This window comes from Streptomyces sp. H27-H1 (genome assembly GCF_026627445.1).
Lineage (GTDB): Bacteria > Actinomycetota > Actinomycetes > Streptomycetales > Streptomycetaceae > Streptomyces.
Map to the genome: position 1 here is coordinate 1 of NZ_JAPNLJ010000041.1, position 53,825 is coordinate 53,825.

The window sequence follows — 53,825 nt, forward strand, 5'->3', positions numbered from 1 at the left end:
TCGCCGGTGGTTGCCGATGTGCTGGGGCCGTTTGTGGCTCCGGTTGCCTCCACGCCGCGGCCGTCGGTGTTGGGGGATCCCGATCCCCTTCGGGCCGGTTCTTCTCCGGCCGCTTCCGCGGTGCCCGCCCCGGTGGTCGCCGACTCGCTCCGGCCACCTTCGGGTTCGGCTGCCTCGACCCCGCCGCCGCTGGTGCCCGGTGATCCACTGCCGCCGCCGGCTTCTCCGCCTGCCGCCGCCCTGGCGCTGTCGGTGTCTCCTGATCGGCTCCGGTCCCCGCTTCCTCCGGCCGCCTCCGGGCCGTCCCCGTCGGTGCCCGCTGATGCACTCCGGTCCCCGCTTCCTCCGGCCGCCTCCGGGCCGTCCCCGTCGGTGCCCGCTGATGCACCCCGGTCCCCGCTTCCCCCGGCCGCCTCCGCGCAGCCGGATCCGATGCCCGCCACTGCCCCGGCGATGCAGCCACCGGAGCTGGGCGTGCCAACCGGCGCGGGGTCCGGTCCGGTCCCGCATCCCGACGCCCTGCGCTCTCCGTCCGTCCTTGGGCACAGAGACGGGCTCAGGTTTCCCGTGCCTCCCTCCGTCGGCGCTTCCCGGCCGGCTGCTGCCGAGGAGGCCGGGCTCCGCTCAGCGGAGTCTGTCCCTCCTCCCGGCGTCTCGCCCACCCCCCGGACCGCCCCGGGTCCGGCTGCCGGAGCCGGTTACGGGCTCTCGGTACCTCCGACCGGCTCTGCAGGACTCCAGCAGCCGTCGCCGGCACCCGGCCTCGGGGCCCTGCCCGTTGCCGAGAGCGTGCCAGCGTCAGCTCCCGTCAGCCCGGCCGGGCCGACGGCGCTGGCGGCCCCCACTCCCGGAGGCGCGCCGATGCCGCCTCCGGACGGCTGTCCTTCACCGTCCCTGGTGGCCTCCGCCGGACCCCTGGCGACCCGGCTCGGGAGCCCTTCCGGCACCGCGTTCGAGCCCACGGCTCCCGGTCGGAGCCCGGCCCCGCCCGTCCCAGGGGGCCCGCACGGGCCGTCTCCGGTCAGCGGTGCCTCGACCGTGATGGCTGCGCCGTTGCAGCCCACCCCCTCCCTCTCCCCGGTCGGCGGGCCGACGCCGTCGCCTTCCGGCGGCGCGGCCCAACCTCCGCCGCCCGCTTCTCCTGCGGCCCCAGGCAGCGGGTCCGCTCCCGCTCCCACCGCGTGGCAGCCGCCGCTCGCCACGGAGGGCCGCTCCCCCGGGCCCGCCGTCGATCCGGTCGTCCTCGACGGTGCCTCGACGACCCCCGCTGCATGGCCGTCGTCGCCTGTGGCGGAGGGTCGTTCCCTCCTGCCCGGTGTCGATCCGGCCGTACCCGCCGGGCCCCTGCCCGCTCCGACCGCGTGGCCGCCGCCTGAGGCGGCGGGTCGATTCCCCCGGTCCGCCGGCGATCCGGTCGTACCTGCAGGGTCCTTGCCTGCTCCGACTGAGTGGCAGCCGTCGCCTGTGGCGGAGGATCGTTCCCCCCGGTCCGCCGGCGATCCGTCGGTACCTGCCGGGTCCTTGCCTGCTCCGACTGCGTGGCAGCCGTCGCCCGCGGGGGAGGGTCGTTCCCTCCTGCCTGGTGTCGAGCCGGCCGTACCCGCTGGGTCCCTGCCCGCTCCGACCGCGTGGCAGCCGTCGCCTGTGGCGGAGAGTCGTTCCCCCCGGTCCGTCGGCGATCCGGCCGGGCCCGCCGGGTCCCTTCCCACTCCCACCGTGGGGCAGCCATTGCCCGCTTCTCAGGGGTGTTCCCTCCCGCCCGTCTTCGATTCCACCGTGCCTGGCGGGTCGTCACCGACTCCCACTGCGGGGCCGCCGCTGCCCGTTCTGGAGGACCGTTCCCTTCGGCCCGCCGTCGATTCGGCTGTGTCTGCCGGGTCCTTGCCTGCTCCCACCGGGTGGCCACCGCCGGCCGGCGCGGTGGTACGCCCCGTGACACCGGCCCCCAGCGAGGGGTCGGGCCGTGCGTCTTCGACCGCGCCCGCAGCTCCGCAGTCGGCTCCCACTGCCGCGGTCGACGCTGGTCCGGCAAGCCCGGCGGGGGGCCTGCCAGCCGGGGGCTCCCCGGACGATCTCGCCGGCCGGCCTGCGACGGAGGTCAGGGGAGCGTCGCCCAGCCCCGGCCCGTCGGCCGAGCCGGAACCGCCCGCCGCGGGGCGTTCGGGCGAGCTGCCCTCAACGGGCCAGGGCTGGGCCGCGCGGGCGTGGCCCGCGCCCGGTGCCCCTTCCGCGGCGCTCACTGCGGCCTCCGGTGCCACCGGCGCGCCCATCGAGGCGGAGGCGGCGTTCCCACGCCGCGGCGAAGCCGAACCGGCGGAGCGGGCCCCCGCGCCTCCGGCGCCGTCCCAGGGCCGGGCCGCACCGCCGGAGAACGGTTTCACCGGTCCCGCCGGTGCGTTCCCCGGCATGCCGACCGCAGGCATGCCCTGGACAGGGGCCGAGCCGCGGCCGTCCGCCTCGGTGCCACGGCAGAAGGACGGCACCGTCCGACCCCGCGCGGGCGCGGCCGACCCGTTGGACCATCCCGACCCGAGGGTCGCCGCCGAGGCCGCCTCGGTGGAGAACCTGCTGCGCTGCTGGGTCCGCGAGACCGGACTCGGACAGCCCGCCGGTCCCGTCCTGCGTATCCCCCTCCCCGCATCGGGTACCGCCCTTCTCGTCGCCGTCCGCTACTGGTCCGCCGCCGGCTGGCACCGCTTCGGCCCGGCCCGAATCGAAGGCGTACCCGCCGCCGCCCCTGCCGTGGACGCCGTCACCCTCGCGGCACTGATGTCCCGGGAAGCCACCGGCTCCCCTAGCGCCGGCGCCTCCGCAGACGCCGCCCACGGAGACGGCTCCGACAACGCCGGCGCCCACACGGACCACGCCCACACGGACCACGCCCACACAGACCACGCACACACGGGCCGCGCCCCCAGCGGCGGCGCCCACGCCGATGCCCTCCATGGAGGCGCCGACCTGGTCGGCCGGGTCGCCGATTCGGTGCGCCGGACCGCCGAGTTCATCACCGATCGCCGCCAGCGCCCGGCCCCACCGGCCCGCGTCGCCGCGGACCGGTTCCTCACCGCCGAACAGTCCCTCCTCCTCGGCCACCCCTTGCACCCGACACCGAAGAGCCGTGAAGGGCTCTCCGAAGCCGAAGTGCGCAGCTTTTCACCCGAACTCCACGGCTCCTTCCCCCTGCACTGGGTGGCGGTCGCACCCACCGCCCTCGCCGCCGATTCCGCCTGGACCGAACGCGGCCGCCCGGTCTCCGCCGCCCGGCTGCTGGGCCGCCTCGCCCCCGGGCTCCCGATGCCCGACGACGCCACCCCCCTACCCCTTCACCCCTGGCAGGCCCGTGACCTGCTCCAGCGCCCCGAGGTCGCCGCCCTCCGCGACGCGGGACTCCTGCACGACCTGGGCCCGTACGGCGCCCCCTGGTATCCGACCTCCTCCATCCGCACCGTCCACCAGCCCGGCGCCCCCGCGATGCTCAAGCTCTCCCTGGGCCTGCACATCACCAACTCCCGCCGCGAGAACCTCCGCAAGGAACTCCACCGCGGCGTCGAGGTGCACCGGCTGCTCCGCACCGGACTCGCCGAGCGCTGGCAGGCCGCCCACCCCGGCTTCGACATCGTCCGCGATCCCGCCTGGGTCGCCGTCGACGCCCCGGACGGTGCCCCCGTTCCCGGACTTGACGTCCTGCTCCGTCACAACCCCTTCCGATCGGGCGACGACGCCCTCTGTATCGCCGCACTCACCGCACCCCGGCCGTGGCCCGGGCGTACCACGATGACCTCCCGGCTCGCCGAGACCGTCTCGCGCCTCGCTGCCACCACCGGGCGGACGACCTCCGCCGTCGCCGCCGAGTGGTTCCTGCGCTACCTCGAACACGTGGTCCTACCGGTCCTCGCCTTCGATGCGCTCGCCGGCATCGCTCTCGAAGCGCACCAGCAGAACACGCTGGTCCTCCTCGACCCGGCCGGCTGGCCGGTCGGCGGCCGCTACCGCGACAACCAGGGCTACTACTTCCGCGCCTCCCGCCGCGAGGAACTGGAGCGCCGCCTCCCCGGTATCGGCGCCACGAGCGACACCTTCGTCTCCGACGCCGTCACCGACGAACGCTTCGCCTACTACCTCGGCATCAACAACGTGCTCGGCCTCATCGGGGCCTTCGGATCCCAGAGGCTCGCAGACGAACGCGTCCTGCTGGCCGCCTTCCGACGCTTCCTCGGCAAGGCCAGGGGCCTCGGCCCGCTCCCCGAGCGACTGCTCGACTCGCCCACCCTGCGGTGCAAGGCGAATCTGCTCACCCGCCTAGGGGGTCTGGACGAGCTCGTCGGCCCCGTAGACACCCAGTCCGTCTACGTCACCATCGCCAACCCCCTGCACGATTGACGCGTCAGCGCGGAAACGGAGACGAGCCCCGATGGCCTCCACCGACTTCCACACCGGTGTGCTCCGCACCGTCGCGCCGCGTCTCAGCGCCGAGTCGCTGCCCCAGCTCGCCGAAGCCGATCTGCTCGACTCCCCGGCGGCCTGGGGCGGCGTCACGACGCGGTCCGGGGTCTTCCACCTCGAACCCGTACGGCTCGACCGCGACCTGGAGCTGCTCACCGGCTGGATGAACGACCCACAGGTGGATGCCTATTGGGAACTGGCCGGCCCCGCTGCCGTCACCGCCGCCCACGTGCGGACACAGCTGGACGGGGGCGACCGCAGCATCCCGTGCCTCGGCCTCCTCGACGGCACCCCGATGAGTTACTGGGAGATCTACCGGGCCGACCTCGACCCGCTCTCCGCGCACTACCCGGCGCGCCCCCACGACACGGGTATCCACCTGCTCATCGGAGACGGCACGAACCGCGGCCGAGGTCTGGGAACCGCGCTCCTGCGCGCCGTCGCCGACCTGGTGCTCGACAACCGCCCCCGCTGCATGCGGGTCATCGCCGAACCGGACATCCGCAACACCCCCTCCGTCTCAGCCTTCCTGAACTCCGGCTTCCGCTGCCCCACCCACATCGAACTGCCCGGCAAGCGAGCCGCCCTGATGATCCGCGAGCGCGTGCTGCGCAATCTCCTCTGAGTACCGCCCCCGCACGCCGCGCATGCCCCGCACATCCCGCACATCCCGCACCTCTCAATTCGAAAACTCTGCGTCACGCAGCAAAGTTCCCGATCCCCCGAGGAGTCGCGTGCGCCTCCGGGCCGCCGACCGCTTTCGGGAACCCGTACGCCTTCCTCATCCGCGCGCGTGCCCCCCTCGGTCTCGACGACGGGACCCTCGGCCACCTGGCCCGCGAGCTCAGCGCCACCTTCGCCCCCGGCGAGCGGGCCCGCACCCTCGCCTCGCTCCTGCACACCGATCCCCGCGGCCGCTCCTTCACCGCCGAGCTCGTCGCCCGCTTCGGCCTGGCCCCCGCCGTCTGGCTCCAGCACCTCTTTTCCGCCCTGCTGCCCCCGTTGCCCCGCTTCCTCTACCGGTACGGCACCGTCTTCTCCCCGCACGGCGAGAACGCCATCGTGATCTTCGACGAGCACGACGTCCCGGTCCGGCTCGCGGTCAAGGACTTCGTGGACGACGTCAACATCAGCGCCGAGCCGCTGCCGGAGCTGGCCGCCGTGCCGGACGAGGTTCGTGCGGTACTGCTCGCCGAGCCCGCGGACCACCTGCCCCAGTTCATCCACTCCGGGCTCTTCGTCGGCGTCCTCCGCTACCTCTCCGCCCTCTGCGAGGACCGGCTCGGGGTTCCGGAGGACACCTTCTGGTCCCTCGTACGGGCGGAAATCCTGCGCCACCAGGCCCGCTTCCCGGAGCTCAATGAGCGCTGCGCGCTCTTCGACCTCCTCGGCGAACGCATCGTGAGGCTCTGCCTCAACAGGAACCGTCTCTACGAGAACGGCTACCGCGACCGGCCCGAGCGCCCGCACGCCGTGCGGTACGGCACCGCGGCGAACCCCCTGTACCGGTTATGAGCGCTCGCCGGTGCGGTCACTGTCGGTGGAGCCCCGTAGGCTTGGCAGCGCTATGACGAAGCCCTCTCTCCCCGACCTGCTGCACGCCGCCGTCTCCGCCGTCGGCGGCACGGAGCGCCCCGGCCAGGTGGCCATGGCCGAAGCCGTCGCCGAAGCGATCGACGACAACTCCCACCGCCTCATCCAGGCCGGTACCGGTACTGGCAAGTCCCTGGGCTACCTGGTGCCGGCGCTCGCGCACGGCGAGCGCGTGGTCGTGGCCACGGCGACGCTGGCCCTCCAGCGCCAGCTCGTGGAGCGCGACCTCCCCCGGACGGTGGAGGCGCTGCATCCGCAGCTCCGCCGCCGCCCGCAGTTCGCCATGCTCAAGGGCCGCTCCAACTACCTGTGTCTGCACCGTCTGCACGAGGGCGCCCCGCAGGACGAGGAGGAAGGCCTCTTCGATCAGTTCGAAGCGGCCACCCCGACCAGCAAGCTGGGGCAGGACCTGCTGCGGTTGCGCGACTGGGCGGACGAGACTGAGACGGGCGACCGCGACGACCTCACCCCGGGAGTCTCCGACAAGGCCTGGTCGCAGATCTCCGTCTCCTCCCGCGAATGCCTGGGCGCGACGAAGTGCGCGTACGGCGCCGAGTGTTTCGCGGAGGCCGCCCGCGAGCGGGCCAAGCTCGCGGACGTGGTCGTCACCAACCACGCGCTGCTCGCCATCGACGCCATCGAGGGCGCCCCGGTACTCCCGTCGCACGAGGTGCTGATCGTCGACGAGGCCCACGAGCTGGTCTCCCGGGTGACGGGGGTGGCCACGGGAGAGCTCACCCCGGGCCAGGTGAACCGTGCCGTGAAGCGTGCGGCGAAGCTGGTCGACGAGAAGACCGCCGACTCCCTGCAGACCGCGTCCGAGACCTTCGAGCGGGTCATGGAGCTGGCCCTCCCCGGCCGGCTGGAGGAGATCCCCGAGGACCTCGGCTACGCGCTGATGGCTCTGCGGGACTCCGCGCGCAATGTGATCTCGGCCATCGGCAGCACGCGTGACAAGTCCGTCCACGACGAGGACGCCGTCCGCAAGCAGGCGCTCGCCGCGGTGGAGAGTGTGCACGGGGTGGCGGAGCGGATCACGGCCGGCTCCGAGTACGACGTCGTCTGGTACGAACGCCACGACCGCTTCGGTGCCACCCTCCGGGTGGCACCGCTGTCGGTGTCCGGTCTGCTGCGCGACAAGCTGTTCTCGGACCGCTCGGTGGTTCTGACCTCAGCGACCCTCAAGCTGGGCGGCGACTTCAACGGTGTCGCGGCGTCCGTGGGCCTGTCCCCGGAAGGCGTCGAGGGCGAGGACGTGCCGCAGTGGAAGGGCCTCGATGTCGGCTCGCCGTTCGACTATCCCAAGCAGGGCATCCTCTACGTCGCCAAGCACCTGGCGACCCCCGGCCGCGAGGGCACCCGCGGCGACATGATGGACGAGCTCGCCGAGCTGATCGAGTCGGCCGGCGGCCGCACGCTCGGACTGTTCTCCTCCATGCGCGGTGCGAAGGCCGCTGCCGAGGAGCTGCGCGGCCGGATCGAGAACCCGATCCTGCTGCAGGGCGAGGAGACGCTCGGCGAGCTGATCAAGAACTTCGCCGCCGATCCGAAGACCTGCCTGTTCGGCACGCTGTCGCTGTGGCAGGGCGTGGACGTGCCGGGGGCCAGCTGTCAGCTGGTGGTCATGGACAGGATTCCGTTCCCGCGTCCCGACGACCCGCTGATGAGCGCCCGGCAGAAGTCGGTCGAGGAGCGCGGCGGCAACGGCTTCATGGCCGTCGCGGCCACGCACGCGGCGCTGCTCATGGCCCAGGGCGCGGGCCGGCTGGTGCGGGCCACCGGTGACAAGGGCGTTGTCGCGGTCCTGGACCCCCGGCTGGCCACGGCCCGGTACGGGAGCTTCCTGCGGGCCACGCTGCCGGACTTCTGGTACACCACGGACCGCAATCAGGTCCGCCGCTCGCTCGCCGCGATCGACGCCGCCGCCCAGGCGGAAGGCCTGTAGGCCGAAGCCCTGGGGCGCAGGAGACACAAAGCAGCTCCGGGACCGGCGCAGTAGGTCCCGGAGCTGGATGAGGGCGCGGGGGGTCAGACCCGGCGCAGTACCGCCACGACCTTGCCGAGGATGGTGGCCTCGTCGCCGGGGATCGGCTGGTAGGCGGCGTTGTGCGGGAGCAGCCAGACGTGGCCGTCCTCGCGCTTGAAACGCTTGACCGTGGCTTCGCCGTCGAGCATGGCGGCGACGATGTCCCCGTTCTCGGCGACCGGCTGGCGCCGGACGGTGACCCAGTCGCCGTCGCAGATCGCGGCCTCGATCATCGAGTCGCCGACGACCTTGAGGCAGAACAGCTCTCCGTCACCGACGAGCTGTCGGGGGAGGGGGAACACGTCCTCCACCGACTCCTCGGCGAGGATCGGGCCACCGGCCGCGATCCGGCCGACCAGGGGTACGTACGAGGCCGCGGGCTTGCCCGTGGTGTCCGTGGGCTGCGAGCTGGGCTGGTCGGAGCCGCGCACCTCGTACGCCCGGGGGCGATGGGGGTCACGGCGCAGGAATCCCTTGCGCTCCAGGGCCATCAGCTGGTGTGCGACCGAAGACGTGCTGGACAGGCCGACCGCCTGGCCGATCTCCCGCATCGACGGCGGGTAACCGCGCCGCTGCACCGAGTCGCGAATGACCTCGATGACCCTCCGCTGCCGGTCCGTGAGCCCGGAGCTGTCGGCGCGGATGCCTGGAGGTCGCCCTGGCAGCGAGCGTGCGGGGCGTACGGGCTCCGCCTCCGGGTTCGGGCTTGCGTCATTCATGGCATGCACCGGCTCAAGTCGGCTCTGGGAGCGGTTCTGGGCAGTGATGGTGGCACTGTCTGCGGTGGTGGTCACGTCGGCCCCTCTCGAAATGTTCTCCCTAGCTGGACAACGGTAGTTGCTTTCGAAAGGTTGCGCCAAACACACGTTCGAGTGAAAAATCAGAAATGACTCACCGTGGTCACTTCGCGAGGTGTATAGACGACCGGCGGGCCCTCTGGGCCGAACGCGGGTTCGGCTCCGGAGCCATTGCTTACGGTACCCTTCCGGGTCGGGTCGCCACCGTCCGGGTCCGCGCCCAGTGTGGCATCGCGAGGCCTGTTATCCGGCCATCGGACGCCGCGACACGCGGAGCGGTGTAAATCCACCACAACCCAAGATCTAGTGGTTGGATGAGCGCTGCCACCCAGAAGTTGTGGTCCTCGGTCTGCCGAGGCCCCCGGCATCGCATATGCTTGTGGCTGCTTCAAGAGCCCCCGGTAGAGCCTCGAACTCTTCCGTTCAGGGGTCTCGCGGGGTGATTCAGTCGCGCCAAGAGGAGGGTGAGGGAACCATGCACTGCCCCTTCTGCAGGCACCCCGACAGCCGTGTCGTCGACAGTCGGACCACCGACGACGGCACGTCGATCCGCAGGCGCCGCCAGTGCCCCGACTGCTCCCGTCGCTTCACGACGGTGGAGACGGCCTCGCTGATGGTGATCAAGCGCAGCGGGGTGACCGAACCCTTCAGCCGTACCAAGGTCATCTCCGGCGTGCGCGAGGCGTGCCAGGGGCGGCCGGTCACCGAGGACGCCCTCGCCAAGCTCGGCCAGCGGGTCGAGGAGGCGTTGCGCGCCACCGGGAGTGCCGAGCTCACCACCCACGACGTGGGTCTGGCCATACTCGGCCCGTTGCAGGACCTCGACCTGGTCGCGTATCTCCGGTTCGCGTCCGTTTACAAGGCGTTCGACACACTCGAAGACTTCGAGACCGCCATCGCGGAACTCCGCGTGCCGCGGCCTCACCCCCAAGAGTGCGAGCCCGGTCGGACCGCTCCGGTCCCCGTGCCCGCCTCCGCCGCCGACTGACCGGACGGCCCGTTCCGCGCCGCACGAGCGCCGTGGAACGGCCGGTGGGTCTGGCGAAGAAGACGTAGATACAAGACACACAGCACCGTGCCGCGGAATAGCGATGGCACTTTAGGGCGTTTTGCCCGCATTGGGAGGAGCGGCATGACAGAGACGGCGAGCAGCTCGGCACGAGGTTCCCGCTCCAAGGGAATCAAGACTGCCAAGAGCGGCCTGCGTATCGAGCGCATCCACACCACCCCCGGCGTGCACCCGTACGACGAGGTGACCTGGGCGCGCCGCGACGTCGTCATGACCAACTGGCGCGACGGCTCGGTGAACTTCGAGCAGCGTGGCGTCGAGTTCCCCGACTTCTGGTCGGTGAACGCGGTCAACATCGTGACCAGCAAGTATTTCCGGGGCGCGGTCGGCACCCCGCAGCGCGAGACCGGTCTGAAGCAGCTCATCGACCGGATCGTGAAGACCTACACGAAGGCCGGCGAGGACTTCGACTACTTCACGTCGCCCGCCGACGCGGAGATCTTCGAGCACGAGCTGACCTACGCGCTCCTGCACCAGATCTTCAGCTTCAACTCGCCGGTGTGGTTCAACGTCGGCACGCCCCAGCCGCAGCAGGTCTCCGCCTGCTTCATCCTGGCCGTCGACGACTCCATGGAGTCGATCCTCGACTGGTACAAGGAAGAGGGCATGATCTTCAAGGGCGGCTCCGGCGCCGGCCTGAACCTCTCCCGCATCCGCTCCTCCAAGGAGCTCCTCTCCTCCGGCGGCAACGCCTCCGGCCCGGTCTCCTTCATGCGTGGCGCCGACGCGTCCGCCGGAACGATCAAGTCGGGTGGCGCCACCCGCCGCGCGGCCAAGATGGTCGTCCTGGACGTGGACCACCCGGACGTCGAGGACTTCATCGCGACCAAGGTGAAGGAAGAGGAGAAGATCCGCGCCCTGCGCGACGCGGGCTTCGACATGGACCTGGGCGGCGACGACATCACGTCCGTCCAGTACCAGAACGCCAACAACTCCATCCGCGTGAACGACGAGTTCATGACGGCGGTCGAGAACGGCACCGACTTCGGCCTGCGGGCCCGTATGACCGGCGAGGTCATCGAGACGGTCGACGCCAAGGCGCTCTTCCGCAAGCTCGCCGAGGCCGCGTGGGCCTGCGCCGACCCGGGCATCCAGTACGACGGTGTGATCAACAACTGGCACACCTGCCCCGAGTCCGGCCGCATCACCGCGTCCAACCCGTGCAGCGAGTACATGCACCTGGACAACACGTCCTGCAACCTCGCTTCGCTGAACCTGATGAAGTTCCTCAACGACGACGGCAAGGGCAACCAGTCCTTCGACTCCGAGCGCTTCTCCAAGGTCGTCGAGCTGGTCATCACCGCGATGGACATCTCGATCTGCTTCGCGGACTTCCCGACGCAGAAGATCGGCGACAACACCCGCGCCTTCCGTCAGCTGGGCATCGGCTACGCCAACCTCGGCGCCTTGCTGATGGCGACCGGCCACGCGTACGACTCGGACGGCGGCCGTACCCTCGCCGCCTCCATCACCTCGCTGATGACCGGCACCGCGTACAAGCGCTCCGCCGAGCTGGCCGCGATCGTCGGCCCGTACGACGGCTACGCCCGCAACGCCGAGTCGCACAAGCGCGTCATGAAGCAGCACGCCGACGCCAACGCCGTCGCGCCGCGCACCGAGGACCTGGACAACATCATCTGGGCCGCGGCCACCGAGGCCTGGCAGGACGTGATCCGCCTCGGCGAGAGGAACGGCTTCCGCAACTCGCAGGCCTCCGTCCTCGCGCCGACCGGCACCATCGGTCTCGCGATGTCGTGTGACACCACGGGCGTCGAGCCGGACCTGGCCCTGGTCAAGTTCAAGAAGCTCGTCGGCGGCGGCTCGATGCAGATCGTCAACGGCACCGTTCCGCAGGCCCTGCGCCGCATGGGCTACCAGGAAGAGCAGATCGAGGCGATCGTCGCCCACATCGCCGAGCACGGCGTGGTCGTCGACGCCCCGGGCCTGAAGCAGGAGCACTACTCGGTCTTCGACTGCGCGATGGGTGAGCGTTCCATCTCCGCGATGGGCCACGTCCGCATGATGGCCGCGATCCAGCCCTGGATCTCCGGCGCGATCTCCAAGACGGTCAACATGCCGGAGACGGCGACCGTCGAAGAGATCGAGGAGATCTACTTCGAGGCGTGGAAGCTGGGCGTCAAGGCGCTCGCGATCTACCGCGACAACTGCAAGGTCGGCCAGCCCCTCTCCGCGAAGAAGAAGGAAGAGGAGAAGGTGGAGGTCACCGCCAAGGCGGAGGACACCATCCGGACGGCCGTCGAGAAGGTCATCGAGTACCGCCCCGTCCGCAAGCGCCTCCCGAAGGGCCGCCCGGGGATCACCACCTCCTTCACGGTCGGTGGCGCCGAGGGCTACATGACCGCGAACTCCTACCCGGACGACGGTCTCGGCGAGGTCTTCCTGAAGATGTCCAAGCAGGGTTCGACCCTCGCGGGCATGATGGACGCCTTCTCGATCGCCGTCTCGGTCGGTCTGCAGTACGGCGTCCCGCTGGAGACGTACGTCGCGAAGTTCACGAACATGCGCTTCGAGCCGGCCGGCATGACGGACGACCCGGACGTGCGGATGGCGCAGTCGATCGTCGACTACATCTTCCGTCGCGTGGCGCTCGACTTCCTGCCCTTCGAGACCCGCTCGGCCCTCGGCATCCACTCCGCCGAGGAGCGTCAGCGCCACCTGGACACCGGTTCCTACGAGCCCCTCGACGAGGAGCTCGACACGGAGTCCCTGACCCCGGCGGCCCCGCTCGCCGCGGTCCAGACCGTCCCGGCCCTCAAGCCGGTCGCGGTCGCCCCGGTCCCGGCCCCCAAGACGGCGCACTCGAGCGCCGAACTGGTCGAGATGCAGCTCGGCGTCTCCGCCGACGCCCCGCTGTGCTTCTCCTGCGGTACGAAGATGCAGCGCGCCGGCTCCTGCTACATCTGCGAGGGCTGCGGCTCCACCAGCGGCTGCAGCTGACGAGCCCGAAGGCTACTGCTGAGTAGCTGAGTAGCTGAGGAAGCGGGGACCGGCCCAGTGCCGGTCCCCGCTTTCGCGTGCGCCCTCAGTGGGGGAAGGACCGGGCCGGGCGGGTGATCACTTCATCGCGGAAGACCGCGATCGCGGAGCTGACCTGGCGCATGAGGTGGGTGTTCTCGATCCGGTCCAGGTAGAGGCAGCGGGCGGCCAGGCCGGTCAGGTCGAAGGCGAAGCACAGGGACATCAGCGGGTTCACGAAGAGCTCGCCGCCCTGGGTGCGGCTGGTGAACCGCACGTCGCCGAAGGAGCCGCGGACGGCCGCCGCGACCGAGCCGTTCACGATGCTCGGGCGGTCCGGCGTGTGGTCCTGGGCATGGGCCACGGCGTCCAGGTACAGGGCGCCCTCCCGCGTGGCGCGGGGTATCGAGAACGCCCCGAGGTACGCCCCGTCCCGCTCCAGCGCCGCGATGTTCTCGAGTACCAGCGCGTGGCTCACCCCGTGGTACGCGTCCACGCCGAAGCCGACCGAGACGACGAGCCGTTCGGGTACGTCGTCCAGCGCGGCCAGCGCCGCCACGCTGGTCAGGTCCTCCTCCGGGGTGCCGAGCCCGGCTTCGTCCCCCCGCATCAGGATGTCCGTGCCGCCGTCGACCAGGACCACCGCGTCGATGCGGTGCAGGTCGATCAACGCCCGGTAGGCGGCGCGCAGCGGCTGCACCCCGACCTGGGGGAACGCGTACACCGTGGCCGGATAGCCGTGCAGCTTCAGCCACTGGGCCAGCGTCCGCTCCGGGAAGTACGCCTGGTGCGGCGCGGAGTGCGGGGTGACGGCGGCGAGGTCCGGGGCCACCCAGTCCTCGATCGGGAGCCCGGCGAGCGCGCTGAACGAGAGGTTCGCCAGGTGGACCTCCTTGCCCTGGTGCATGAGGGACAGGGCGATGGGGAGGCCGGAGTAGATGTCGAAGCCGCCTCCCGCGCCTGCGACGAGGATCCGCTCGGCCGAGGCCAGGCGGGCGAAGAGCGGGTTGGTGTGCAGGGCGGTCATGCTGATCATTGTGCGGGGCCGGTCCGTCGGTGCCCCGGGATATTCGCGGCGCGGAGAGTTGGGGGAGTCATGTGGAGCGGTGACGGGCTGGACCTGGACGCCTATCTGGACAGGATCGGCTGGGAGGGCGGGGAACTCCGGGCGGATCTTCGGACGTTGAAGTCGGTACACCGGGCCCACACCGGTGCGATCGCCTTCGAGAGCCTGGACGTGCTGTTCGGCCGCACCGTCGGGCTGGACGTCAAGACGGTCGAGGACAAGCTCGTGCGCGAGAGCCGGGGCGGCTACTGCTACGAGCAGAACACCCTGCTGGCAGCCGCCCTGGAGCGGATCGGCTTCGAGGTCTCCGGACGCGGCGCCCGCAACCGCACCCGGGGGGACGCCCTGCTCGCGGTGACGCACGCCGTCCTCGTCGTCACCGTCGAGGGGGAACCGTGGCTCTGCGACGCCGGGTTCGGCTGGCAGGGACCGCGCGAGCCCGTGCCGCTGGCGCGCCCCGGCGTCGAAGTGCGGCAGGGGGAATGGGTGTTCCGCGTCCAGGAGGAAGCGGACGGGGTCCTCGTGCTGTGCGCCTCGCGCGAGGGCGCCTGGCGGGACCTCTACGCCTTCTCCCCCCAGCCCTACCACCCCGTCGACTACGAGGTGCTGAACCACTACAGCTCCTCCCACCGCAGCTCCGCCTTCGTCGGGCGGGTCATCGTCCAGTACCCGGGCGACTCAGGCCGGCTGGCCCTCGTGGGGCGGCAGCTGTCGCGGCTGAGCCCCGACGGGCGGGTCGAGCGGCGGGAGGTGCCGGAGGAGGAGCTGCTCGCCCTGCTCGCACGGGAGTTCGGGCTTCGACTGTCCGATCGGGACGCGGCCGAACTCCTTCGGATGTACCGCGCCGAGGACTGACCCGGGCCTCGCCGGGACCGTACGATGGCGCAGTGCTGGTCAAGTGGATTCGCTGCACGGTGACGGACCGACGCGGGTTCGAGCGCGGGCAGCGCAAATGGGCGGGGCTGCCCGGCGAACCGGGATTCCGGGGGCAGGGCGGCGGCTGGAGCCGGGGCCGGCAGGGGGTGGCGCACGTCTTCACCTTCTGGGAGAGCCGTTCTTTCTACGACTCCTTCATGGCCCGCTCGTACGACCGGCTGGCCGCTGCGCAGAACGGCACCTACATCGACGCGCGGGCCACGCTCTTCGACCACCGCTTCGACGTGAAGACCGGTTTCGAACCCCGCTTCACCGACGCCGACGTCGTCCGGGTCGCCCACACCCGGGTGCGGGAGGGCCGGGTCGACCACTTCGCCCTCATGCAGGAGAAGGTCTGGAACCCGGCCATGGCGGGCTCGCCCGGCATGATCCGGGGGCTGTTCGGCGAGGCTCCCGGCCGGGAGTTCCTGGTGCTGTCGATGTGGCACGCGGCGGCCGAGCACGGCAAGTACCGGCAGGAGCGCGTCGAACGGCTCTCGCTGCGCGCCCAGATCCAGGCCGACGTGGAGGCCCTCACCGGGGACGTCGTCGACCTCGAACCGTCCTGGACGGTGTGACGGCGGGAGCCGCGCCGCCCCGGACGACGGACCTTCGGACGAACTGCCTGCGGAGCTGACCGCGGAGCTGACCGTACGGCTGCCGCCGGGACCGACCGGCGAGCCCGGTCGATGTGCCCGGCGGTGGCCGAATAGGGTCATGGGATGGTCAGACCACGGCGCATCGTCCTTGTCCGGCACGGGGAATCGGAGGGCAATGCCGACGACACGGTGTACGAGCGTGAGCCCGACCACGCCCTTCGGCTGACCCACAGCGGGCGGGAGCAGGCCGAGGAGGCCGGCGTGCGCCTGCGCGAGCTCTTCGGGGACGAGCACGTCAGCGCGTACGTCTCCCCGTACCGCCGGACCCTGCAGACCTTCCGGGAGCTGCGCCTGGACCCGACGCGCGTGCGGATGCGCGAGGAGCCGAGGCTGCGCGAGCAGGACTGGGGGAACTGGCAGGAGCGGGACGAGGTGCGGCTGCAGAAGGCGTACCGGGACGCCTACGGGCACTTCTTCTACCGCTTCGCGCAGGGGGAGTCGGGCGCGGACGTGTACGACCGCGTCGGGGCCTTCCTGGAGAGCCTCTACCGCAGCTTCGAGGCCCCGGACCATCCGGAGAACGTGCTGCTCGTGACGCACGGGCTGACGATGAGGCTGTTCTGCATGCGCTGGTTCCACTGGTCCGTGGCCGAGTTCGAGGCCCTCTCCAATCCGGGCAACGGCGAGTACAGGGTGCTCCTGCTGGGTTCCGACGGCCGGTACCGGATGGACCGCCCGTTTGAGCGGTGGACCACACCCGAACCCTACGACCTGGACGGCTAGAGTGACGCGCGATGACCGCTGACTTCTCTCCCGAAGGGCGCTACGCACGCGCCATGGCCAGCCTCCGCGGGCTGGCCCTGGGCGACGCACTGGGTTCCCAGTACTTCGTCCCCGTGAACTACCCGCTGCTCAAGCGGCGTGAGCTGCCCGCCGGCAGTGATCCCTGGCAGTGGACCGACGACACCGAGATGGCCTGCTCGGTGGTGGCCGTACTCGCCGGGCACGGCCGGGTGGACCAGGACGCGCTGGCCGCCTCCTTCGCCCGCCACCACGACTTCGACCGCGGTTACGGGCCCGCCGTGAACCGGATGCTGCGCCTGATCCGCGAGGGCGCGGACTGGCGCACGCTCGCCGCGGAACTGTTCAACGGACAGGGCTCCTGGGGCAACGGCGCTGCCATGCGGGTCGCCCCGCTGGGTGCCTGGTACGCCGACGACCCGGAGCAGGCCACCCACCAGGCGGAGATCTCCGCCTACACCACCCACCAGCACCGCGAAGCGGTGTGCGGCGCGATGGCCGTGGCCGCCGCGGCCGCGCTGGCGGCCGATCCTGCAGGGCCGCCGAAGGCGGCCGACCTGCTGGACGGCGTGATCGCGCTGGTACCGCGCAGCGCGGTGGGCGCCGGGGTGCGGCGGGCGCGCGACATGCTCGACTACGGCGACGCGACCACCGTCGCCGCCGTACTGGGCTGCGGGCGACGCACCAGCGCGCACGACACCGTGCCGTTCGCCCTGTGGTCGGCGGCGCGCGGCCTGGACGACTACGAGCGGGCCTTCTGGACCACCGCCCAGGTGGGCGGGGACGTGGACACCACCTGCGCGATCGTCGGCGGAGTGCTGGGGGCGCGCGGGGACGCGGTACTGCCGGCGGCTTGGCTGGCCCGGACCGAGGCGCTGCCCGCCTGGCTGCCGGAGGCGACGGGGTAGTAGCGGCGGTCCGCGCCGGTTCGTACCCCTCCGTTTGTCACGGTCCTGCCACAGGGCTCTTTTGAGCCTGTTCAAAACCTCACGTGACCGGCCTACCCTGTCGGCTTCGCCACCCCTCCACATGATGGCCGGGGCCGGCCGACAGGGGAGGGGAACCCGATGTCAGCAGGGAACGCCAGTACCGAGAGCACCAGTACCGCGAACACCAGTACCGAGAGCACCAGTACCGCGAACACCGGAGCCGGCACGGGGGCCGCTCCGCCCACGCCACCCGCGCCGCCCGGCTGGGATCCCAGAGCCTGGCAGGCCCATCAGCTCCGCAAGCAGCGCACCGCCTCCGGCGCCTGGTCGATGGCCCCCCTCGCCTGGGCCGAGGCCGCGCGGCCCGCCGCCGTCGGACCGGTACCCACCGCCGTGCTGGGCGCCGTACTCGCCTCCGGCATCGCCGTCTCCCTGCTCCTCGGCGAGGGGCTGGGCCCGGGTCTGCTCCTCGCGGTACTGCCGGCTCTCGCCGCGGCGTACGTGGCCGCCCGCGCGGCCGGACGCACACTGCGCCCGTGGACCGCGCTGTGGGCGCTCGGCTGTCTCGCCCTGCTCGCCGTGCCCGCCCTGCGCGACTCCGCCTGGCCGTCCGTACTGGCCCTGCTCGGCGCCCTCCTGACGGGAGCGCTTGCCCTGCACGGCAGCCGCAGCTGGCCCGGCATCCTGCTCGGCCCGGTCGGCCTCCTCGACTCCGCCGTCCTCGGGGTGCGCTGGGTGTGGAGCGGCCTGCGCTCGCGCGGCGAGGGGAGCCGGGGCCGCTGGCTTCCGGTGGCGAAGGCCGTCCTGGTGGCAGTGGTGCTGCTGGCACTCTTCGGCACGCTGTTCGCCTCCGCCGACGCCGCCTTCGCGGACCTGCTGGGCGAACTGACCCCGGATCTCGGGGGATTCGACGGCCCGGTCCGCGTCCTGCTCTTCCCCCTCGGCGTCCTCATCGCGATCGCGGTCGCCCGCGCCGCCGCCGCGCCCTCCCGCTGGGACCGCATCCGGGTGCGTCCGGGGAAGGCGCGTTCCCGGGTGGAGTGGGCCCTTCCGCTCATCGTGCTGAATCTGCTCTTCGCCGGATTCAACGCCGTCCAGCTCACCGTCCTGTTCGGCGGCTATCGCAAGGTCCTGGACGCCACGGGCCTCAGCTACTCCGAGTACGCCCGCCAGGGCTTCTGGCAGCTGCTCTGGGCCACCCTGCTCACCCTCGCCGTCATCGCGCTGGCCCTGCGCTGGGCCCCGCGCGAGGGAGCCGGCGACCGGCGGCTGGTGCGCGTCGTGCTCGGCACCCTCTGCGCACTGACCCTGATCGTCGTCGCCTCCGCGCTCCGGCGCATGGACCTGTACGTGGACGCGTACGGGCTGACCAGGCTGCGCCTGTCGGTCGCGGGCATGGAGCTGTGGCTCGGGCTGGTGATCGTCCTGATCATGGCGGGCGGGCTGTTCGGCGCGCGCCGGCTGCCGCGCGCGGTCGTGGGGAGCGCCGTGGCCGCCGTACTGGCCTTCGGCCTGTTGTCCCCGGACGGGATGATCGCGGAAGGCAACGTCACGCGGTACGAGCGGGACGCCAAGATCGACCTGGCCTACTTCCAGTCCCTGTCGGCCGATGCGGTGCCCGGCCTGGACCGGCTGCCCGAGCCCCAGCGCTCCTGCGCCCTGCGCGGGATCGGTGACGATCTGGCGAAGGCGGGCAGGAGCCCCTGGTACGCCATGAGCCTGGGGGAGCGCCGGGCCCGGAAGATCCTGGCGGAGCGTCCGGCCAAGGCCTCGCGCGAGGAGTGCGCGCGCCTGGGGACCTTCGGGACCCGGAAGGAGTACTAGCCGATCCGTGGAGCCCCTACGAGGGGGCATGCGGCCGGGGGCCGGGCAGGTGCCGAGCGGAGGGGCTTCACGAGTGCGATCAGGTCGGTGCGGAGCGGTTCCGCCGGCTGCTCCGGGCGGACGGTGCGAAGCGGCGTAGGACTGATCGGCGAGCTGCTGTGCCCGGAGTCCACTGGGCGGACGTCCGGTTGGGCGTCAGCGGGTCCCCTGCCTGCGGCGCCCCGTCCCGGCGGTGACAGGGCGCCGCACGATGCTGTGCGGGAGCGAACGGGCGGCCATGGGAATCGCCGAAATGGCGGATGGGGTGACGGTGCCGCTGCCCAGGGTGTGAGACGGACCGGAGCGGGCGGGGCGGAGCGGGCGGGGCGGCGCGGACTCCCTGGAGAGGGGGCGGGGTGTGCACGCGGCTCGGGGCGGCGTAACCTTGCTGGCGCCATGCCGTACGAAGCACCCACTCACACCGTCGAACGCTCCCTCCGAGCGACCACCGGCGCCAAGGTCATCGCCGGGGTCGACGAAGTCGGACGAGGGGCCTGGGCCGGTCCCGTCACCGTATGCGCGGCGATCACCGGTCTGCGCCGGCCGCCCGCGGGACTCACCGACTCCAAACTGCTCACCCCCAAGCGCCGCGACGCGCTCATCGGCGTCCTCGAGGACTGGGTCACGGCCTACGCCCTGGGCCACTCCTCCCCTGAGGAGATCGACGAGCTCGGGATGACCGCCGCCCTGCGCCTCGCCGCCGTGCGCGCCCTGGAGGCGCTGCCCGTGCGACCCGACGCGGTGATACTCGACGGCAAGCACGACTACCTCGGTGCGCCCTGGCAGGTCCGGACGGTGATCAAGGGCGACCAGTCCTGCGTCGCCGTCGCCGCCGCCTCGGTGATCGCCAAGGTCCGGCGCGACCGGATGATGGCCGAAATCGGTGAACAGGGCGGCGGAATCGAGGATTTCGCTTTCTCCGCCAATGCCGGTTACCCCTCGCCCGTGCACCGGTCCGCGCTGGAGGAGCAGGGTCCGACCGAGTACCACCGGCTCTCCTGGTCCTACCTCGACGCGCTGCCCCGCTGGAGCCACCTCAAGAAGGTGCGCCGCAGCGAGGAATCGCTGGAGCTGGAAAACGGAGGCCAACTCGGCTTCGATTTTTGATCGCACGCACGTGCCATCGACCGGTACGTTTCGTACCGGTGTCTGATAAATATCAACTCATGCCTCTCAACCCCGCCCCCGAGGAGTCTCAGATTCACGAGAGTGCCCAGGGTCCCCGCGTCACGCCGGCCGCGAGCCGCACCGCGCAGACCCCCCGCCCCGTACCCGGTCCGCGTCCCGCCCCCGTGCCCCGGCCCGCACCGCCCGCGCAGCGGGTGCCGAAGGCCACCCCCGGACCCGTTCCCACCGCCGCCACGACCCCCTCGGTCTCGGCATCGGTCCCGCAGGTCCAGCTGATCCCGGCATCCGCCGAGGGTGCGCTGGACGCGGCCGAAGAAGCTGTGGACCTGCTGCTCGACACCGGGCGCGCGCCCGGCGACATCCTGGTGCTCACCACCGGCGACCCGCACCCGTGGGCCGCGCACGAGCTGTCCTTCGGCGAGGCCGCGTACTGGGCCCTGCACGACGCCGGGGACGACGTCTTCTACGCGGACGCCGCGCAGGTGCAGCGTGCCGCCGGTCGTCCCGTCGTGGTCCTCGCCGCCAACGGCGGACCGGTCGACGCGACTGCCGCAACGCTGCCGGTCGCCCTCGCGCGAGCCGGTGCGCTCCTCATCGTGTGCGGCGAGGAGCAGCAGATCAACTCCGTGCTGGGAGCGGGCGTCTGACGCCCCGTACCCCCGCACGGTCGAGGGGCGGGGCGGGCTGACACAGCCGGCCCTGCCGAAGTCCGAGGCCTGAACAGCCGTACGCCCACGCCCGGGTGTACGGCCGTCGGGTTTTCCGGGTACGCGGCCGTCCGGCGTTTTCGGGCGTCCAGGGCTTTCGGGCGTCCGGTGGTGCGGCCCTCCCGGGTGCGTGGCCGTCCGGCGCGCGCGTTTGGTGTGACGGGCTCAGCGCGCGGCAGTACGGCGCAAGGCCTCCGCGGAACCGCCGCCGGTGCGCAGGGCGAGCGGGGAGAACTCGGACGCCGTGTCACCGAGGCGCCCGGGCCGGGAGTCCGAACTGGGGCTCCGGCCGCCGCGGCCTTCGCCCAGCACCTGCCAGCCGCCCCGGGTCAGCGTGATGTACGCGCCGCAGCGCAGCCCGTGCAGGGTGCAGGCGTCCCGCAGTCCCCACATCCAGGCCCCGTCCTCCTCGGTCCAGCGTTCGTCGCCGTCGCGGCAGTACAACAGCACCGCCGTCCGTACCGGGGTCCGCCGCCGCAGGTCGTGCGGGATGACCCGGCGCAGCCGGGAGAGCAGGGCGTTGCGGTACTCCCAGCCGTCTGCGGCGGTGGCGCGCTGCACGAAGGAGGCGCTGGCCACGAGCCGTTCCTCGGGCCCGAGGACGGCGATCACCGCCGTGGACGGGGCGGGGCTGTGGCGTGAGTGCAGTCCGCTGACGACCTCGCGCGGATTGCGCAGCAGGGGAACGCCCGACGCCGTCCACTCGGAGGGTTCCAGCAGTCTGCCGTGCCGGCTGGCGCCGCCGGTGGCCGTTGTCAGAGACGTGGTCGAGGGCGGGGAGAATCCGAAGGTCACGGTCCTCCCTTCGGGTACGCGCCCGCGAACGGGCACAGCTGGAGTGCGGGCGCGCCGCGGCGCGGCCCAGGAGAGTGCCGTCGAGCCGAGCGGGAGCAACGCAATTCTCGCGTGGCCCGTGAGCATGCGGCAACGAGCAATTGGAGCCGCCGACCGGAATTCGCCGGTATGCCGTTCATATCCCTGCCCCGCCACGCCGAAGATGACGCATTCGGCTAAGGCTGGAGCGCCAGTACCAGGGGAAACACCTCCTTGGCTCCTGCTCGTCGCAGCAGACGCGCGGAGACCGCGAGGGTCCAGCCGGTCTCCGCGCGGTCGTCGACGAGGAGGACGGGTCCCGCCGCTTCCCGCAGCGTCGCGGAGAGCTCCGGCGGAACGACCAGTGCCTGGTGCAGGCCGCGCACCCGCTGGGCGCTGTTCGAGGAGGGCAGGCCGAACTCCGGTGCCTGATCGGTGTAGGCCAGCGTTCCGAGCAGGGGCATCCGCCCGACCTCCGCGATCCGCGCGGCCAGCGAACCGACCAGCTGCGGGCGGCCGCGCGAGGGCAGAGCGACCACGCCCACCGGCCGTGCGGGCGCGCCCGGGGCTCCGGAGGCCCAGCCGCCCGGGCCGCGCGCCCAGTCGGCCAGCACCGCCACCACCGCCTGCGCGACATCGTCCGGAATCGGCTGGTCGGGGGCTTGCGGTGCGAGCATCGGGCGCAGCCGGTTGCCCCAGCCGATGTCGGAGAGCCGGCCCAGCGCGCGGCCCGTCGAGGCCTGCTCGCCCGCGGGGATCCGGCCCTTGAGAGGCACCCCGACCGCCGCGAGACCCGTCGGCCACATCTTGCGGGGCTCCAGCTCCACCCCCGGCCGGCCCAGCTCCCCACGGGCGGTGTCCAGCGCGGTCGAGGAGACCTCCGCAGTGAACCGGGCCCCGGCGCAGTTGTCGCAGCGGCCGCAGGGCACGGCCTCCTCGTCGTCCAGCTGGCGGCGCAGGAACTCCATGCGGCAGCCGGTCCCGGCCGCGTAGTCCCGCATGGCCTGCTGTTCGGCGGCCCGCTGCCGGGCCACCCAGGCGTAGCGCTCGGCGTCGTACACCCACGGCTCGCCGGTGGACGTCCAGCCGCCCTTGACCCGGTGCACGGCGCCGTCGACGTCGAGGACCTTGAGCATGGTCTCCAGCCTGGTGCGGCGCAGATCGACCAGCGGCTCCAGCGCGGGCAGGGAGAGCGGCCGGCCGGCCTCGGCCAGGACGTCCAGGGTGCGGCGTACCTGCTGCTCCGGCGGGAAGGCGACGGATGCGAAGTACTGCCAGATGGCCTCGTCCTCACGCCCCGGCAGCAGCAGGACCTCGGCGTGCTCCACCCCGCGCCCGGCGCGGCCGACCTGCTGGTAGTAGGCGATGGGGGAGGAGGGTGAGCCTAGGTGTACGACGAAACCGAGGTCGGGCTTGTCGAAGCCCATGCCCAGGGCCGAGGTGGCCACCAGCGCCTTGACCCGGTTGGCCTGGAGGTCGTTCTCGGCCTGCTCGCGGTCGGCGTTCTCCGTCTTGCCGGTGTACGAGGAGACCGTGTGCCCGCGATGGCGCAGGTACGCGGTGACCTCCTCGGCGGCCGCCACGGTCAGGGTGTAGATGATCCCGGAACCGGGCAGCGTGCTGAGATTGTCGGCGAGCCAGGCCAGCCGGTGGGCGGCGTCGGGCAGTGTCAGCACGGCGAGACTCAGGCTCTCGCGGTCCAGGGGGCCACGCAGGACGAGGGCGTCCGTACCGGCCCCGGTGCCCAGCTGCTCGGCCACGTCGGCGGTCACGCGGGCATTGGCCGTCGCTGTCGTGGCGAGCACCGGGACGCCGGGCGGGAGGTCGGCCAGCATCGTGCGCAGACGGCGGTAGTCAGGGCGGAAATCGTGCCCCCAGTCCGAGATGCAGTGCGCCTCGTCCACCACGAGGAGCCCGGTCGCGGCGGAGAGCTTGGGCAGCACCTGGTCGCGGAAATCGGGATTGTTGAGCCGCTCCGGGCTCACGAGTAGCACGTCGATCTCGCCCGCCGCGATCTCCGCCTGGATCGACTCCCACTCCTCGGGATTGGCCGAATTGATGGTGCGGGCCTTGATCCCGGCCCGTGCGGCGGCCTCGACCTGGTTGCGCATGAGCGCGAGGAGCGGCGAAACGATCACGGTGGGACCGGCGCCGCTCGCGCGCAGCAGCGAGGTCGCGACGAAGTACACGGCGGACTTGCCCCAGCCCGTGCGCTGCACCACCAGGGCCCGCCGCTTGTCGGCGACCAGGGCCTCGATCGCTCGCCACTGGTCCTCGCGCAGCCGTGCGGTGCCCGTGGCGTCGCCCACGAGACGGGCTAGTACGGAGTCGGCCGAGGACCTCAGGTCTGCGTTCATGCCCCCATGCAACCCGATGGCTCCGACATCACGCGAATGCCGCTCTGGGACCTGTGGACGCCGAAGGGAAAATTTGTTCGTGATTCGGGCCGCTTCGGGAGTTATCCACAGGGGTTTCCGAATGCGGTCGGACACGGGACCTTCGGGACATGACGAACAGCCACGAAGCACGCACCCCGTCCGACCCGTCGTCCACCGGTCCGGCCGGAGGCGTCGACGCATCCCGGATCACCCTGCGCAGCCCGGCCGAACTGGCCGACGCGCTGCCCTACATGCTCGGCTTCCACCCGACCGACTCCCTCGTCATGGTCGCCGTCCACGGGGAGGCCGGCCGCTTCGGCGGCCGGCTCCGGGTGGGCATCCCCGCTTCCCCCGAGGAATGGGAGGACACCGTCCGGCAGGCCGCCGACTGTCTGATCCGTGGCAGTGTGCGGCGCGGAGCCAAGCCCGACGGCGTCATCGCCTTCCTCTGCCAGGACCCGCACCGCGGCGACAGCGCGCAGCGGGTGATGACCAAACTGCGCCCGCTCGCCCAGCGGATCCGGCTGGCCTGCGGGGCACTGGACGTCCCCGTGCTGGAGGCCCTGTGCCTCTCCGCCGGGCGTTACTGGTCCTACTGCTGCCCGGACGAGCGCTGCTGCCCCGCCGAAGGCAGCGCGCTGGTCGCGCCGGGCACCTCGGTCATGGCCGCCGCGGCCACTTTCGCCGGCCTCCAGGTGCGGGGCTCCCTCCGGGAGATCGAGCACAGGCTGACACCGCTGCGAGGGAAGGTGGCCGATGAGATGGAGGGCGCCCTGGACCGGGCTGCCGTCGCGCTTGTGCCGAAGATCCTCGACGGGGCCACCCGGGAGGAGGTGGGGGCAGAGACCGTCCTGCTCGCCCGCGCGCTCATTCAGCGCATGACCCTCGCCCCGCCGGCGGAAGGCGGCCCCGGAGCCGACGCCTGGGACGACGCACTGCTCGGCCACGACGAGGCCGCCTCGTTGATCCTCGGGCTCCAGGACCGCGAGATCCGCGATATCGCCGCCGAGTGGATGGAGGGAGAGGAGGCGGCTCCCGCCCTGCGGCTGTGGCGGGCCCTGTCCCGGCGCTGCGTCGGGGCCTACGGGGAGCACGCGGCGGCTCCGCTCACCCTGGCGGGCTGGGTCTCGTGGTCCACCGGAGACGAGCCGACGGCCAGGATCGCCCTGGGGATGGCGCTGCGGGCGGACGACGGGTACCGCTTCGCGCAGCTGCTGCACCACGCCTGCAACGAGGGGATCGACCCGGAGGGCCTGCGCGAGTGCCTGCGGGAGGAGGCGCGGCGCCGCGAGCCGCGCCGGGGACGCCTGCCCGGGGCACCCCGGAGGGCGGGCGCAGTCACCAGGCCGCCCGGCGGACCGGGCAGGACCAGTAGCCGCCGCGAGTCCGGCAGCACCGCGGGGAGCGAGCAGTGAAGCGCCCGGGGGGCCGGGGCAGGGACGGCGGCCGGGCCTGGGTGAGGGACAGCGGCCGGCCCCGGGGCAGGGACGCAGACGCCGGCGCGGGCCGGGGCCGGGGTGGGTCCTGCGGGTCCGTGCTCCGAGTGTGGCTGCGGGCCGGGGCGCGAGCGGTCCTGTGGCGGCGGCCCCCACGAAGGCCGATGCTCCGCCGGGCGCAGGCCCCGCCGGGGCCCGTGACCCCGGCCGGGGCGGGGGCGTTGCGCTGTGGGGTGGTGGGGACCCGGCCGCGCCGCCGCCCAGCCGATCCACCCGGAGCGCAGACAAGGCGACCCATGTCCCACCCCGTACCCCCCGCCCGCGTAGCTCCTTCCCGCAGACCCGACCTGCCGCCCGTGCACGGTGCCGTCATCTGCGTCGCCGCGCCCTGCCTGGTCATCTCGCCCGAGCACGGCCAGCTCACGGGGCGGGGGGCCGACGGGATCTACCGCGCCGGGCGCCGACTGCTGTCCCGCTGCGTGCTGCGCGTCGGCGGCCGGGACCCGGTCGCGGTCCAGGGCCGCAGTCTCGGGGCCGACCAGGCATCCTTCACCGCGACGGTACGGACCGGAGCAGAGCCCGGGCCCGATCCCGACGTCGGAGTCGAACGGGTCCGGCACGCCGACGGCACCGAGCGGATCACCCTGCGCAGCTTCACCGGCCGGACCCTGCGGATCCCCGTGGAGATCTCCCTCGGCACCGACCTTGCGGAGTTGGCCGAGGTGGCCGCCGGCCGGGCCGGTCCGGAACTGCCCGCCGCGGTGCACGCCGCCGGACTGCGCTGGACCAGCGGAGAGGCCCAGGCCGTCACCGCCGCCGAGCCGCCTCCGGACGACGCGCTGGCCTCGGCCGGGCTGCTGCGCTGGGAGCTCGAACTGCGCCCCGGCGAGTCCCGCACCATCGAGCTGCGGACCACCAGGGACCGCGGGGCCCGGGCCCCGGCCGGGCAGGTGGCCAATCCGCTGTCCGACGACGCCCGCGCGGAGGGAGACGACCCGAGGGCGGAGGCCTGGCTGCGCACGAGCGTGCAGGACCTGGGAGCGCTGCTGCTCAGGGACCCGAAGGAACCGGCCGACAGCTACGCCGCGGCCGGAGTGCCGTGGCGGCTGGGGCTGGCCCCGGCGGAATCCCTGTGGGCCGCCCGCATGGCGCTGCCACTGGGCACCGGACTGGCCGCCGCGACCCTGCGCGTCCTGGCCCGGACCCAGACCGGCGGGCGGGGCGGGGACGCGGGGAAGATCCCGGGGCCCTTGCGCGGGGCCGGGCCGCAACTGCCCCCCGGGTGCACCGGGACCGAGGCGACGCTCGCCTTCCCCGCGGTACTCGCCGAAGCCCGGCGCTGGGGGATGCCCGAGGCGGAGCTGGCCCAGCTGCTCCCCACCGCCGAGCGGTGCCTGGAGTGGATCCGGGGCGCCTTCGGGGAGGACGGCTTCCTGGCCGACCCCGATCCGGGACCGCGGCGCTGTGAAACCCAGGCCCACGCCCATCGCGCCGCGCTGCTCGGGGCCGACCTGCTCGCCGGGTGCGGGCGTCCCGGAGCCGAGGAGTGGCGGGACCGGGCGGCCGAGCTGCGGCAGCGGTTCGCAGCCCGGTTCTGGGTCGACGGGCCGGACGGCGGCCGGCCCGCGGCGGCCCTGCATCCCGATGGACGGCCGCTGCCCCGGATGACGGGGGCCGCCGCCCACTTGCTGGACACCGGGTTGCTCGGAGGCGGCCGGCTCGCGCCCGGGCTGCTCGACCGGGTCCGTACCGAACAGCTGGCCCGGCTGCTGGGTGCCCCCGCCATGGACTCCGGGTGGGGGCTGCGGAGCATGGCGGCGCGGGAGCCGGGGCACAACCCGTTCGGGTACCGCTCGGGCGCGGTGCGGCCGTACGAGAGTGCGGTCGCCGTGGCCGGCCTGGCCCAGGCGGGCTTCGAGAAGGAGGCCACCGGGCTGCTCAGGGGCCTGCTGGACGCGGCGGAGGCCTTCGGGTACCGCCTCCCGGAGATGTACGCGGCCGAGCAGCGCACCGCGGGCAGCGCTCCGCTTCCGCATCCGGCGGCCTGCCGCCCGGCGGCGGTCGCGGCGGCCGCGGGGATCCACGTACTGGCCGCCCTGGCCGGGATCCGGCCGGACGCCGCCGCGGGAACGGTCGCCCTCGTACCGCTCGCCGGCGCCCCCCTCGGCGAGCTCCGCCTCTCGGGGTTGCGCGTTTCGGGGGCACCCTTCGCCGTCCGCGTCAGCCGGCTCGGCCTGGGCATGGTGGAGGAGGCCGCCGATGCGCTGCAACTGGGCGGGTAGGCGGCACCCCGCCGATCGGCCCGGATCGGGCCACGGCGTCCGGTTCCGTGGTCGGAAGATCTCCAAAGCTCTGTTTATCGTCAGGCAGACGACTATGATCGCGGCATGTCGCCCTACGACCCGTCGGCCTTCCCGCCCTTCGCCGTCACCGTCGACCTGGTCGTGCTCACCGTGCGGCGCCATGCGCTCTGCGCGCTGGTCATCCGACGGGGTGAGCAGCCGTTCCAGGGAAGCTGGGCGCTGCCCGGCGGCTTCGTGCGCGGGGACGAGGACCTGTCGGCGGCCGCGGCCCGCGAGCTGTCCGAGGAGACCGGTCTCAGCGCCCACGACCCGGACGCTCCTGAGGTGGGCAACGGCGCGCATCTCGAACAGCTGGCGACCTACGGTGATCCGAAGCGGGACCCGCGCATGCGCGTGGTCAGCGTGGCGCATCTGGTGCTGGCTCCGGATCTGCCCGCGCCCCGGGCCGGCGGCGATGCCAACAGTGCGCGCTGGGCCCCCGTCGACGAGCTCCTGTCCGTGGACGGCCAGACGGGCGCCGGACTCGCCTTCGACCACGAGCGGATCCTCGCCGACGGGGTCGAGCGGGCCCGCTCGAAGATCGAGTACTCCTCGCTGGCCACCGCCTTCTGCCCGCCCGAGTTCACCGTCGGCGAGCTCCGCCGGGTCTACGAGGCGGTCTGGGGAGTCGCCCTCGACCCCCGTAACTTCCACCGCAAGGTCACCGGCACCCCCGGGTTTCTGGTGCCGGTCGGGGGGACGACGACACGTCAGGGCGGCCGTCCCGCCCAGCTGTTCCGGGCCGGCGGGGCAACCCTGCTCAACCCGCCGATGCTCCGCCCGGAAGTCTGACGCCCCGGGGCCGACACGGGAGCGGTTCACCACGAGGTGTGCCGCAAATCGGACATATCGAGTTATCTTCTTAGCGGTACTCGCTCTGCCGCAGAGCGGTCTCACCCCCCGCGAGAGAAGCGATGCTCCAGGCCATCGGACTCACCAGCGCCCCCCGTCGAAACCTTTCGCCCCTCGTGGACGACCTCACCTTCGAGGCCCGCCCCGGGAGCGTGACCGCCCTGCTCGGCGAGCCCGAATCGGGCAAGACCACCGCACTGCGACTCATGCTCGAGCTCGAACCGGGCCGCGGGGTCACCTATTTCCGCGGGCGCCCCCTGCACCGGATCCCGTACCCGGGCCGCGAGGTCGGCGTGCTCCTCGGCGACCTCCCCGGCAACCCGTCGCGCACGGTGCGCAGCCAGCTGCGGATGCTCTGTGCCGCCGCCGGTGTGCCGGCCGCACGGGCCGACGCCATGCTGGAGGTCGTCGGCGTCGCGGGGCTGCGCGACGAGCGGCTCGGGTCGCTCTCGCTCGGCATGGAGCGCAGGGTCGCGCTGGCTGCCGCACTGCTCGCCGACCCCTGCACGCTCCTCCTGGACGAGCCCACCGCCGGGCTCTCGCCCCGCGAGCGGAGCTGGCTGCACGGGCTGCTGCGCGGCCATGCCTCCCTGGGCGGCGCCGTGCTCTTCACCACCGATGACGCGAAGGAGGCCGCCCGCAGCGCGGACCGGGTCGTGAGCATCGAGGCGGGCCGGCTCGTCGCCGACCAGGCGGCCGCCGAGTTCGCCCGGACCCGGTTGCGGCCGCGGGTCGCCGTGCGCACCCCGCACGCCGCCCGGCTGGCCGACGTACTGGGCCGCGAGGCGCGGGCGGCCCAGCGCACGCTGGAGATCGTGGAGGAGAGCGGCAGTCGGCTCTCCGTCTACGGAAGCAACTGCGCCGAGGTCGGCGAGGCGGCCTTCCGGCACGGCGTGCTCGTCCACCAACTCGCCGACGAGACCGGCGACGCGGGAGCGCCGCCATCACTGCCGCGCGACCGTGCCGGATCCGTGGCCCGGGCCGCCGCCGACGGGAAGCGGTCCGTTCCCGGAGCCCGAGCGGCGGACCCGTCCCGCACCGCCCGCTCGGGGCGGCCGCCCTCGTCCGTGCGCCGCCTCGGCGGCCCGTTGCGGCCCCTGCGCTACGAGCTGCGACGGGTCTTCGGCACCGCCACACCCGTACTCACCGCCGCCTTCGTCGTCGCCGTCTCCGTCGTCACGGCACTGGTGCTGGCCCGGTCCGGCCACACCGCACAGAACCGGTTGCTCGCCGCCTGGCCCGAGCTGCTTCCGCTGCCGCCCGCGGCGCTAGGGGCCGGACTGCTCGGATCCCTGGCCTTCGGCGAGGAGTACCGCTACCCCGCGCTCGCGGCCGACCGGGGCACCGTCCCGCGCCGACTCGGACTGCTCACGGCGAAACTCGGCGTCAGCGCCGCCCTGGCGCTCCTGCTCGGCACCCTCGCCGTGACCGCCGACGCCGCCGCCCTGACACTGGTGTTCGGCAGCGGGCCGCTTCGTACGCCCGCGGAGTGGGTCTCCCCGGGCGCGAGTTGGGCAGGACTGCTCATCGGCTGCGCCTGGTCCGGAGTTCTGGCCTCCGGAGTCTTCAGGTCCGCCTCCGCCGGCCTGGCCGCGGTGCTCGCCGTACCGGTGATGGTCGTACCGCTGGTGCGCAAGGCCCTGGACGGACCGTCGGCGTACCCGGTCACCGGACTCGCGGAGCGGCTGCGCGGCCTGGCCTGGGCACAGTGGCCGCCGGAGGCGGACCGGGTGGTCCTGGGGGCGATCCGGGTGATGGCCCAACCGGTCGGCGCCGCACTGGTGTTGTCGCTGATGGTCCTGTTGTGCGCCTATGGGTTCACAGGACTGCGCGGCCGCGTCCGTTTGTGAGGGACCGTTGGCGATCGTTTCGAGGTCGGACCGGACGCAAAGGGACCGTTGTGGTCCAGATCAAGCCCGGCGTACCGCAACTCCCCGCAAAAAGCCCGGTTCTGTACTATAAATCGTCAATTGCGTAGGTGGTGCCGATCACCCTTTCGTGTGCTTTTCACCAAAGACCTCAAGGGTCGTGGAAGCACGGCCGACAAAGGATTCGTGAGTACCCTTGCGCACACCATGATGACCGCCGCCCGCCATGCCGATTCCGGCCTCGCCGGCCCGGGCGAACTCGACCGCTACCCCTACCCGGAGGCCTCGGGGGCCGACCGGGTGGGAGTACCCCACTGGGACGGATCCGACGTCGAGTTGAGCCGGGTCGGCCGCCGCGCCGCAGGCAGCCGCGGCCGCGGACTGCACGGCCAACTCGTCCAGCAGCTCGGACAGATGATCGTTTCCGGCGACCTCGGCGCGGACCGACCGCTGGTTCCCGAGGAGATCGGGCAGCGATTCGAGGTCTCCCGTACCGTCGTCCGCGAATCGCTGCGGGTCCTCGAGGCCAAGGGCCTCGTCAGCGCCCGCCCCAACGTCGGCACCCGGGTCCGCCCGGTCGCCGACTGGAACCTGCTCGACCCCGACATCATCGAGTGGCGCGCCTTCGGCCCGCAGCGCGACGACCAGCGCCGTGAGCTGGGGGAGCTCCGCTGGACCATCGAACCGCTCGCCGCCCGCCTCGCCGCCGGCCACGGCCGCCCGGAGATCCAGCAGCGCCTCGCCGACATGGTCGAGATCATGGGACACGCCCTCGGCCAGGGCGATTCGATCACCTTCGCGCGTGCGGACCACGAGTTCCACGCCCTGCTCATCCAGGTCGCCGCCAACCGCATGCTGGAGCACCTCTCCAGCATCGTCTCCGCGGCTCTGCAGGTGTCCGGCAGCCCCATCACCTCCTGCGACCGCCCCAGCGAGACCTGCGTCGCGCACCACGCGCGCATGGTCGAGGCCATCGCCGTCGGTGACGCGCTGGGCGCGGAGAACGCCATGCGCCAGCTCCTGACGGTGCATCCGGAGGTCGAGCGCGTGGTCCCCGCCCCGCGCGAGCACTGACGGGCCGGAGCGCATGGGCGAGGGGGTGCACCTACGTGCCGCCGGTCCCGGACGGCGCCCCCGGACAGGGTCCGGGGGAGAGCCCGGCACAGAGCCCGGCGGCAGTGGAGTCCGGCTCCCCGTCGGGGTCCTGAGCGTCCCGGTCCGGCCCCCGGCCCCGGCCCGAGGGCGCCGGGACGCCGCTTCCGGGGAGCCGTGCGGCCCGCGAAAAGGGGCATGTTCGGACACACCGGACGTTCAGAAATAACGGCATGACCGGCATGGCATCAAACGGGGTGTGACTCGGGCCACCAAGATTGGGGCGTAACGCTCCGCGAGGTCACGCGATGACCTAAGAGGTGATGGCCGACGGAGGGAAGACAGCAGCCCTTGGGGATGCTGTGCAGCTCCCCGGCCCCTGCCCGCGCCCCCGGCCCATCCCCAGTCGGTGGTCGTCGGCTCCGGTCCAGCACCACCAGGCCGGGGTCGGAAGCCGTTTCCATCGTTCCGAGAGGTTGTTCGTGTCGGCCAGCACATCCCGTACGCTCCCGCCGGAGATCGCCGATTCCGAGTCTGTGATGGCGCTCATCGAGCGGGGCAAGGCCGAGGGGCAGATCGCCGGCGATGACGTGCGTCGGGCCTTCGAGGCTGACCAGATTCCTGCGACCCAGTGGAAGAATGTTCTGCGCAGCCTCAACCAGATCCTCGAGGAAGAGGGTGTGACGCTGATGGTCAGTGCCGCGGAGTCGCCCAAGCGCATCACCCGCAAGAGCGTCGCAGCGAAGAGCCCCGTCAAGCGGACGGCCACCGAACCCGTCGCCAGGAAGACGGTGGCGAAGCCGGCGGCGGAGCCCGCCGGCCCGGCACCGGACGCGGCGACCGAGGCGGCGGAACCGGCGACCGTGGCGACCGTGGACGCACCCGCGGAGGGGACCGCGACCGAGCCCGCCGTCAAGAAGACGGCAGCGAAGAAGACGGCGGCGAAGAAGGCCGCGCCCGCCAAGAAGGCCGCTGCCAAGAAGACCGCGGCGAAGAAGACCACGGCCAAGAAGGACGCCGACGAGGCGGGCGACGAAGAGACCGCCGAGGGGACTCCCGGGGCCGCGAAGGCCGACTCCGACGACGAGGAGGAAGGCGCCGAGAGCAAGGGCTTCGTCATCTCGGACGACGAGGACGACGCCCCGGCCCAGCAGGTCGCCGTGGCCGGCGCCACCGCCGACCCCGTCAAGGACTACCTCAAGCAGATCGGCAAGGTTCCCCTCCTCAACGCCGAGCAGGAGGTCGAGCTCGCCAAGCGCATCGAGGCCGGACTCTTCGGCGAGGACAAGCTCGCCAACTCCGACAAGCTGGCGCCCAAGCTCAAGCGCGAGCTGGAGATCATCGCCGAGGACGGCCGCCGGGCCAAGAACCACCTGCTGGAGGCCAACCTCCGCCTCGTGGTCTCCCTCGCCAAGCGCTACACCGGCCGCGGCATGCTCTTCCTGGACCTGATCCAGGAGGGCAACCTGGGCCTGATCCGCGCCGTGGAGAAGTTCGACTACACCAAGGGCTACAAGTTCTCCACGTACGCCACCTGGTGGATCCGGCAGGCGATCACCCGAGCCATGGCCGACCAGGCCCGCACCATCCGCATCCCGGTGCACATGGTCGAGGTCATCAACAAGCTGGCCCGCGTCCAGCGCCAGATGCTCCAGGACCTGGGCCGCGAGCCCACCCCGGAGGAGCTGGCCAAGGAACTCGACATGACCCCCGAGAAGGTCATCGAGGTCCAGAAGTACGGCCGCGAGCCGATCTCCCTGCACACCCCGCTCGGCGAGGACGGCGACAGCGAGTTCGGTGACCTCATCGAGGACTCCGAGGCGGTCGTCCCGGCCGACGCCGTGAGCTTCACGCTCCTGCAGGAGCAGCTGCACTCGGTGCTCGACACGCTCAGCGAGCGCGAGGCGGGCGTGGTCTCGATGCGCTTCGGCCTCACGGACGGACAGCCCAAGACGCTCGACGAGATCGGCAAGGTCTACGGGGTCACCCGAGAGCGCATCCGCCAGATCGAGTCGAAGACCATGTCGAAGCTCCGCCACCCCTCCCGGTCCCAGGTGCTGCGCGACTACCTGGACTGACCCGGCCGGATCCGGACCGGCCCGGGACCGGTCGGCGACCCTCGCCGCGGATCGTCGCCGGTGGCCGCGCGGGTGCGCACGGCCACCGGGCGTCCCACTCTGAGTGGAGTCATGCACACTCGGAGTCAGGAGGCCTCATGCGTCGTCCCTTTGCCCGTGTCCTGGCGGGCGCACTGACCCTGGTGGCGGGAGCGGCGGCGGCGCCGCTGAGCCAGGCGCCGCGAGCGGCCGCGGACAGCGTGGTGATCGGCGGGAAGCCGGTGAAGGCGGCCGATGCGCCGTGGGTCGTGGCTCTCGCCAGCCGTGACCGGTTCGGGGGTACGCGCGGCGGCCAGTTCTGCGGGGGCGTCCTCGTCGCCCCGACCAAGGTGGTGACGGCGGCCCACTGCCTGGCCCGCCAGGTGCTCGGCGGCCCGGTCGATTCCCTCCGCGACTTCCGGGTGATCACCGGGCGTACGGAGCTGCGCGCGAGCGAGGGCCGCGAGATCGCGGTCCGTTCCGCCCGGGTCAACCCGGCCTACGACCCGGGCAGCAACGCCGGCGACCTGGCAGTCCTGGAGCTGGACGAAGCCGTGGCCGCGCAGAACGTGCTGCCGATGGCCGGCCTCGGGCATCCGGCGTACGGATTCGGAACCGAAGCGGCCGTATACGGCTGGGGCGATACCAGCGGCTTCGGCGACTACGCCTACGCCCTGCGCGCCGCCAGGGTGACGGTGCTGGCGGACGAGGTGTGCGGCAAGGCCTACCCGGGAGACGCCGACGGTCAGTACCGGGCCGCCTCCATGGTGTGCGCGGGGGACCGCGGGGGCGGCAAGGACGCCTGCCAGGGAGACAGCGGCGGCCCCCTGGTGGCGGAGGGAAAGCTCATCGGGCTGGTGTCCTGGGGTCGCGGCTGCGGGCGCTCGGACAGCCCGGGGGTGTACACGCGGATCGCACCGCTCATCGGCTTCGTCTCGGACGCCGCCAGCGCCCCGGAGGCGCCCCGGGGGGAGCGGGGCCGTCCTGGCGCCCGTGGGGTCCTGGGGATGGATGTACGCCCCGCTCAGGGGCCCGGGAGGGGCCTCGCGGCGGGGGACCTGCCCGCACTGAGGCGCTGAGGCTTCGCTCGGACCCGCGTTCGAACTCCTGCCCGGACGTATGTTCGGGCAGGTCCCGGGCGTCGCCGGGCGCGGGCCCGGACATGAGGACGGGCGGTCCCTCTGGGTCACAGAGGGACCGCCCGTCGACCGGCTACGCCGGTCCTGGCTCGTCGGATGCGAGGTTAGGCCTTGTGTCAGCGGTCCTCGGGGTCGGCGGGACTTGCCGCCGGAGCGGACGTAAGCCGCTCTGTCTCATCCTGTATTTCCGCGGCGATCTTCTTGAGTTCCGGCTCGAACTTGCGACCGTGGTGGGCGCAGAAGAGCAGTTCACCGCCGCTCAGCAGGACGACGCGCAGATACGCCTGGGCGCCACAACGGTCGCATCGGTCAGCGGCCGTCAGCGGGGTCGCGGGTGTCAGAACAGTAGTCACGTCGCCTCTTCTCTAGCTCGACGAGCTGTCGTACCAGGGTCAACATCCAACCAGGCCGAAAACGTTCCCGCTCGCGGCTTTTCCTCGAAACTTCCTTCCGAAGCTGGCCGGCTGTTGCCGGTTGGCGGCGAAGGAGCCGTAATGCGTTGCTTTACGGTTTCGCGTTGTCAGGTCGTTCGCTTGTCGCAGTTCTGCCCTCTCCGGCTGAGTGCCGGTTGTTGATGAGGACGTGCCCGAACACTAAATGGTTCATGCGCGGAAGGGAACGTGATGTTTCCTTCACCCCCACGGGGGATCGAACAAGCGTGCGGGTCTGCACTAGGGTGGTGACGGGCGTGGGGTGGCGTTACATCGGCTCTACCAGGCCTCGGTACCCTTCCAGCGGCAACCGAGCCACCACTGCGCCCGACCGGGCCAGAAAAGAAATTCAGCGAGGAGCGAACTGCGTGACCGCCGACACGTCCGTGCCTTCCAGCGCACTGCTGACCGGAGCAGACCGGGACGGCTCCAACTACACCGCGCGGCACCTGCTCGTCCTCGAAGGCCTCGAGGCCGTCCGCAAGCGCCCCGGCATGTATATCGGCTCCACCGACAGCCGGGGCCTCGTGCACTGCCTCTGGGAGATCATCGACAATTCCGTCGATGAGGCCCTGGGCGGGTACTGCGACCACATCGATGTGATCCTCCACGAGGACTCCTCGGTGGAGGTCCGCGACAACGGCCGCGGCATCCCCGTGGACGTCGAGCCCAAGACCGGCCTCTCCGGCGTCGAGGTCGTCATGACCAAGCTGCACGCCGGCGGCAAGTTCGGCGGCGGGTCGTACGCGGCCTCCGGCGGCCTGCACGGCGTCGGCGCCTCCGTGGTGAACGCCCTCTCCGCCCGCCTCGACGTCGAGGTCGACCGGAACGGCGCCACGCACGCCATCAGCTTCCGCCGCGGCGTGCCCGGGATGTTCACCGAGCAGGGCCCCGACAGCCCCTTCGACCCCGCCAACGGCCTGCGCAAGGGCAAGCGGGTCACCAAGGGCAAGACCGGCACCCGCGTCCGGTACTGGGCCGACCGGCAGATCTTCCTCAAGGACGCCAAGATCACGCTGGAGACGCTCTACCAGCGCGCACGCCAGACGGCCTTCCTCGTCCCCGGCCTGACCATCGTCGTCCGCGACGAGCGCGCCCTGGAAGGCGCCGGCAAGACCGAGGAGACCTTCCGCTTCGACGGGGGCATCAGCGAGTTCTGCGAGTACCTCACCCAGGACAAGGCCGCCTGCGACGTCCTGCGCCTGACCGGCACCGGCGTCTTCAAGGAGACCGTCCCGGTCCTCGACGACCGCGGCCACATGACCCCCACCGAGGTCACCCGGGAGCTGGGCGTGGACATCGCCCTGCGCTGGGGCACGGGGTACGAGACGAACGTGAAGTCGTTCGTGAACATCATCGCCACCCCCAAGGGCGGCACCCACATCTCCGGCTTCGAGCGCTCGGTCACCAAGACCGTGAACGAGGTGCTGCGCTCCGCGAAGCTGCTGCGCGTCGCCGAGGACGACGTGGTCAAGGACGACGCGATGGAGGGCATGACGGCCGTCGTCACCGTCCGCCTCGCCGAGCCGCAGTTCGAGGGCCAGACCAAGGAGGTGCTCGGCACCTCGGCAGCCACCCGGATCGTCGCGGCCGTCGTCGCCAAGGAGCTCAAGGCCTTCCTGACCTCGACCAAGCGGGACGACAAGCAGCAGGCCCGCTCCGTGATGGAGAAGATCGTCGCGGCGGCCCGGACCCGGATCGCGGCCCGTCAGCACAAGGAGGCGCAGCGTCGCAAGACCGCGCTGGAGTCCTCCTCGCTGCCCGCCAAGCTGGCCGACTGCCGCAGCGACGACGTGGAGCGCAGCGAGCTCTTCATCGTCGAGGGGGACTCGGCGCTCGGTACCGCCAAGCTCGCCCGGAACTCCGAGTTCCAGGCGCTGCTGCCCATCCGAGGCAAGATCCTCAACGTCCAGAAGTCCTCGGTCTCGGACATGCTCAAGAACGCCGAGTGCGGGGCGATCATCCAGGTCATAGGAGCCGGCTCGGGCCGGACCTTCGACATCGACGCCGCCCGGTACGGGAAGATCGTCCTGCTCGTGGACGCCGACGTGGACGGCGCGCACATCCGCTGCCTGCTGCTCACGCTCTTCCAGCGCTACATGCGGCCGATGGTCGAAGCGGGCCGGGTCTTCGCCGCCGTGCCGCCGCTGCACCGGATCGAGCTCGTCCAGCCCAAGAAGGGCCAGGACAAGTACGTCTACACGTACTCGGACAACGAGCTGCGCCAGACCCTCCTGGAGTACCAGCGCAAGAACATCCGGTACAAGGACTCGATCCAGCGCTACAAGGGCCTCGGCGAGATGGACGCGGACCAGCTGGCGGAGACCACCATGGATCCCCGCTTCCGTACCCTGCGCCGGATCAACATCGGCGACCTGGACTCGGCCGAGTCGGTCTTCGACCTGCTCATGGGCAACGAGGTGGCTCCGCGCAAGGAGTTCATCACGAGTTCCGCCGCCACTCTGGACCGGTCGCGGATCGACGCCTGAGCGGACCCGGAGCCACCGGGGACCTCCGGTGGCACTTCCGTGGCGCTGGCACACCCGCGCTCTTCACTCCATCACCTGATGGAGTGAAGAGCGCCGGGACACCAGTCCGGAAACCGTGCCTCCCGCACATCCTTGTGGGCACGCGGCCACTGCGGCTGCGGACAAGGAGAGTTCGGTGGACAAGCACGAAGGGCGTGATGCCGGAACGATCCGGCTGGACGATCCCTGGTACGACGCATTGGCCGTCGGATGGGGCGAGGGCGCCGGCGTGGGCGAGGGGCCCGACGGGGCGTCGGGCGACGGAGCGGAAACGTCTCCGCCGCGCTCCGACCCGGCCGGCCCGCACGTGCGCGCAGCGTCCGACATCTACCTCGAAGTGCAGCGCAGCGCCGCCTTCCAGGAGGTGCGCAGCCGCTACCGGAGGTTCGTCGTCCCAGCGACCCTCGGCTTCTTCCTCTGGTACGTCGCCTACGTGATCGTCGCCACCACGGCGCCCGCCATGATGGCCCGGCCGGTGTTCGGGTCCGTCAACGTGGCCCTGCTGGCGGGCCTCGGGCAGTTTCTCAGCACCTTCGTGCTGACCTGGGCCTACGCCCGCCACGCCCGGCTGCGGCGCGACCGCGCGGCGCTGGACCTGCGCTGGACGGTCTTCGAGCAGGAGCAGGTGCGCCGGGCCGATGCCGGGGAGCGCAACCGCGCACGGGGGGCAGGCCGGTGACCACCGAACACCAGACCCTGGCGCTGCTCCTGTTCAGCGTCTTCATCGCCGTCACCCTGGGCATCACCACCTGGGTAAGCCGCAACCGGCACGGTTCGGCAGAGGAGTTCTACGCGGGCGGGCGGCTGTTCTCCCCGATGGAGAACGGTTTCGCCATCGCCGGCGACTACATGTCCGCCGCTTCCTTCCTCGGCATCTCCGGCCTCATCGCCCTCTTCGGCTACGACGGCCTGCTGTACTCGGTGGGCTTCCTCGTCGCCTGGCTGGTCGTCCTGTTCCTCGTCGCCGAACTCGTCCGCAACTGCGGCCGGTTCACCCTCGCCGACGTGGTTGCCGCGCGGATGAGCGAGCGGCCGGTGCGGATCGCCGCCGGGACCTCGTCGGTGGTCGTCTCCGTGCTGTACCTCGTCGCGCAGATGGTCGGAGCCGGCAGCCTGGTCGGTCTGCTGCTCGCCGATTCGGGCCGGACCGCACGGACGTTGACCGTCATCGGGGTCGGCGCGCTCATGGTGATCTACGTGTCCTTCGGCGGGATGCGGGCCACCACCTGGATCCAGATCGTCAAGGCCGTGCTGCTGATGGGCGGGGCGGTCACCCTGACGGTGCTCGTGCTGCTGCGCTTCCACGGGAACTTCGACCAGCTGCTCAGCACCGCCGCGGAGCGCAGCGGGCACGGGGCCCGGTTCCTCGGCCCCGGGCTCAAGTACGGCGGCGACTGGACGGCCCGGGTCGACTTCATGAGCCTCGGGCTCGCGCTGGTCCTCGGCACGGCCGGGCTGCCGCACATCCTGTCGCGCTTCTACACCGTGCCCACGGCGCGGGCGGCCCGCCGGTCGGTGGTGTGGGCGATCGGTCTGATCGGCGGCTTCTACCTGATGACCATCGTGCTGGGCTTCGGCGCGGCGGCGCTGCTGGGGCCGGAGGAGGTCAAGGCCTCCAACGCCTCGGGCAACACGGCGGTTCCGCTGCTCGCGGCCTTCCTCGGCGGCGGGGCCGATTCGACCGGGGGCGCCGTGCTGTTCGCCTTCGTGGCGGCCATCGCCTTCGCGACCATCCTCGCGGTGGTCGCGGGGATCACCCTCGCCTCGTCGGCCTCCGTCGCGCACGACCTGTACGCCTCGCTCAAACGCCGCCACGCCCGCCAGCGCAGTGAGGTGGCGGTGGCCAGGGTGGCAGCGGTCGGAATCGGGGCGGTGGCCATCGCCCTGGGTCTGCTCGCCCAGGACCTGAACGTGGCCTTCCTGGTGGGCCTGGCCTTCGCGGTGGCGGCCTCGGCGAACCTGCCGGTGCTCCTGTACTCGCTGTTCTGGCGCGGGTTCACCACGCGCGGCGCCGTCTGGTCGGTTTACGGGGGGCTGTTCCCGGCCGTGCTGCTGGTGGCCCTGTCGCCGGTGGTCTCCGGCAGCCCCGAATCCCTGTTCCCGGGCGTGGACTTCCAGTACTTCCCGCTCCAGAACCCGGGCATCGTGTCCATCCCGCTGGGCTTCCTGGCAGGTTGGCTGGGCACCGTGACCTCGGCGGAGGAGCCGGACGAGCGGCGGCACGCGGAAACCGAGGTCCGCGCGCTGACGGGCGCCGGCGCGGTGTAGGTTCCCGCGCGCCGGGGCCTGTCGGCTCTCGGTCGAATCACGGTCAGGCGGGGCCGGGGCCGGGCGCGCCGTGGCCGCGGTTCATCGGAGCCGGTGAGTTCCTGTGGATGTCCGAGCCGGCGGCCGTACTGCGCGACCGGCTGGGCGACGACGAGGCTGCCAAGGTGCCCACCCGGACCCTGCCCGACACGGCCGTACGCCTGCTCGCGCGGGTCACGCCGGGCCTGCGAGCCCTGACCCCGTACCCCGGGCGCAAGCACGTGCACGTTTCGGACAAGGCCGAACGGGTGCTGGGCTGGCGGACCCGGCCCGCCGCCACCCTCGCCGACTGCTCTCGCAGCCTCGTGGAGCATCCCGTGCCGCGGGTCCGAACCGGGCGCCGTGCGTGGTGACCGGCCGGCCGGGGTCATCCCGTGGCGGGCGGACGCCAGGTGTAGCGGTGTTCCGGGCGGCCGGTTTCGCCGTACCGCAGGGCGAGGACGACACGGCCGGCGCGGTCGAGCAGCTTGAGGTAGCGCTGCGCGGTCTGGCGGCTGATGCCCGCGCGGTCGGCGATCTGCTGGGTGGAGAGCGGGCCTTCGGCCGTGAGCAGGGTCTGGCGGACCAGTTCGGCCGTGGTGGGGGAGTGGCCCTTGGGGAGGCCGCTCGGGGCGTCGGCGCCGGCCGCGGCGAGGGCGCCGAAGATCCGGTCGACCTCCGCCTGTTCGGCCTCGCCGCCCGTGTCCAGGGTGCGGCGCAGGGCCCCGTAGGCCTCCAGGCGGGCCCGCAGACCCGCGAAGGTGAAGGGTTTGACCAGGTACTGGAGGGCGCCGAGACGCATCGCTGCCTGGACGGTGGCCAGGTCGCGGGCGGCCGTCACCATGATCACGTCGGTGCGATGTCCGCGTTCGCGCAGGCGCCGGACCAGGTCGAGGCCGTTCTCGTCGGGGAGGTAGTGGTCGAGGAGGATCAAGTCCACCGGGCGGGAGTCGAGGAGTGCCAGTGCCTCAGCCGCCGAATGCGCCCGGGCCGCCACGCGGAAGCCGGGGACCTTGGCCACGTAGGCCGCGTTGATCCGGGCAACACGCATGTCGTCGTCGACGACCAGTACGTCAAATGCGCCGAACACCTCGAACGCGTTCATCGCGGGGTCTGCGTTCATCGCAGGGCCTCCGGGAGTACGACGGAAAATTCCGTCCCGCCGTCCGCCGCCTCGCCGGCCCGGACCGTGCCGCCCTGCCGCTCGGCCAGGCGCCGCACGAGGGCGAGACCGAGCCCGCGTCCGCGGTGGGCGCCGGCCCGGGGCTGCTTGGTCGACCAGCCCTCGGTGAAGATCTCCTCGCGGCGCGCCACCGGGACGCCGGGGCCGCTGTCGCGGACCAGCAGGATCGCCGTGCGTCCGTCCGCCCGGATGTCGACCTCGACCAGGGGCGCGGGTGAGCCCACCGCCGCGTCCAGGGCGTTGTCGACCAGGTTGCCGAGGATGGTGACCAGCCCTCCCGGGTCGACGAGGCGGTCGGGGAGCAGGGCCGAGTCCGCCAGGCGCAGGGGGACGCCGCGCTCCGCCGCGACGGTGGCCTTGCCCATCAGCAGGGCGGCGAGCAGCGGGTCGTGCACCTTCTCGGTGACCTGCTCGGCGGTGCTGCGGTGCACGCCGACCACCTCCGTGACGAACTCCACGGCCTCCTCGTACAGGCCCAGTTCCAGCAGGCCGAGGAGCGTGTGGAGCCGGTTGGCGTGCTCGTGGTCCTGGGCGCGCAGGGCGTCGATCAGGCCCTTGGTGGAGTCGAGCTCGCGGCCCAGGTGCTCCAGCTCCGTCCGGTCGCGCAGGGTGGCCACGGCTCCGCCGTCCTCGGTGGGCATCCGGTTGGCGACCAGTACCCGGGCGCCCTGGACGGTGACCAGGTCGCGGCCGGCGACCCGGCCGGTGAGGACATCGGTGGTGCGGCCCGCGCCGAGCACCTCGTCCAGCGCGCGCCCGGCGACGGCGTCGGCGGCCTCGGGCGCGAGGCCCAGCAGCCGCGCCGCCTCGTCGTTGACCAGCCGGATCCGGCCGGCCCGGTCGAGGGCGATCACGCCTTCGCGGATGGAGTGCAGCATCGCCTCGCGTTCGGCGAGCAGGCCCGCGATATCGGAGAAGGCCAGGTCGCGGGTCTGCCGGTGGATCCTGCGCGAAAGCAGGTAGGCGGCGAGGGCGCCCGCTGCCAGGGCGCCGCCCGCGTACGCGAGCAGGCCCGGGATGGCGCCGAGCAGGCGTCCCTGGACGCTGTCGTAGGCGATGCCGACCGAGACGGCGCCGACGATCTCGCCGTCGGCGGCGAGCAGCGGGACCTTGCCGCGCGCGGAGCGGCCGAGGGTGCCCTCGTCGATCTCCATGACCTCGCGGCCGGCCAGGGCGTCGCCGGGGTCGGTGGACACGGGCTGCCCGATGCGGTCGGGGCTCGGGTGTGAGCGGCGGATGCCTGCCAGGTCCAGGACCACCACGTATTCGGCGCCCGTGGCGGAGCGGATCCGCTCCGCCGAGGCCTGTACGGGGCTGTCCGGCGAGGCCGCCGAGCGGAGGAGGCCGACGGCCAGCGAGGGGTCGGCGGCGGCGCTCTGGGCGATGGCCAGTGCGCGCCGCATGGCCTGGTCGTCGAGCTGCGCGCCCAGCGGGGCCAGGAAGAGGCCGGTGGCCAGGGCGAGGACCCCGGCGGCGATGGCCAGCTGGGTCAGCAGGATCTGGGAGGCGGCCCGTCTGGGGAGCCAGAGGCGCCGAGCGCTCATGTGGAGGAACCGCATGAGTAGGAACCGTAGGGCGGTTTGGGCCTAAGCGGAATTTCTCTCTCTCACGCAAATGGCTTGCGCTATTTGCGCCCAGCTTGCGCAAGCGATGACGGCATAAAAGTGCGGTCAGGGATGTAGACGACTCGCCAAAGCTCTGCAACTCTCGCACCGCACACTGCAAATTCCTATCTCCCATGGTTCAGAAAGTTCATGTCGAGGGACGAGGACATATGAGAAGGCACAACTGGAGATGGCGGACCCTGGCCGCCTTGATCAGCACGGCCCTGCTGATGCTGGGCTGGCCCGCTCTGAGCGCCGTGGCCGCCGGCGGACCGAGCGTCTCGGCGGGCAGGCCCGCCACGGCGAGCAGTACCAACGGCGCCTACGCGGCCGCCAACGTCACCGACGGCAACCAGTCCTCGTACTGGGAGAGCGCCGGCAGCACCTTCCCGCAATGGGTGCAGACCGACCTCGGAGCCACCACCCGGGTCGACCAGGTGGTGCTCAAGCTCCCCGCCTCCTGGGAGAGCCGCAACCAGACCCTGTCCGTCCAGGGCAGCGCCGACGGCACCAGCTACAGCACCCTGGTGAGCCCGGCGACGTACACCTTCGGCCAGGGCAGCGGGAACACCGTCACCATCGGCTTCCCCGCCACCCAGACCCGGTACGTGCGGATCGACATCACCGCCAACACCGGCTGGCAGGCCGCCCAGCTCTCCGAGGTGGAGGTCCGCGCCCCCGGTGACTCCGGGACCAACCTGGCCCTCGGCAAGACCCTCACCGCGAGCAGCAACACCCAGGTCTACGTACCGGGCAACGCCAACGACGGCAACGCCGCCACTTACTGGGAGAGCGTCAACAACGCCATGCCCCAGTGGCTCCAGGCCGACCTCGGCTCCTCCGTCCGCGTGAACCGCGTGGTCCTCAAGCTGCCCGAGAACTGGGGCGCCCGCACCCAGACCCTCAAGATCCAGGGCAGCGCCAACGGCACGGACTACACCGACCTCACGGCGTCCAAGGCGTACGAGTTCAACGCCGCCGGCGCCAACGTGGTGACCGTCACCTTCGACGCCACCACCACCCGCTACGTGCGGGTGTGGATATCGGTCAACTCCGTGCAGCCCGGCGGCCAGCTCTCCGAGCTGGAGATCTACGGCCCGACGAGCGGCGACATCCAGGCCCCGACCGCCCCGACCGCGCTCGCCTACACCGAGCCCGCGACGGGCCAGGTCAAGCTCACCTGGAACGCCGCCACCGACAACACGGGTGTCACCGGGTACGACGTCTACGCCAACAACCAGCTGCGCACCAGCGTCGCGGGCAACGTCACCACCTACACCGACGCCCAGCCGGCCTCCGCGAGCGTGACCTACTACGTCCGGGCCAAGGACGCGGCAGGCAACCAGTCGCCGAACAGCAACAGCGTCACCCGCGCCGGCGACACCGGTGACACCCAGGCCCCGACCGCCCCGGGGGCCCTGGCCTTCACCGAGCCGGCCTCCGGCCAGATAAAGCTGGCCTGGCAGGCCTCCACCGACAACGTCGGCGTCACCGGCTACGAGGTATTCGCCAACAACGTGCTGCTCACCACGGTCGCCGGCAACGCCACCACCTACACCGACACCCAGCCGGCCACCGCCACCGTGAGCTACTTCGTCCGGGCCAAGGACGCGGCGGGCAACCGCTCCGGCGACAGCAACTCCGTGACCCGCAACGGCAGCGGTGGAGGCGGCTCAAACCTGGCCGTGGGCAAGCCCATCGAGGGCTCCTCCGTGGTCCACACCTTCGTCGCGGAGAACGCCAACGACAACAGCACCGCCACCTACTGGGAGGGAGCGGGCGGCGCCTACCCGAGCACCCTGACCGTCAAGCTCGGGTCCAACGCCGACGTGGACCGCCTGGTCCTCAAGCTCAACCCCGACAGCAGCTGGGGCTCCCGCACCCAGAACATCCAGGTGCTCGGCCGCGAGCAGGGCGCCTCGGGCGTCACCAGCCTGGTGGCCGCCAAGGACTACGTCTTCAACCCGGCTTCCGGTTCCAACACCGTCACCATCCCGGTGAACGCCCGGGTCGCGGACGTACAGCTGCGCTTCACCTCCAACACCGGCTCCTCCAACGGGCAGATCGCCGAGTTCCAGGTCATCGGTGTCGCGGCGCCGAACCCGGACCTCCAGGTGACCGCGGTGAGCGCCGGTCCTGCCGCCCCCGTCGAGTCGGACTCCGTCACCCTGTCCGCCACCGTCAAGAACACCGGACCGGCCCCGGCGGCGGCGACCGCCGTCTCCTTCCAGCTCGGCGGCTCGAAGGTCGCTTCCGCCAACGTGCCCGCACTGGCCGCCGGCGCCACGGCCACCGTCACGGCCGGCATCGGCCCGCGCGACGCGGGCAGTTACCCGCTCAGCGCGATCGTCGACGAGGCGAACGCGGTCATCGAGCAGAACGAGACCAACAACAGCCTCACCGGCTCCCCGCTGGTGGTCCGCCCGGTCGACAGCTCGGACCTGGTGGCCTCTTCCGTCGCCTGGTCGCCGAGCGCCCCGACCGCCGGCCAGTCCGTGGGCTTCTCCGTCACGGTCACGAACCAGGGCAGCGTGGCAGCCGCCGCGGGCACCCACAACGTCACCCTCACCCTGCAGGACGCGGGCGGCGCCACCGTCCGTACCCTGACGGGCTCCTTCAGCGGCGCGCTCGCGGCCGGTGCCTCCTCGGCCCCGATCGCGCTCGGCAACTGGACGGCGGCCAACGGCAAGTACACCGTCAAGGTGGTCCTGGCCGACGACGCCAACGAACTGCCGGTCAAGCGCGGCAACAACACCTCCACCAAGCCCTTCTTCGTCGGGCGCGGGGCGAACATGCCCTTCGACACCTACGAGGCGGAGGACGGCGTGGTCGGCGGCGGCGCCAATGTCGTCGGCCCCAACCGGACCGTCGGCGACATCGCCGGCGAGGCCTCGGGCCGCAAGGCCGTGAACCTGGACGCGACGGGCGAGTACGTCGAGTTCACCACCCGGGCCGCGACCAACACCCTGGTCACCCGCTTCTCGATCCCGGACGCGCCGGGCGGCGGCGGCATCGACTCCACCATCAACGTCTACGTCAACGGCGTCCTCAAGAAGGCCCTGCCGCTGACCTCGAAGTACGCCTGGCTCTACGGGGCCGAGGCCGGCCCTGGCAACGCGCCGAGCGCCGGAGCCCCGCGGCACATCTACGACGAGGCCAACATCCTCCTCGGCGAGACCGTCCCGCAGGGCAGCAAGATCCGCCTCCAGAAGGACGCGGCCAACACCACCACCTACGCGATCGACTTCGTGAGCCTGGAACAGGCCACGGTGATCGCCAACCCCGATCCGGCGACCTACACGGTGCCCGCCGGCTTCACCCACCAGGACGTGCAGAACGCCCTGGACAAGGTCCGCATGGACACCACGGGCAAGCTCGTGGGCGTCTACCTGCCGCCGGGCGACTACGACACGGCGAGCAAGTTCCAGGTGTACGGCAAGGCCGTGCAGGTCGTCGGCGCCGGACCGTGGTTCACCCGCTTCCACGCCCCGTCCTCGCAGGACAACACCGACAACGGCTGGCGCGCGGAGGGCACCGCGAAGGGATCGTCCTTCTCCGGTTTCGCCTACTTCGGCAACTACACCTCGCGCATCGACGGTCCGGGCAAGGTCTTCGACTTCTCCAACGTGACCGACATGACCATCGACAACATCTGGAACGAGCACCAGGTGTGCCTCTACTGGGGCGCCAACACCGACCGGGTCACGATCAAGAACTCGCGGATCCGCGACACCTTCGCCGACGGCATCAACATGACCAACGGCAGCACGGACAACCTCGTGTCCAACAACGAGGCGCGGTCCACGGGTGACGACAGCTTCGCGCTGTTCTCCGCCATCGACGCGGGCGGCGCGGACATGAAGAACAACGTCTACGAGAACCTGACCGCGATCCTGACCTGGCGTGCGGCCGGTATCGCCGTCTACGGCGGCTTCAACAACACCTTCCGCAACATCTACATCGCCGACATCCTCGTCTACTCGGGCATCACCATCAGCTCGCTGGACTTCGGGTATCCGATGAACGGATTCGGGACCGACCCGACGGCCTTCGAGAACATCTCGATCGTCCGGGCCGGAGGCCACTTCTGGGGGGCACAGACCTTCCCCGGAATCTGGATCTTCTCGGCGTCCAAGGTGTTCCAGGGAATCCGCATCAACAACGTGGACATCGTCGATCCGACCTACAGCGGAATCATGTTCCAGACGCAGTACGTCGGAGGCCAGCCGGTCAATCCCATCAAGGACACCATCCTGAAGGACATCACCATTACGGGGGCGAAGAAGAGCGGTGACGCCTACGACGCCAAGTCCGGGTTCGGTCTCTGGGCGAACGAGATGCCCGAGGCGGGACAAGGGCCGGCCGTGGGTGAGGTCACCATCCAGAACCTGAGGATGAGCGACAACGCCGTGGACGTGCGGAACACGACCTCGACGTTCAAGATCAACCAGCTGCCGTAGCGAGCGGCGGACACCAGGAAACACGAAGGCGGCGGGGCATCCCTCCGGGGTGCCCCGCCGCTCGCCGCCGGGATGCCCGGGGCCGATGGGACCCGGGGGGTTCCGCGCCGGTTTCCGATGGGCCAAACTGGCCGTAATCGAACTGCAAGGAACTTGCATTGCTTGCGCTACTCTTGCGCTCATGACGCGACGACTTGCTCAAGTGGCGAAGAAGGTGGGGGTCAGCGAGGCAACGGTCAGCCGGGTGCTCAACGGTAAGCCGGGCGTCTCTGATTCGACCCGCCAGTCCGTGCTCACCGCCCTGGACGTCCTCGGCTACGAGCGCCCCACCCAGCTACGGGGAGAACGGGCCCGGCTGGTCGGCCTGGTCCTGCCGGAACTCCAGAATCCGATCTTCCCGGCCTTCGCCGAGGTGATCGGCGGTGCGCTGGCCCAGCAGGGGCTGACGCCGGTGCTCTGCACCCAGACCACCGGCGGGGTCTCGGAGGCCGACTACGTCGAGCTCCTGCTCCAGCAGCAGGTGTCCGGCGTCGTCTTCGCCGGCGGGCTCTTCGCGCAGGCCGACGCCCCGCACGAGCACTACCGGCTGCTCCACGACCGCAAGGTCCCGGTGGTGCTCATCAACGCCTCGATAGAGGACCTCGGCTTCCCCTGTGTCTCCTGCGACGACGCCGTCGCGGTCGAACAGGCCTGGCGCCACTTGGCCTCCCTCGGCCACGAGCGCATCGGCCTGGTGCTGGGCCCGCCCGACCACATCCCCTCCCTGCGCAAGCTGGTGGCCGCCCAGGCGGTCTGCGCGGCGGCCGGCACCGAACTGCCCGCCGCGCACGTGGAGCGGGCGCTGTTCTCCCTGGAGGGCGGCCACGCGGCCACCTCAAGGTTGCTGGACCGGGGGGTGACCGGCATCATCTGCGCGAGCGACCCGCTGGCCCTGGGGGCCATCAGGGCGGCCCGCAGGCGGGGTCTGGACGTACCCGGGGAGGTCTCCGTCGTCGGGTACGACGACTCCGCCTTCATGAACTGCACCGAGCCCCCTCTGACCACGGTCCGGCAGCCCATCGAGGCCATGGGCCGGGCCGCCGTCGAGCTGCTCACGGCGCAGATCCAGGGTGCCGCCGTGCAGCCCGGAGAGCTGCTCTTCGAGCCCGAGCTCGTCGTGCGGGGCTCCACCGGGCAGGTCCCGCGCCCCCGTCCGGCGTAACGCCCACCGCGCTCAGCCCCCGGCCACAGGGCCCCGAAACGTCTCGCTGACGTTTTGGGGCCCTGTTTTGCGTTCCCTATCCGGGCTGTCCGGCGTCTGGCTGCCAATCTCTTGCGAAATCTGCGCGAGATATTGCGTTCATCTGTAGGTGGTGGTTGAGTGTGCCGCGCTCGCCCCACAACACGCCCCACGCCTCCTGCTCGATGCTCGAAGGGGACCACCGATGAGAACCAACATCCGCCGCACCACCGCGACCGCCCTCGTCTCGGCGCTCGCCGTCAGCGCCCTCGCGGCCTGCGGCACGAGCAGCAGCGGAGACGACACCAAGAACCAGCCGGCCGGCGGTTCCACGGACGCCTCCGCTCCGCTCGACCCGAAGACCAAGGTCACCATCTCCATGGACTGCATGCCGCCGGCGGCGAAGGCCGCCGAGCTCAAGCAGTGGAAGGAGGACGTGGCGGAGTTCAACAAGACCTACCCGAACGTCACGATCGAAGGCCGCTCCACCCCCGGCCAGTGCCTGGAGCCCCCGCGGTTCACGGCGATGCTCAAGGCCAAGTCGCAGCCGGACGTCTTCTACGCCTACTTCACCGACCTCAAGCAGGTGCTGGACAACGACGGCGCCGAGGACATCTCGGCCTACGTCACGGCCAAGACGGTCCCGGGCATCGACGACATCGACAAGAACGTCGTCAACACCCTGAAGCAGGACGGCAAGCTCTACGGGCTGCCCACCAGCAACTACACGATGGGCCTGCTGATCAACCGCAAGCTCTTCCAGCAGGCGGGCCTCAACCCCGACCAGCCCCCGCGCACCTGGGACGAGGTCCGTGCGGCGGCCAAGAAGATCGCGGCGCTCGGCAACGGCACCGCGGGCTACGGCGAGTACAGCGTCGAGAACACCGGCGGCTGGCACTTCACGGCCGCCATGTACGGCCTGGGTGGCGATGTCGTCGGAGCCGACGGCAAGGCGGCCTTCAACAACGCCACCGGCAAGCAGGTCGTGGACAACCTCCACGCCATGCGCTGGGACGACGACAGCATGGGCAAGACCCAGCTGCTCAAGTGGGGTGACCTGCAGAAGCAGATGGCGTCCGACAAGCTCGGCATGTTCCTCGCCGCGCCCGACGACATCACCTACATGGTCCAGCAGCTTGCCGGCAAGTACGAGAACTTCGGCATGGGGCCCATCCCCGGCGGCGCCGCGACGCTGGCGGGCGGCAACGGTTACATGATCAAGAAGGGCAGCTCGCCCGACAAGGTCAAGGCCGCCATCGCCTGGCTGAACTTCAAGACGCTCGCGGTCGGCAAGGGCCAGTTCCAGTACGACCGTTCCAAGGCCGACGGCCTGCCGGTCGGTCTTCCGCAGCCCGCCTTCTTCACCGGCGCGAGCAAGGCCAAGGACGACGAGCTGAAGGCAGCCAGCGCCACCATGCCGGTCGTCAACTTCAAGTCATTCCTCGACAACCCGGTGGCCGGCAAGGCCGAGCCGGCGAAGGCCCAAGAGGTCTACAAGGTCCTCGACAAGGTGATGTCGGGAGTCCTGACCAACAAGGACGCCGACTCGGCCAAGCTCCTCGCCGAGGCCGAGAAGGCCGTCAACCAGGTGCTGGCCAACCAGTAGCGGCCCTGGCCGGGAGAGGTCCGGGCGGCCTCCCCGGCCCGGACCCGCCCGCAGGTCCCGTACCCCGCAAACCGATGGCGACGACCCACCAAGGAGCGAGCGGCGATGTCGGCTCCCACCCTGCCCGGTACCTCTCGCGAGGAATTCGCCCGGGCGTTCAAGCGGAACCTCTCGGCCCACGGTTTTCTGATCGGCGCCGTCCTCTGCTTCTCCTTCTTCTCCTGGTACCCGATGGTCCGGGAGTTCCTGCTGGCCTTCCAGAAGACCGAGGGCGGAGCCGTCCACTGGGTCGGCTGGGACAATTTCCGCTACGTCTTCAACGACCCGACGTTCTGGCAGGCCTGGCGCAACACCCTGCTGTTCAGCGGCCTCGCACTGGTCCTCGGCTTCGCGGTCCCGTTCGTGGTCTCGATCGTGCTCAATGAATTCCGCCACGCACAGGGATACCTGAGGCTGCTGGTCTACCTCCCGGTGATGATGCCGCCGGTGGCCTCGGTCCTGCTCTTCAAGTACTTCTACGACCCCGGTTACGGCGTCTTCAACAGAATCCTGGAATTCCTGCACCTGCCGGCGCAAGACTGGTTGCAATCCACTGATACCGCGATGCTCTCGGTGGTGATCGCTTCCACCTGGATGAACATGGGTGGCGCGACCCTGATCTACCTGGCGGCCCTCCAGGGCATACCCGGGGAGCTCTACGAAGCGGCCGAGCTCGACGGAGCCGGGGTGCTGCGCAAGATCTGGCACGTCACGATCCCGCAGACCAAGCTCATCCTCTCGCTGATGCTGCTCATGCAGGTCATCGCGACGATGCAGGTGTTCGTCGAACCGTTCATGCTGACGGGCGGAGCGGGCCCGGAGGGGTCGACGACCACCGTCGTCGTCCTCATCTACCAGTACGCCTTCAGTTTCAACCAGTACGGCGGCGCCGCGGCCCTGGGCCTGTGCCTGCTCGTCCTGCTCGCAGGTTTCTCCGCCGTGTACGTCCGGCTGAGCCGCGACAACGAGAACTGACGGGAGCACCCCCATGGCAGACCGCACGCTGATATCGCCGGCCCAACTCGGCCGCACCCGAGGCAAGGCCGTCTACTGGGCCGTCCTGGCCGTGGTCGTCATCGGCTTCACGGTCGTCTTCCTCGGTCCCCTCTACTGGATGGTCGTCAACGGCCTCAAGACCACCCAGGAGTTCACCCAGGTCCCGCCGACCCTGGTGCCGGACTCGCTGCACCCCGAGAACTACTCGGCCGCCTGGAAGGTCATGGACCTCGCCAAGCTGCTGTTCAACACCCTCTACTACGCGTTCGGCGCCCTGGCCTTCCAGCTCGTCTTCGACGTGGCCGCCGCCTACTCGCTGTCCAAGCTCCGGCCGGTCTTCGGCAAGGCCGTCCTCGGCATGATGCTGGCGACCTTGATGATCCCGGCCACGGTCCTCGTCGTACCGCAGTACCTCACGGTCCTGGACATGCCGCTCATCCAGCGGAACCTGCTCAACACGCCCTGGGTGATCTGGCTGCCCTCGGTGACGAACGCCTTCAACATCTTCCTTCTGAAACGATTCTTCGACTCCATCCCCCACGAGATCCTCGACGCCGCCGCAATCGACGGAGCCTCCGCCCTGCGGACCCTGCGCTCCGTGGTCCTGCCGATGTCCCGGCCCATCCTCGGCGTCGTGTCGATCTTCGCCGTCGTCGGGGTGTGGAAAGACTTCCGCTGGCCCATGCTCACCCTCCCCGACCCGGCTCTGCAGACGCTCAACGTCGGCATCTACTCACTCGCCAGGGGAGTACCCGAGAACCATCTCGTCGCCGCACTCGCGATGGCCTCGGCGCCCACGCTCATCATTTTCCTGATCTTCCAGCGCAACATCATGAGCGGCCTGACGGCAGGCTCCCTCAAGGGGTGATCACCACCCCGCACCGCCGCCGTGCCCGGTCGCCCCCTGTGAAAGGACCCCTCCGTGGCTGACTTTCCCCTGCCCGAAAACGCCGCCGACTGGTGGCGCTCGGCCGCCATCTACCAGGTGTACGTACGGAGCTTCGCCGACGGCGACGGGGACGGCACCGGTGACCTCGTGGGCGTCCGCGCCCGCCTTCCCTACCTCGCCGAACTGGGCGTAGACGCCCTGTGGTTCACCCCTTGGTACCTCTCCCCACTCGCCGACGGCGGCTACGACGTCGCCGACTACCGCACCATCGACCCCGCCTTCGGCACCCTCGCCGAGGCCGAGAAGCTCATCGCCGAGGCCCGTGAGCTGGGCATCCGCACGATTGTCGACATCGTTCCCAATCACGTCTCCGACCAGCACGCCTGGTTCAAGGCCGCCCTCGCCGCCGGCCCCGGCAGCCCCGAGCGGGAGCTCTTCCACTTCCGCCCCGGCCGCGGAGAGAACGGCGAACTGCCCCCGGGGGACTGGCCCTCGCAGTTCAACGGCGCCGCCACCTGGACGCAGGTACCGGACGGGGAGTGGTACCTCCACCTCTTCACCCCGCAGCAACCCGACCTCAACTGGGACCACCCCGCCGTCCGCAGGGAGCACGAAGAAGTCCTGCGGTTCTGGTTCGAGCGCGGAGTGTCCGGCGTGCGGATCGACTCCGCGGCCCTGCTCGCCAAGGACCCGGCCCTGCCCGACCTGGCCGGCCGCTCGCCCGAACCCTGGCCCGGCGAGGTCCACCCGTACATCGACCGGGACGACCTGCACACCATCTACCGCTCCTGGCGGGCCATCGCCGACGAGTACGGGGCCATCTTCGTCGGGGAGGTGTGGTTGCCGGACTCCGAACGGTTCGCCCGCTACCTGCGCCCCGACGAGATGCACACCGCCTTCAACTTCTCCTTCCTCAGCTGTCCGTGGGACGCGGGGCGGCTGCGCACCTCCATCGAGGAGACCCTCGCCGAGCACGCGCCCGTCGGAGCCCCGGCGACCTGGGTGCTGTGCAACCACGACGTGACCCGTACGGTCACCCGCTACGGGCGCGCCGACACCGGTTTCGATTTCGCCACCAAGGCCTTCGGGACCCCGGCCGACCTGGCCCTCGGCACCCGGCGGGCCCGCGCCGCCGCGCTGCTGACCCTTGCCCTGCCCGGCGCCGTCTACGTGTACCAGGGCGAGGAACTGGGGCTTCCCGAGGCCGATATCCCGCTCGACCGGATCCAGGACCCCATGCACTTCCGGTCCGGTGGCACCGATCCGGGACGGGACGGTTGCCGGGTCCCGCTGCCGTGGACCGCCGAGCCCTGGAACGAGGCCTGGCTGCCCCAGCCCGAGAACTGGGCGCAGTACGCCGCGGACCGGCAGGACGGGGACCCGGCCTCGATGCTCTCCCTCTACCGGACGGCCCTCCGACTGCGGCGGGCGGCGGCCGGCTTCGGCGGCGGATCGCTGGAGTGGCTGCACGCGCTGCCCGGGGTGCTGGCCTTCAGCCGCCCCGACGGGCTGGTCTGTGTGGCCAACCTGTCGCCGGAGCCCATCGCGCTGCCGGCCCATACGAACCTCCTGCTGAGCAGTTCCGCGCTGGATGCGGACGGGCTGCTCCCGCAGGACGCGGCGGTCTGGCTGCGGACCTGACGCCGCAGCCAGACC

36 protein-coding genes and 1 pseudogene are annotated in these 53,825 nt (G+C 71.5%); 30 read left to right on the forward strand and 7 right to left on the reverse strand.

The window, feature by feature from the left end:
- The first annotated feature begins 2,406 nt into the window (after positions 1-2,406).
- From OTB20_RS32305 to OTB20_RS32320, 4 genes and pseudogenes are all read left to right on the forward strand, one after another.
- The gene (locus OTB20_RS32305) at positions 2,407-4,380 is read left to right on the forward strand and encodes an IucA/IucC family protein (RefSeq protein ID WP_267822996.1); all 1,974 of its coding nucleotides are present in this window, start codon (positions 2,407-2,409) and stop codon (positions 4,378-4,380) included.
- 31 nt (positions 4,381-4,411) lie between these two features.
- On the forward strand, positions 4,412-5,068 hold the full coding sequence (locus tag OTB20_RS32310; RefSeq protein WP_267822998.1) for a GNAT family N-acetyltransferase: 657 nt from the start codon (positions 4,412-4,414) through the stop codon (positions 5,066-5,068).
- 197 nt (positions 5,069-5,265) lie between these two features.
- Positions 5,266-5,958: pseudogene (locus OTB20_RS32315) on the forward strand (IucA/IucC family C-terminal-domain containing protein); the annotation flags it as partial.
- A gap of 52 nt (positions 5,959-6,010) precedes the next feature.
- A complete protein-coding gene (locus tag OTB20_RS32320) occupies positions 6,011-7,981 on the forward strand; it encodes an ATP-dependent DNA helicase (protein WP_267823000.1) in 1,971 nt (656 codons plus the stop codon).
- An 83-nt stretch (positions 7,982-8,064) separates the two neighbouring features.
- Here OTB20_RS32320 and lexA read toward each other — a convergent pair whose 3' ends face one another.
- The gene (gene lexA / locus OTB20_RS32325) at positions 8,065-8,856 is read right to left on the reverse strand and encodes a transcriptional repressor LexA (protein ID WP_267823001.1); all 792 of its coding nucleotides are present in this window, start codon (positions 8,854-8,856) and stop codon (positions 8,065-8,067) included.
- Between the two features lie 478 nt (positions 8,857-9,334).
- Here lexA and nrdR point away from each other — a divergent pair, with 478 nt between their 5' ends.
- Entirely contained in the window at positions 9,335-9,847 is a 513-nt protein-coding gene (gene nrdR, locus OTB20_RS32330) for a transcriptional regulator NrdR (RefSeq protein ID WP_267823003.1), read from the forward strand.
- Between the two features lie 144 nt (positions 9,848-9,991).
- Positions 9,992-12,886, forward strand: coding sequence for a vitamin B12-dependent ribonucleotide reductase (locus tag OTB20_RS32335; RefSeq protein WP_267823004.1), 2,895 nt, complete (start codon positions 9,992-9,994; stop codon positions 12,884-12,886).
- 85 nt (positions 12,887-12,971) lie between these two features.
- Here the strand turns inward: OTB20_RS32335 and OTB20_RS32340 are convergent, their stop codons facing one another.
- Entirely contained in the window at positions 12,972-13,931 is a 960-nt protein-coding gene (locus OTB20_RS32340) for a DUF1152 domain-containing protein (RefSeq protein ID WP_267823006.1), read from the reverse strand.
- Positions 13,932-14,000: 69 nt separating this feature from the next.
- On the opposite strand from OTB20_RS32340, the gene OTB20_RS32345 reads away from it, so the two are divergent.
- The 7 genes from OTB20_RS32345 to OTB20_RS32375 all read left to right on the forward strand — a co-directional run bounded on the left by OTB20_RS32345 (position 14,001) and on the right by OTB20_RS32375 (position 20,852).
- The gene (locus tag OTB20_RS32345) at positions 14,001-14,825 is read left to right on the forward strand and encodes an arylamine N-acetyltransferase family protein (protein WP_267823008.1); all 825 of its coding nucleotides are present in this window, start codon (positions 14,001-14,003) and stop codon (positions 14,823-14,825) included.
- Between the two features lie 32 nt (positions 14,826-14,857).
- The gene (locus OTB20_RS32350) at positions 14,858-15,463 is read left to right on the forward strand and encodes a YdbC family protein (protein WP_267823009.1); all 606 of its coding nucleotides are present in this window, start codon (positions 14,858-14,860) and stop codon (positions 15,461-15,463) included.
- Positions 15,464-15,607: 144 nt separating this feature from the next.
- The gene (locus OTB20_RS32355) at positions 15,608-16,267 is read left to right on the forward strand and encodes a histidine phosphatase family protein (protein ID WP_267823011.1); all 660 of its coding nucleotides are present in this window, start codon (positions 15,608-15,610) and stop codon (positions 16,265-16,267) included.
- Between the two features lie 11 nt (positions 16,268-16,278).
- A complete protein-coding gene (locus OTB20_RS32360; RefSeq protein WP_267823013.1) occupies positions 16,279-17,193 on the forward strand; it encodes an ADP-ribosylglycohydrolase family protein in 915 nt (304 codons plus the stop codon).
- Positions 17,194-17,352: 159 nt separating this feature from the next.
- Entirely contained in the window at positions 17,353-19,038 is a 1,686-nt protein-coding gene (locus tag OTB20_RS32365) for a DUF4173 domain-containing protein (protein WP_267823015.1), read from the forward strand.
- Positions 19,039-19,473: 435 nt separating this feature from the next.
- Positions 19,474-20,184, forward strand: coding sequence for a ribonuclease HII (locus OTB20_RS32370; RefSeq protein WP_267823017.1), 711 nt, complete (start codon positions 19,474-19,476; stop codon positions 20,182-20,184).
- 59 nt (positions 20,185-20,243) lie between these two features.
- On the forward strand, positions 20,244-20,852 hold the full coding sequence (locus tag OTB20_RS32375; RefSeq protein WP_267823018.1) for a hypothetical protein: 609 nt from the start codon (positions 20,244-20,246) through the stop codon (positions 20,850-20,852).
- 225 nt (positions 20,853-21,077) lie between these two features.
- Here OTB20_RS32375 and OTB20_RS32380 read toward each other — a convergent pair whose 3' ends face one another.
- Positions 21,078-21,707, reverse strand: coding sequence for a hypothetical protein (locus OTB20_RS32380; RefSeq protein WP_267823019.1), 630 nt, complete (start codon positions 21,705-21,707; stop codon positions 21,078-21,080).
- 215 nt (positions 21,708-21,922) lie between these two features.
- On the reverse strand, positions 21,923-24,082 hold the full coding sequence (locus tag OTB20_RS32385) for a RecQ family ATP-dependent DNA helicase (protein ID WP_267823021.1): 2,160 nt from the start codon (positions 24,080-24,082) through the stop codon (positions 21,923-21,925).
- A gap of 149 nt (positions 24,083-24,231) precedes the next feature.
- On the opposite strand from OTB20_RS32385, the gene OTB20_RS32390 reads away from it, so the two are divergent.
- From OTB20_RS32390 to OTB20_RS32420, 7 genes are all read left to right on the forward strand, one after another.
- On the forward strand, positions 24,232-25,518 hold the full coding sequence (locus OTB20_RS32390) for a DUF4192 domain-containing protein (protein WP_267823023.1): 1,287 nt from the start codon (positions 24,232-24,234) through the stop codon (positions 25,516-25,518).
- Positions 25,519-25,835: 317 nt separating this feature from the next.
- Positions 25,836-27,821 (forward strand): glycogen debranching N-terminal domain-containing protein, encoded by a 1,986-nt coding sequence (locus OTB20_RS32395; RefSeq protein WP_267823026.1) that lies wholly within the window; start codon positions 25,836-25,838, stop codon positions 27,819-27,821.
- A gap of 105 nt (positions 27,822-27,926) precedes the next feature.
- Positions 27,927-28,673: an NUDIX hydrolase gene (locus OTB20_RS32400; protein ID WP_267823029.1), complete on the forward strand. Its 747-nt coding sequence runs from the start codon at positions 27,927-27,929 to the stop codon at positions 28,671-28,673.
- 122 nt (positions 28,674-28,795) lie between these two features.
- Entirely contained in the window at positions 28,796-30,583 is a 1,788-nt protein-coding gene (locus OTB20_RS32405; protein WP_267823031.1) for an ATP-binding cassette domain-containing protein, read from the forward strand.
- A gap of 150 nt (positions 30,584-30,733) precedes the next feature.
- Positions 30,734-31,675, forward strand: coding sequence for a FadR/GntR family transcriptional regulator (locus tag OTB20_RS32410; protein ID WP_324290443.1), 942 nt, complete (start codon positions 30,734-30,736; stop codon positions 31,673-31,675).
- Positions 31,676-32,169: 494 nt separating this feature from the next.
- The gene (locus tag OTB20_RS32415; protein ID WP_267823035.1) at positions 32,170-33,771 is read left to right on the forward strand and encodes an RNA polymerase sigma factor; all 1,602 of its coding nucleotides are present in this window, start codon (positions 32,170-32,172) and stop codon (positions 33,769-33,771) included.
- A gap of 137 nt (positions 33,772-33,908) precedes the next feature.
- Positions 33,909-34,868 (forward strand): S1 family peptidase, encoded by a 960-nt coding sequence (locus tag OTB20_RS32420; RefSeq protein WP_267823036.1) that lies wholly within the window; start codon positions 33,909-33,911, stop codon positions 34,866-34,868.
- 176 nt (positions 34,869-35,044) lie between these two features.
- Here OTB20_RS32420 and OTB20_RS32425 read toward each other — a convergent pair whose 3' ends face one another.
- Positions 35,045-35,281: a DUF7455 domain-containing protein gene (locus OTB20_RS32425; RefSeq protein ID WP_267760383.1), complete on the reverse strand. Its 237-nt coding sequence runs from the start codon at positions 35,279-35,281 to the stop codon at positions 35,045-35,047.
- Positions 35,282-35,727: 446 nt separating this feature from the next.
- Here OTB20_RS32425 and OTB20_RS32430 point away from each other — a divergent pair, with 446 nt between their 5' ends.
- The 4 genes from OTB20_RS32430 to OTB20_RS32445 all read left to right on the forward strand — a co-directional run bounded on the left by OTB20_RS32430 (position 35,728) and on the right by OTB20_RS32445 (position 40,547).
- Positions 35,728-37,848, forward strand: coding sequence for a DNA gyrase/topoisomerase IV subunit B (locus tag OTB20_RS32430; RefSeq protein WP_267823038.1), 2,121 nt, complete (start codon positions 35,728-35,730; stop codon positions 37,846-37,848).
- 175 nt (positions 37,849-38,023) lie between these two features.
- Positions 38,024-38,566 carry a DUF485 domain-containing protein gene (locus OTB20_RS32435; RefSeq protein WP_267823040.1) on the forward strand — a complete coding sequence of 181 codons (543 nt, stop codon included), beginning with the start codon at positions 38,024-38,026 and terminating at the stop codon, positions 38,564-38,566.
- Entirely contained in the window at positions 38,563-40,155 is a 1,593-nt protein-coding gene (locus tag OTB20_RS32440; protein WP_267823042.1) for a cation acetate symporter, read from the forward strand. Before OTB20_RS32435 ends, OTB20_RS32440 begins: the two co-directional genes overlap by 4 nt.
- Positions 40,156-40,262: 107 nt before the next feature.
- Entirely contained in the window at positions 40,263-40,547 is a 285-nt protein-coding gene (locus OTB20_RS32445; protein WP_267823044.1) for a hypothetical protein, read from the forward strand.
- A 14-nt stretch (positions 40,548-40,561) separates the two neighbouring features.
- On the opposite strand, the gene OTB20_RS32450 is transcribed toward OTB20_RS32445, so the two are convergent.
- Together OTB20_RS32450 and OTB20_RS32455 are read right to left on the reverse strand one after the other, a co-directional pair.
- The gene (locus OTB20_RS32450) at positions 40,562-41,296 is read right to left on the reverse strand and encodes a response regulator (RefSeq protein ID WP_267823046.1); all 735 of its coding nucleotides are present in this window, start codon (positions 41,294-41,296) and stop codon (positions 40,562-40,564) included.
- A complete protein-coding gene (locus OTB20_RS32455; protein ID WP_267823048.1) occupies positions 41,293-42,900 on the reverse strand; it encodes a sensor histidine kinase in 1,608 nt (535 codons plus the stop codon). Before OTB20_RS32455 ends, OTB20_RS32450 begins: the two co-directional genes overlap by 4 nt.
- A gap of 230 nt (positions 42,901-43,130) precedes the next feature.
- On the opposite strand from OTB20_RS32455, the gene OTB20_RS32460 reads away from it, so the two are divergent.
- The 6 genes from OTB20_RS32460 (at position 43,131) to OTB20_RS32485 (ending at position 53,810) form a co-directional block, all read left to right on the forward strand.
- The gene (locus OTB20_RS32460) at positions 43,131-47,420 is read left to right on the forward strand and encodes a discoidin domain-containing protein (RefSeq protein ID WP_267823050.1); all 4,290 of its coding nucleotides are present in this window, start codon (positions 43,131-43,133) and stop codon (positions 47,418-47,420) included.
- 181 nt (positions 47,421-47,601) lie between these two features.
- A complete protein-coding gene (locus OTB20_RS32465; RefSeq protein ID WP_267823052.1) occupies positions 47,602-48,621 on the forward strand; it encodes a LacI family DNA-binding transcriptional regulator in 1,020 nt (339 codons plus the stop codon).
- 223 nt (positions 48,622-48,844) lie between these two features.
- Complete coding sequence (locus OTB20_RS32470; protein WP_267823054.1) at positions 48,845-50,245, forward strand: ABC transporter substrate-binding protein; 1,401 nt, start codon at positions 48,845-48,847, stop codon at positions 50,243-50,245.
- Positions 50,246-50,350: 105 nt separating this feature from the next.
- Positions 50,351-51,259: a carbohydrate ABC transporter permease gene (locus OTB20_RS32475; RefSeq protein WP_267823055.1), complete on the forward strand. Its 909-nt coding sequence runs from the start codon at positions 50,351-50,353 to the stop codon at positions 51,257-51,259.
- Between the two features lie 13 nt (positions 51,260-51,272).
- The gene (locus tag OTB20_RS32480; RefSeq protein WP_267823056.1) at positions 51,273-52,148 is read left to right on the forward strand and encodes a carbohydrate ABC transporter permease; all 876 of its coding nucleotides are present in this window, start codon (positions 51,273-51,275) and stop codon (positions 52,146-52,148) included.
- A 54-nt stretch (positions 52,149-52,202) separates the two neighbouring features.
- Positions 52,203-53,810, forward strand: a complete 1,608-nt coding sequence (locus tag OTB20_RS32485) for a glycoside hydrolase family 13 protein (protein ID WP_267823058.1) — start codon at positions 52,203-52,205, stop codon at positions 53,808-53,810.
- Positions 53,811-53,825: the final 15 nt, after the last annotated feature.

Excerpts from the sequence above, each read along its gene's own strand:
- OTB20_RS32305 (WP_267822996.1), top strand. The coding sequence starts at position 2,407 with ATGCCGACCGCAGGCATGCCCTGGACAGGGGCCGAGCCGCGGCCGTCC.
- OTB20_RS32310 (WP_267822998.1), top strand. The coding sequence starts at position 4,412 with ATGGCCTCCACCGACTTCCACACCGGTGTGCTCCGCACCGTCGCGCCG.
- OTB20_RS32320 (WP_267823000.1), top strand. The coding sequence starts at position 6,011 with ATGACGAAGCCCTCTCTCCCCGACCTGCTGCACGCCGCCGTCTCCGCC.
- nrdR (WP_267823003.1), top strand. The coding sequence starts at position 9,335 with ATGCACTGCCCCTTCTGCAGGCACCCCGACAGCCGTGTCGTCGACAGT.
- OTB20_RS32335 (WP_267823004.1), top strand. The coding sequence starts at position 9,992 with ATGACAGAGACGGCGAGCAGCTCGGCACGAGGTTCCCGCTCCAAGGGA.
- OTB20_RS32340 (WP_267823006.1), bottom strand. The coding sequence starts at position 13,931 with ATGACCGCCCTGCACACCAACCCGCTCTTCGCCCGCCTGGCCTCGGCC.
- OTB20_RS32345 (WP_267823008.1), top strand. The coding sequence starts at position 14,001 with ATGTGGAGCGGTGACGGGCTGGACCTGGACGCCTATCTGGACAGGATC.
- OTB20_RS32355 (WP_267823011.1), top strand. The coding sequence starts at position 15,608 with ATGGTCAGACCACGGCGCATCGTCCTTGTCCGGCACGGGGAATCGGAG.
- OTB20_RS32360 (WP_267823013.1), top strand. The coding sequence starts at position 16,279 with ATGACCGCTGACTTCTCTCCCGAAGGGCGCTACGCACGCGCCATGGCC.
- OTB20_RS32365 (WP_267823015.1), top strand. The coding sequence starts at position 17,353 with ATGTCAGCAGGGAACGCCAGTACCGAGAGCACCAGTACCGCGAACACC.
- OTB20_RS32370 (WP_267823017.1), top strand. The coding sequence starts at position 19,474 with ATGCCGTACGAAGCACCCACTCACACCGTCGAACGCTCCCTCCGAGCG.
- OTB20_RS32375 (WP_267823018.1), top strand. The coding sequence starts at position 20,244 with ATGCCTCTCAACCCCGCCCCCGAGGAGTCTCAGATTCACGAGAGTGCC.
- OTB20_RS32385 (WP_267823021.1), bottom strand. The coding sequence starts at position 24,082 with ATGAACGCAGACCTGAGGTCCTCGGCCGACTCCGTACTAGCCCGTCTC.
- OTB20_RS32390 (WP_267823023.1), top strand. The coding sequence starts at position 24,232 with ATGACGAACAGCCACGAAGCACGCACCCCGTCCGACCCGTCGTCCACC.
- OTB20_RS32395 (WP_267823026.1), top strand. The coding sequence starts at position 25,836 with ATGTCCCACCCCGTACCCCCCGCCCGCGTAGCTCCTTCCCGCAGACCC.
- OTB20_RS32400 (WP_267823029.1), top strand. The coding sequence starts at position 27,927 with ATGTCGCCCTACGACCCGTCGGCCTTCCCGCCCTTCGCCGTCACCGTC.
- OTB20_RS32405 (WP_267823031.1), top strand. The coding sequence starts at position 28,796 with ATGCTCCAGGCCATCGGACTCACCAGCGCCCCCCGTCGAAACCTTTCG.
- OTB20_RS32420 (WP_267823036.1), top strand. The coding sequence starts at position 33,909 with ATGCGTCGTCCCTTTGCCCGTGTCCTGGCGGGCGCACTGACCCTGGTG.
- OTB20_RS32445 (WP_267823044.1), top strand. The coding sequence starts at position 40,263 with ATGTCCGAGCCGGCGGCCGTACTGCGCGACCGGCTGGGCGACGACGAG.
- OTB20_RS32450 (WP_267823046.1), bottom strand. The coding sequence starts at position 41,296 with ATGAACGCAGACCCCGCGATGAACGCGTTCGAGGTGTTCGGCGCATTT.
- OTB20_RS32455 (WP_267823048.1), bottom strand. The coding sequence starts at position 42,900 with ATGAGCGCTCGGCGCCTCTGGCTCCCCAGACGGGCCGCCTCCCAGATC.
- OTB20_RS32460 (WP_267823050.1), top strand. The coding sequence starts at position 43,131 with ATGAGAAGGCACAACTGGAGATGGCGGACCCTGGCCGCCTTGATCAGC.
- OTB20_RS32465 (WP_267823052.1), top strand. The coding sequence starts at position 47,602 with ATGACGCGACGACTTGCTCAAGTGGCGAAGAAGGTGGGGGTCAGCGAG.
- OTB20_RS32470 (WP_267823054.1), top strand. The coding sequence starts at position 48,845 with ATGAGAACCAACATCCGCCGCACCACCGCGACCGCCCTCGTCTCGGCG.
- OTB20_RS32475 (WP_267823055.1), top strand. The coding sequence starts at position 50,351 with ATGTCGGCTCCCACCCTGCCCGGTACCTCTCGCGAGGAATTCGCCCGG.
- OTB20_RS32480 (WP_267823056.1), top strand. The coding sequence starts at position 51,273 with ATGGCAGACCGCACGCTGATATCGCCGGCCCAACTCGGCCGCACCCGA.